This is a genomic window from Polaromonas sp. P4_H1 (assembly GCF_056400945.1).
On record NZ_JBFUKG010000021.1, the window covers coordinates 1 to 54,112 of the forward strand.

General features: G+C 62.9%; 64 protein-coding genes and 1 riboswitch (1 of these 65 cut by a window edge). Of the genes, 21 read left to right on the plus strand and 43 right to left on the minus strand.

Features of this window, described 5'->3' with window-relative positions; translation table 11 throughout:
* From AC1DS5_RS21760 to AC1DS5_RS21780, 5 genes are all read left to right on the plus strand, one after another.
* The coding region (locus AC1DS5_RS21760) for an amino acid ABC transporter ATP-binding protein (RefSeq protein WP_477720338.1) at positions 1 to 444 on the plus strand (444 nt) is incomplete at its 5' end.
* 43 nt (positions 445 to 487) lie between these two features.
* Positions 488 to 703, plus strand: a complete 216-nt coding sequence (locus AC1DS5_RS21765; RefSeq protein WP_477720339.1) for a hypothetical protein — start codon at positions 488 to 490, stop codon at positions 701 to 703.
* Between the two features lie 285 nt (positions 704 to 988).
* Positions 989 to 1,588, plus strand: a complete 600-nt coding sequence (locus tag AC1DS5_RS21770) for a cytochrome b/b6 domain-containing protein (protein WP_477720340.1) — start codon at positions 989 to 991, stop codon at positions 1,586 to 1,588.
* Between the two features lie 13 nt (positions 1,589 to 1,601).
* Complete coding sequence (locus AC1DS5_RS21775) at positions 1,602 to 2,393, plus strand: molybdopterin-binding protein (protein ID WP_477720429.1); 792 nt, start codon at positions 1,602 to 1,604, stop codon at positions 2,391 to 2,393.
* A 101-nt stretch (positions 2,394 to 2,494) separates the two neighbouring features.
* Complete coding sequence (locus AC1DS5_RS21780; RefSeq protein ID WP_477720341.1) at positions 2,495 to 2,806, plus strand: pentapeptide MXKDX repeat protein; 312 nt, start codon at positions 2,495 to 2,497, stop codon at positions 2,804 to 2,806.
* Between the two features lie 70 nt (positions 2,807 to 2,876).
* On the opposite strand, the gene AC1DS5_RS21785 is transcribed toward AC1DS5_RS21780, so the two are convergent.
* From AC1DS5_RS21785 to AC1DS5_RS21800, 4 genes are all read right to left on the minus strand, one after another.
* Positions 2,877 to 3,089: a DUF3820 family protein gene (locus AC1DS5_RS21785; RefSeq protein ID WP_477720342.1), complete on the minus strand. Its 213-nt coding sequence runs from the start codon at positions 3,087 to 3,089 to the stop codon at positions 2,877 to 2,879.
* Entirely contained in the window at positions 3,089 to 3,460 is a 372-nt protein-coding gene (locus AC1DS5_RS21790; RefSeq protein WP_477720343.1) for a translation initiation factor Sui1, read from the minus strand. The genes AC1DS5_RS21785 and AC1DS5_RS21790 overlap by 1 nt, the downstream gene beginning before the upstream one ends.
* Before the next feature lie 165 nt (positions 3,461 to 3,625).
* Complete coding sequence (locus AC1DS5_RS21795) at positions 3,626 to 4,267, minus strand: FHA domain-containing protein (protein WP_477720344.1); 642 nt, start codon at positions 4,265 to 4,267, stop codon at positions 3,626 to 3,628.
* A gap of 178 nt (positions 4,268 to 4,445) precedes the next feature.
* Positions 4,446 to 4,700, minus strand: coding sequence for a hypothetical protein (locus AC1DS5_RS21800; protein ID WP_477720345.1), 255 nt, complete (start codon positions 4,698 to 4,700; stop codon positions 4,446 to 4,448).
* Between the two features lie 41 nt (positions 4,701 to 4,741).
* On the opposite strand from AC1DS5_RS21800, the gene AC1DS5_RS21805 reads away from it, so the two are divergent.
* The 5 genes from AC1DS5_RS21805 (at position 4,742) to AC1DS5_RS21825 (ending at position 8,054) form a co-directional block, all read left to right on the plus strand.
* The gene (locus AC1DS5_RS21805) at positions 4,742 to 5,338 is read left to right on the plus strand and encodes a 3'-5' exonuclease (RefSeq protein ID WP_477720346.1); all 597 of its coding nucleotides are present in this window, start codon (positions 4,742 to 4,744) and stop codon (positions 5,336 to 5,338) included.
* A 213-nt stretch (positions 5,339 to 5,551) separates the two neighbouring features.
* The gene (locus AC1DS5_RS21810) at positions 5,552 to 6,643 is read left to right on the plus strand and encodes a Vgb family protein (protein WP_477720347.1); all 1,092 of its coding nucleotides are present in this window, start codon (positions 5,552 to 5,554) and stop codon (positions 6,641 to 6,643) included.
* A gap of 303 nt (positions 6,644 to 6,946) precedes the next feature.
* Entirely contained in the window at positions 6,947 to 7,309 is a 363-nt protein-coding gene (locus AC1DS5_RS21815; protein WP_477720348.1) for an HVO_A0114 family putative DNA-binding protein, read from the plus strand.
* Positions 7,310 to 7,377: 68 nt separating this feature from the next.
* Complete coding sequence (locus AC1DS5_RS21820) at positions 7,378 to 7,722, plus strand: toxin (RefSeq protein WP_477720349.1); 345 nt, start codon at positions 7,378 to 7,380, stop codon at positions 7,720 to 7,722.
* 11 nt (positions 7,723 to 7,733) lie between these two features.
* Positions 7,734 to 8,054 carry a helix-turn-helix domain-containing protein gene (locus AC1DS5_RS21825; protein WP_477720350.1) on the plus strand — a complete coding sequence of 107 codons (321 nt, stop codon included), beginning with the start codon at positions 7,734 to 7,736 and terminating at the stop codon, positions 8,052 to 8,054.
* Between the two features lie 260 nt (positions 8,055 to 8,314).
* Here the strand turns inward: AC1DS5_RS21825 and AC1DS5_RS21830 are convergent, their stop codons facing one another.
* Complete coding sequence (locus AC1DS5_RS21830) at positions 8,315 to 8,752, minus strand: hypothetical protein (RefSeq protein WP_477720351.1); 438 nt, start codon at positions 8,750 to 8,752, stop codon at positions 8,315 to 8,317.
* 293 nt (positions 8,753 to 9,045) lie between these two features.
* Here AC1DS5_RS21830 and msrB point away from each other — a divergent pair, with 293 nt between their 5' ends.
* A complete protein-coding gene (gene msrB / locus AC1DS5_RS21835; protein WP_477720352.1) occupies positions 9,046 to 9,549 on the plus strand; it encodes a peptide-methionine (R)-S-oxide reductase MsrB in 504 nt (167 codons plus the stop codon).
* Entirely contained in the window at positions 9,546 to 10,274 is a 729-nt protein-coding gene (gene msrA / locus AC1DS5_RS21840; protein WP_477720353.1) for a peptide-methionine (S)-S-oxide reductase MsrA, read from the plus strand. The genes msrB and msrA overlap by 4 nt, the downstream gene beginning before the upstream one ends.
* A 121-nt stretch (positions 10,275 to 10,395) precedes the next feature.
* Here msrA and AC1DS5_RS21845 read toward each other — a convergent pair whose 3' ends face one another.
* Together AC1DS5_RS21845 and AC1DS5_RS21850 are read right to left on the minus strand one after the other, a co-directional pair.
* Positions 10,396 to 11,847, minus strand: a complete 1,452-nt coding sequence (locus tag AC1DS5_RS21845; protein ID WP_477720354.1) for a hypothetical protein — start codon at positions 11,845 to 11,847, stop codon at positions 10,396 to 10,398.
* Between the two features lie 345 nt (positions 11,848 to 12,192).
* A complete protein-coding gene (locus AC1DS5_RS21850) occupies positions 12,193 to 13,380 on the minus strand; it encodes an aminotransferase-like domain-containing protein (protein ID WP_477720430.1) in 1,188 nt (395 codons plus the stop codon).
* A 20-nt stretch (positions 13,381 to 13,400) separates the two neighbouring features.
* Here AC1DS5_RS21850 and nth point away from each other — a divergent pair, with 20 nt between their 5' ends.
* Positions 13,401 to 14,039 carry an endonuclease III gene (gene nth, locus AC1DS5_RS21855; protein WP_477720355.1) on the plus strand — a complete coding sequence of 213 codons (639 nt, stop codon included), beginning with the start codon at positions 13,401 to 13,403 and terminating at the stop codon, positions 14,037 to 14,039.
* A gap of 29 nt (positions 14,040 to 14,068) precedes the next feature.
* On the opposite strand, the gene AC1DS5_RS21860 is transcribed toward nth, so the two are convergent.
* The 7 genes from AC1DS5_RS21860 to AC1DS5_RS21890 form a co-directional block, all read right to left on the minus strand.
* Positions 14,069 to 14,722: a class I SAM-dependent methyltransferase gene (locus AC1DS5_RS21860; RefSeq protein ID WP_477720356.1), complete on the minus strand. Its 654-nt coding sequence runs from the start codon at positions 14,720 to 14,722 to the stop codon at positions 14,069 to 14,071.
* Positions 14,723 to 14,738: 16 nt separating this feature from the next.
* Positions 14,739 to 15,176 (minus strand): universal stress protein, encoded by a 438-nt coding sequence (locus tag AC1DS5_RS21865; protein WP_477720357.1) that lies wholly within the window; start codon positions 15,174 to 15,176, stop codon positions 14,739 to 14,741.
* Between the two features lie 252 nt (positions 15,177 to 15,428).
* Positions 15,429 to 15,638: a hypothetical protein gene (locus AC1DS5_RS21870; protein WP_477720358.1), complete on the minus strand. Its 210-nt coding sequence runs from the start codon at positions 15,636 to 15,638 to the stop codon at positions 15,429 to 15,431.
* 305 nt (positions 15,639 to 15,943) lie between these two features.
* Positions 15,944 to 16,720 carry an enoyl-CoA hydratase/isomerase family protein gene (locus tag AC1DS5_RS21875; RefSeq protein ID WP_477720359.1) on the minus strand — a complete coding sequence of 259 codons (777 nt, stop codon included), beginning with the start codon at positions 16,718 to 16,720 and terminating at the stop codon, positions 15,944 to 15,946.
* Positions 16,717 to 17,955: a CaiB/BaiF CoA transferase family protein gene (locus AC1DS5_RS21880; RefSeq protein ID WP_477720360.1), complete on the minus strand. Its 1,239-nt coding sequence runs from the start codon at positions 17,953 to 17,955 to the stop codon at positions 16,717 to 16,719. The genes AC1DS5_RS21875 and AC1DS5_RS21880 overlap by 4 nt, the downstream gene beginning before the upstream one ends.
* Positions 17,956 to 18,113: 158 nt before the next feature.
* Positions 18,114 to 19,088, minus strand: a complete 975-nt coding sequence (locus AC1DS5_RS21885) for a Bug family tripartite tricarboxylate transporter substrate binding protein (RefSeq protein ID WP_477720361.1) — start codon at positions 19,086 to 19,088, stop codon at positions 18,114 to 18,116.
* Between the two features lie 83 nt (positions 19,089 to 19,171).
* The gene (locus AC1DS5_RS21890) at positions 19,172 to 20,392 is read right to left on the minus strand and encodes a pyridoxal-phosphate-dependent aminotransferase family protein (RefSeq protein WP_477720362.1); all 1,221 of its coding nucleotides are present in this window, start codon (positions 20,390 to 20,392) and stop codon (positions 19,172 to 19,174) included.
* A gap of 127 nt (positions 20,393 to 20,519) precedes the next feature.
* On the opposite strand from AC1DS5_RS21890, the gene AC1DS5_RS21895 reads away from it, so the two are divergent.
* From AC1DS5_RS21895 to AC1DS5_RS21915, 5 genes are all read left to right on the plus strand, one after another.
* Positions 20,520 to 21,212: a GntR family transcriptional regulator gene (locus AC1DS5_RS21895; RefSeq protein ID WP_477720363.1), complete on the plus strand. Its 693-nt coding sequence runs from the start codon at positions 20,520 to 20,522 to the stop codon at positions 21,210 to 21,212.
* On the plus strand, positions 21,209 to 24,298 hold the full coding sequence (locus tag AC1DS5_RS21900; RefSeq protein ID WP_477720364.1) for an FAD-binding and (Fe-S)-binding domain-containing protein: 3,090 nt from the start codon (positions 21,209 to 21,211) through the stop codon (positions 24,296 to 24,298). Before AC1DS5_RS21895 ends, AC1DS5_RS21900 begins: the two co-directional genes overlap by 4 nt.
* A 30-nt stretch (positions 24,299 to 24,328) precedes the next feature.
* A complete protein-coding gene (locus tag AC1DS5_RS21905; protein ID WP_477720365.1) occupies positions 24,329 to 25,267 on the plus strand; it encodes a 1-phosphofructokinase family hexose kinase in 939 nt (312 codons plus the stop codon).
* Between the two features lie 145 nt (positions 25,268 to 25,412).
* The gene (locus tag AC1DS5_RS21910) at positions 25,413 to 25,787 is read left to right on the plus strand and encodes a CBS domain-containing protein (protein WP_011483672.1); all 375 of its coding nucleotides are present in this window, start codon (positions 25,413 to 25,415) and stop codon (positions 25,785 to 25,787) included.
* A gap of 89 nt (positions 25,788 to 25,876) precedes the next feature.
* On the plus strand, positions 25,877 to 26,380 hold the full coding sequence (locus AC1DS5_RS21915; RefSeq protein WP_477720366.1) for a hypothetical protein: 504 nt from the start codon (positions 25,877 to 25,879) through the stop codon (positions 26,378 to 26,380).
* Positions 26,381 to 26,398: 18 nt separating this feature from the next.
* Here the strand turns inward: AC1DS5_RS21915 and AC1DS5_RS21920 are convergent, their stop codons facing one another.
* The 28 genes from AC1DS5_RS21920 to AC1DS5_RS22055 form a co-directional block, all read right to left on the minus strand.
* Positions 26,399 to 26,527 carry a hypothetical protein gene (locus tag AC1DS5_RS21920; RefSeq protein WP_477720367.1) on the minus strand — a complete coding sequence of 43 codons (129 nt, stop codon included), beginning with the start codon at positions 26,525 to 26,527 and terminating at the stop codon, positions 26,399 to 26,401.
* Positions 26,528 to 26,595: 68 nt separating this feature from the next.
* Positions 26,596 to 27,651, minus strand: coding sequence for a lactonase family protein (locus AC1DS5_RS21925; RefSeq protein ID WP_477720431.1), 1,056 nt, complete (start codon positions 27,649 to 27,651; stop codon positions 26,596 to 26,598).
* A gap of 356 nt (positions 27,652 to 28,007) precedes the next feature.
* Positions 28,008 to 29,471, minus strand: coding sequence for a cobyric acid synthase (locus AC1DS5_RS21930; protein ID WP_477720368.1), 1,464 nt, complete (start codon positions 29,469 to 29,471; stop codon positions 28,008 to 28,010).
* A gap of 8 nt (positions 29,472 to 29,479) precedes the next feature.
* Positions 29,480 to 30,502, minus strand: coding sequence for an aminotransferase class I/II-fold pyridoxal phosphate-dependent enzyme (locus tag AC1DS5_RS21935; protein WP_477720432.1), 1,023 nt, complete (start codon positions 30,500 to 30,502; stop codon positions 29,480 to 29,482).
* Positions 30,502 to 31,458 (minus strand): adenosylcobinamide-phosphate synthase CbiB, encoded by a 957-nt coding sequence (cbiB, locus tag AC1DS5_RS21940; protein WP_477720369.1) that lies wholly within the window; start codon positions 31,456 to 31,458, stop codon positions 30,502 to 30,504. The genes AC1DS5_RS21935 and cbiB overlap by 1 nt, the downstream gene beginning before the upstream one ends.
* Positions 31,451 to 32,134 (minus strand): 5,6-dimethylbenzimidazole synthase, encoded by a 684-nt coding sequence (gene bluB, locus AC1DS5_RS21945; RefSeq protein WP_477720370.1) that lies wholly within the window; start codon positions 32,132 to 32,134, stop codon positions 31,451 to 31,453. Before bluB ends, cbiB begins: the two co-directional genes overlap by 8 nt.
* A gap of 139 nt (positions 32,135 to 32,273) precedes the next feature.
* On the minus strand, positions 32,274 to 32,855 hold the full coding sequence (gene cobO / locus AC1DS5_RS21950) for a cob(I)yrinic acid a,c-diamide adenosyltransferase (protein WP_477720371.1): 582 nt from the start codon (positions 32,853 to 32,855) through the stop codon (positions 32,274 to 32,276).
* Positions 32,856 to 32,864: 9 nt separating this feature from the next.
* Entirely contained in the window at positions 32,865 to 33,620 is a 756-nt protein-coding gene (gene cobA, locus AC1DS5_RS21955; protein ID WP_477720372.1) for a uroporphyrinogen-III C-methyltransferase, read from the minus strand.
* Entirely contained in the window at positions 33,610 to 33,963 is a 354-nt protein-coding gene (locus AC1DS5_RS21960; protein WP_477720373.1) for a (2Fe-2S) ferredoxin domain-containing protein, read from the minus strand. Before AC1DS5_RS21960 ends, cobA begins: the two co-directional genes overlap by 11 nt.
* Complete coding sequence (cobJ, locus tag AC1DS5_RS21965) at positions 33,960 to 34,955, minus strand: precorrin-3B C(17)-methyltransferase (protein ID WP_477720374.1); 996 nt, start codon at positions 34,953 to 34,955, stop codon at positions 33,960 to 33,962. Before cobJ ends, AC1DS5_RS21960 begins: the two co-directional genes overlap by 4 nt.
* A complete protein-coding gene (locus AC1DS5_RS21970; protein ID WP_477720375.1) occupies positions 34,952 to 35,779 on the minus strand; it encodes a CbtA family protein in 828 nt (275 codons plus the stop codon). The genes cobJ and AC1DS5_RS21970 overlap by 4 nt, the downstream gene beginning before the upstream one ends.
* A 15-nt stretch (positions 35,780 to 35,794) precedes the next feature.
* Positions 35,795 to 35,986: a CbtB domain-containing protein gene (locus tag AC1DS5_RS21975; protein ID WP_477720376.1), complete on the minus strand. Its 192-nt coding sequence runs from the start codon at positions 35,984 to 35,986 to the stop codon at positions 35,795 to 35,797.
* Positions 35,987 to 36,208: 222 nt separating this feature from the next.
* Entirely contained in the window at positions 36,209 to 36,913 is a 705-nt protein-coding gene (locus AC1DS5_RS21980; protein ID WP_477720377.1) for a hypothetical protein, read from the minus strand.
* Positions 36,914 to 36,940: 27 nt separating this feature from the next.
* Positions 36,941 to 37,384 (minus strand): cobalamin biosynthesis protein, encoded by a 444-nt coding sequence (locus AC1DS5_RS21985; RefSeq protein ID WP_477720378.1) that lies wholly within the window; start codon positions 37,382 to 37,384, stop codon positions 36,941 to 36,943.
* Complete coding sequence (locus tag AC1DS5_RS21990) at positions 37,381 to 38,172, minus strand: cobalamin biosynthesis central domain-containing protein (protein ID WP_477720379.1); 792 nt, start codon at positions 38,170 to 38,172, stop codon at positions 37,381 to 37,383. The genes AC1DS5_RS21985 and AC1DS5_RS21990 overlap by 4 nt, the downstream gene beginning before the upstream one ends.
* Complete coding sequence (gene cobI, locus AC1DS5_RS21995; RefSeq protein WP_477720380.1) at positions 38,169 to 38,960, minus strand: precorrin-2 C(20)-methyltransferase; 792 nt, start codon at positions 38,958 to 38,960, stop codon at positions 38,169 to 38,171. The genes AC1DS5_RS21990 and cobI overlap by 4 nt, the downstream gene beginning before the upstream one ends.
* Complete coding sequence (cbiE, locus tag AC1DS5_RS22000; protein ID WP_477720433.1) at positions 38,953 to 40,266, minus strand: precorrin-6y C5,15-methyltransferase (decarboxylating) subunit CbiE; 1,314 nt, start codon at positions 40,264 to 40,266, stop codon at positions 38,953 to 38,955. Before cbiE ends, cobI begins: the two co-directional genes overlap by 8 nt.
* A gap of 29 nt (positions 40,267 to 40,295) precedes the next feature.
* Positions 40,296 to 41,417 carry a cobalt-precorrin-5B (C(1))-methyltransferase gene (locus AC1DS5_RS22005; RefSeq protein WP_477720381.1) on the minus strand — a complete coding sequence of 374 codons (1,122 nt, stop codon included), beginning with the start codon at positions 41,415 to 41,417 and terminating at the stop codon, positions 40,296 to 40,298.
* The gene (locus tag AC1DS5_RS22010) at positions 41,414 to 42,088 is read right to left on the minus strand and encodes a precorrin-8X methylmutase (protein ID WP_477720382.1); all 675 of its coding nucleotides are present in this window, start codon (positions 42,086 to 42,088) and stop codon (positions 41,414 to 41,416) included. Before AC1DS5_RS22010 ends, AC1DS5_RS22005 begins: the two co-directional genes overlap by 4 nt.
* The gene (locus AC1DS5_RS22015) at positions 42,085 to 42,987 is read right to left on the minus strand and encodes a sirohydrochlorin chelatase (protein WP_477720383.1); all 903 of its coding nucleotides are present in this window, start codon (positions 42,985 to 42,987) and stop codon (positions 42,085 to 42,087) included. The genes AC1DS5_RS22010 and AC1DS5_RS22015 overlap by 4 nt, the downstream gene beginning before the upstream one ends.
* Positions 42,984 to 43,838, minus strand: a complete 855-nt coding sequence (gene cobM, locus AC1DS5_RS22020) for a precorrin-4 C(11)-methyltransferase (RefSeq protein WP_477720384.1) — start codon at positions 43,836 to 43,838, stop codon at positions 42,984 to 42,986. The genes AC1DS5_RS22015 and cobM overlap by 4 nt, the downstream gene beginning before the upstream one ends.
* A 34-nt stretch (positions 43,839 to 43,872) precedes the next feature.
* Positions 43,873 to 44,640, minus strand: a complete 768-nt coding sequence (locus AC1DS5_RS22025; protein WP_477720385.1) for an ABC transporter ATP-binding protein — start codon at positions 44,638 to 44,640, stop codon at positions 43,873 to 43,875.
* Positions 44,641 to 44,663: 23 nt separating this feature from the next.
* On the minus strand, positions 44,664 to 45,698 hold the full coding sequence (locus AC1DS5_RS22030; protein ID WP_477720386.1) for a FecCD family ABC transporter permease: 1,035 nt from the start codon (positions 45,696 to 45,698) through the stop codon (positions 44,664 to 44,666).
* On the minus strand, positions 45,695 to 46,570 hold the full coding sequence (locus AC1DS5_RS22035; RefSeq protein WP_477720387.1) for an ABC transporter substrate-binding protein: 876 nt from the start codon (positions 46,568 to 46,570) through the stop codon (positions 45,695 to 45,697). The genes AC1DS5_RS22030 and AC1DS5_RS22035 overlap by 4 nt, the downstream gene beginning before the upstream one ends.
* The gene (cobU, locus tag AC1DS5_RS22040) at positions 46,567 to 47,178 is read right to left on the minus strand and encodes a bifunctional adenosylcobinamide kinase/adenosylcobinamide-phosphate guanylyltransferase (RefSeq protein ID WP_477720388.1); all 612 of its coding nucleotides are present in this window, start codon (positions 47,176 to 47,178) and stop codon (positions 46,567 to 46,569) included. The genes AC1DS5_RS22035 and cobU overlap by 4 nt, the downstream gene beginning before the upstream one ends.
* Positions 47,175 to 48,071, minus strand: coding sequence for a cobalamin-binding protein (locus AC1DS5_RS22045; RefSeq protein ID WP_477720434.1), 897 nt, complete (start codon positions 48,069 to 48,071; stop codon positions 47,175 to 47,177). Before AC1DS5_RS22045 ends, cobU begins: the two co-directional genes overlap by 4 nt.
* A gap of 23 nt (positions 48,072 to 48,094) precedes the next feature.
* Entirely contained in the window at positions 48,095 to 49,453 is a 1,359-nt protein-coding gene (locus tag AC1DS5_RS22050; RefSeq protein ID WP_477720389.1) for a cobyrinate a,c-diamide synthase, read from the minus strand.
* A gap of 58 nt (positions 49,454 to 49,511) precedes the next feature.
* Positions 49,512 to 51,461, minus strand: a complete 1,950-nt coding sequence (locus tag AC1DS5_RS22055; RefSeq protein WP_477720390.1) for a TonB-dependent receptor — start codon at positions 51,459 to 51,461, stop codon at positions 49,512 to 49,514.
* 81 nt (positions 51,462 to 51,542) lie between these two features.
* A riboswitch (cobalamin riboswitch) is annotated at positions 51,543 to 51,831 on the minus strand.
* A 36-nt stretch (positions 51,832 to 51,867) separates the two neighbouring features.
* Here AC1DS5_RS22055 and AC1DS5_RS22060 point away from each other — a divergent pair.
* The 3 genes from AC1DS5_RS22060 to AC1DS5_RS22070 all read left to right on the plus strand — a co-directional run bounded on the left by AC1DS5_RS22060 (position 51,868) and on the right by AC1DS5_RS22070 (position 53,617).
* Positions 51,868 to 52,104, plus strand: a complete 237-nt coding sequence (locus tag AC1DS5_RS22060; RefSeq protein ID WP_477720391.1) for a DUF904 domain-containing protein — start codon at positions 51,868 to 51,870, stop codon at positions 52,102 to 52,104.
* The gene (locus AC1DS5_RS22065) at positions 52,104 to 52,448 is read left to right on the plus strand and encodes a cell division protein ZapA (RefSeq protein WP_477720435.1); all 345 of its coding nucleotides are present in this window, start codon (positions 52,104 to 52,106) and stop codon (positions 52,446 to 52,448) included. Before AC1DS5_RS22060 ends, AC1DS5_RS22065 begins: the two co-directional genes overlap by 1 nt.
* A 368-nt stretch (positions 52,449 to 52,816) precedes the next feature.
* Complete coding sequence (locus tag AC1DS5_RS22070) at positions 52,817 to 53,617, plus strand: sulfite exporter TauE/SafE family protein (RefSeq protein WP_477720392.1); 801 nt, start codon at positions 52,817 to 52,819, stop codon at positions 53,615 to 53,617.
* 19 nt (positions 53,618 to 53,636) lie between these two features.
* Here AC1DS5_RS22070 and AC1DS5_RS22075 read toward each other — a convergent pair whose 3' ends face one another.
* Positions 53,637 to 54,112 carry the 3' portion of a LysR family transcriptional regulator gene (locus AC1DS5_RS22075; RefSeq protein WP_477720393.1) on the minus strand. The gene runs 454 nt beyond the window's last position, so only the last 476 of its 930 coding nucleotides appear in the window; the start codon falls outside the window, past its right edge; it ends in the stop codon at positions 53,637 to 53,639.

A 54,112-nucleotide genomic window follows, 5' to 3' on the forward strand; every position in this document is an offset into this window, starting at 1 on the left:
GTGCTGGAGAACATCACGCTGGCGCCGACCAAGGTGCGCGGGCTGACCGCGCTGGAAGCGCGCAACCGCGCCAGCGAGCTGCTGGTGAAGGTGGGCCTGCTGGACAAGATCAATGCCTACCCGAACCAGCTCTCGGGCGGGCAGCAGCAGCGCGTGGCGATTGCCCGGGCGCTGGCGATGCAGCCGCGCATCATGCTGTTTGACGAGCCGACCTCGGCGCTGGACCCGGAGATGGTCGGGGAGGTGCTCAACGTCATGCAGGCCCTGGCCGAGGAGGGCATGACCATGGTCGTCGTCACCCACGAGATGGGCTTTGCCCGCCAGGTGGCGGACCGGGTCATCTTCATTGATGAGGGACTGGTGGTGGAGGAAGGCACACCCGCCGCCATCTTCGACCAGCCGCAGGAAGAGCGCACGCGCAGGTTCCTCAGCAAGGTCCTGTAACCCCGTAACCCCTTAACCCAGCGCTTCACCAAGGAAACGATCCATGAAAAAACTTCTGCTGCTGGTTTGCGTCCTGATGACGGGCTGCGCCGCCGAACTGATCAGCGCGAACGAAAAGACCATCATCGTGCAGGCGCGGCGCCAGGACGTTGCGAACGCTCAGGACATTGCTGAAGCCGAATGCCAGAAGCGCGGTCTGCATGCCAGGCTGACCAGCAAGCCCGCCAGCAACCAGTTTGGATTTGATTGCGTGCGGTGATTTAAAACATTCGCCTTTCTTCTTTTAGGAAGGCAGCCGCCATCTTCGACCGGCCGCAGTAAGAGCCCACGCGCCGCTTCCTCGGCAAAGTCCAGTAGTCCTCCTGCAGTCCTTTCCCCAACAGGGCCTGGCCCCTCGCGGGGCACCTCAAACCCATCTACGGGTTTTCCATGAATCCCAACCGGTTGTAAGAAACCGGCGCACCGCCCGACCAATCGTCAACACGCAGCAAAACTGCCGCGGAAACCCTGGGAGTCCCAGGCTTTGTTGGCGAATGAGGAGCACATGATGGATACCGGCAAGCAGGTGATTCACCCCGGGTGGTTGCGGGCCATGCACTGGCTCAACGCCCTCGCGGTCGTGGTCCTGATGATGAGCGGCTGGAGAATCTACAACGCCACCGCCTTCCTGGGCTTCACAATTCCGAAAGACATCACGCTGGGCGGCTGGCTGGGGGGCGCCCTCCAGTGGCACTTTGCCGCCATGTGGGTGCTGGGCGTCAATGGCCTGCTTTACCTGGCCTTCAACCTCGCCACCGGCCGCCTGCTGCGCAAGTTCTTTCCGCTCTCTCCCCGCGCCCTGCTGGCCGATTTGCAGGCCGCGCTCAAGGGCCGGCTCGCCCATGCCGACCCGCGGCATTACAACATGGTGCAGCGCCTGGCCTACCTGTTTGTGATGGTCGACACCGTCCTGCTGGTGATCTCTGGCCTGGTGCTCTGGAAATCGGTGCAATTCCCCCTGCTGCGCGAACTGATGGGCGGCTACGAAGGCGCCCGGCTGGTGCACTTTTTTGCCATGGCCGCACTGGCCGCGTTTGTGGCGGTTCACCTGGTGATGGTGGCGCTGGTGCCGCGCACGCTGCTGTACATGGTTCGCGGCCGCTAAGGAGCCTGACATGATGATCAAACCCCCTCCCCGCCTGGCCATTGACGGCGATGCCGTGCTCAAGGAAGCCGTGAGCCGCATCAGCCATGCCGCCCGCATCAGCGAGCCCGCCCGCCGCGACTTCCTGCGCCGCTCGCTCACGCTTGGCGGCCTGTCCATGCTCACGGGTTGCACGCTGGTGGATGAAGCCAGCATTGACACGGCATTGATGCGGATTTCCCGCATGAATGACAAGGTGCAGGGCTGGCTGTTTGACCCCAACCGCCTGGCCCCCACCTACCCCGACTCGATGATCACGCGCCCCTTCCCCTTCAATGCCTACTACAGCGAGAGCGAAGTGCGCCAGATCGAGGAAGGCAGCTACCGCCTGGAGGTCACCGGCCTCGTCGCCGACAAGCGCAAATGGGCGCTTCCGGAGCTGCGCGCCATGCCGCAGGTTGACCAGGTCACCCGCCACATCTGCGTCGAAGGCTGGAGCGCGATCGGCAAATGGGGCGGTGTGCCGTTTGCCAGCTTTCTGCGCCGGGTCGGTGCGGACCTGACTGCCAAATACGTTGGTTTCAAGTGCGCCGACGACTACTTCACCAGCATCGACATGCCAACCGCCTTGCACCCGCAAACCGTGCTGGCGCTCACCTACGACGGGCAGCCGTTACCCCCCAAATACGGCTTTCCGATGAAGCTGCGCATGCCCACCAAGCTGGGCTACAAGAATCCCAAACATATCCAGGCGATTTTCGTCACCAACACCTACCCTGGCGGCTACTGGGAAGACCAGGGCTACAACTGGTTCGGAGGTAGCTGAGCCTGCTCAGAGACCCTGCAACGCCGGCAATAGCTGAATCATCGACTTCAGCATTGCCGTTTTATTCAACAACTGATTCATCACCACCAAGGAAAACAACCATGAAAACACTGACCGCCGCCCTCCTGTCTGCCTGCATGCTTTTCGCCGGCGCTAGCGTCATGGCACAGGACGCCATGAAAAAGGATGCGATGGGCAAAGATGCGATGTCGAAGGACGCCATGGCAAAAGACACGATGGCTAAAGACACCATGTCAAAGGACGCGATGAAAAAAGATGGCATGAAGAAAGATGCCATGAAAAAGGATCACATGGCCAAAGCCGGCATGGCCAAGGACGGCATGAAAAAAGACGCTATGGGTAAAGATGCTATGGGTAAAGACGCCATGGCCAAGGACGAGATGAAAAAGTAAGGCGATTGCGAAGGACGTTCCGGGAGGGCTGTGCCTTGCAGGCCGCCTCCGGAATTCATTTCAATAAACCCTATCGCTTGCGAAGCGGATCCAGCAGGGACGACAGGCCGTTGTGGTCGATTTCGTGCATCAGCGCCAGCAGGCGACCAATCTCGCCCTTCGGAAAACCTTCACGGGCAAACCAGTTGAGGTAGTTGCCAGGCAAGTCGGCAATCAGCCGCCCCTTGTACTTGCCGTAGGGCATTTCGCGGGTCAGCAGGAGCTGTAGGTCTTCGGAGTTCACTAACCACCGCTCCGCTTGACGACATATCCCTGCTTCTTCAGCGCCTGCATGACCAGGTCGCAATGCTCGCCCTGCACCTCAATCACACCGTCCTTCACCGTGCCGCCTGAGCCGCACGCGGTCTTGAGCTGCTTGCCCAGCTGGGCCAGGGCCATCGCATCCAGCGCCAGCCCCTTCACCACGGTCACGCTTTTCCCGCCACGGCCTTTGGTCTCCCTGGAAACATAGGCCACACCGCCGGACTTTCCGCCAGTCGTTGCCAGGGCCTTGAGTTGACGGCACACACAGCCCGCCACGGGCTTGCGGCAGTCGGGGCACATACGTCCCCCGTCAGTGGAATAAACGAGTCCGCCGGATGGATTGCTTTTCATGGATGGGTTGGGCTTGGCAGCCAGGGGAAAGAGCAGGCCGGACGAATCTGCCACGGCGCAATAAAGATTTGAAACCTGCCGGCCGGTGCAAAGCCTTCGCAACAGCGCGGCTTGCGTCCCGACAGGGCCATTCGATAAGTACTTCAATGAGTACTTCGATAAGTGTTATCGGGGTTGCAGCAAAAACTCCATCTCGGTTCCCGCCAGGTTCAACACATCGTGGTGGCTCAAGGGAATCGCCTTGTACCCGATTGATTTGCCATTGAGCGTGGGCTGTGTCTCACCGTCCATATGGGCGACGTAATAACCATCGCGCCGATGAGAAATGGCCACGACCGCCACGCCCGGCCGGCCAAAAGTCGTCACCGCCTTGACCACCGGAACCTCCAGCCCCGCCGAAGAACCCGACAAGACCTTGAGGCTGGCCTGCAACGCGCCGCTGGTGCCCGGAAAACCAAGCGCCTCCAGCGGCATGGTGCCCGTTTTTTCGGATACGAGAGGCTGCTCATGCTCGGAGGCCGAGAGATACTGAATCCTGAAATTACCAATGGCGATGATGTCCTTGTCCAGCAGCAGCTGCCTGGACTTGATCATCTGGCCATTGATATAGGTCCCGTTGGTACTGCCCAGGTCCTCGATATACACATCCGCGAGGCCCTTGAGTTCAAACACGCAGTGCTCGCCGCTCACCACCAGGTTGTCAAGCACGATGTCGTTATAAGGTCTGCGGCCAAGCGTCGTTCTGTTGTTCTTCAGATAAACATGCTGGATTTCGACGCCTTCGACAGATGCGATGAGTTGTGGCATAGAACCTCCCCTCCTGCGTTATACGCCGCCAGACACGCCTGGCGCGGTGGCGACAATTGATGGTAGCCGTGCTGCCACAAAGGCACAAGGCCAAGACTATGACAAAGCCGTCCCCAGTATAAAAGCATGTGCCGGGACTTTGCTTGAAGGCGCTGCCGGGTCAGTCCAGTCAGTCGGGTCAGTCCGGCACAAAGCGTGCCTTGAACTTCAGTTCGTCTTCGGGCTGCTCGAACGTCGCCACCTGCCCCATCTTCATGTCTGCCAGGCGGCAGGCCGAAAACAGGCTGTATTTGCCCTTGAGGTCGTAGCTCTCCATGTCAATCAGCATGTAGGGGTACGGCACAAAAACCTGGTGCGGGAAAACCGTCCGGTGCCGGTTGCGGGGCGATGGGAAAAGTTTGTAGGTGTCTGTTGTAATGCTTTGTGCTGCCATGATGTGGGTCGCTCTCTCCCTATTTTGATGCATGGAACCCTATGACCGAGCTTCTCGTAACACCTGGTAAAGAACAAATCGCGCTGCTTGAACCTTTCGAGCGGCTGAGGTTGGCTCAGATACAGGTGGTTTCAACGCCGCAGCAGGCCGGCAGGGCGCTGGAGGAACTCGCAGGCATCACGGCCCTGGGGTTTGATACTGAATCCAAACCGACCTTTGCCAAAAACGAGGCGTCCGACGGGCCCCACATCGTTCAGCTGTCTACACTGGAGAAGGCCTATATCTTTCAATTGCAGGACACCGAATGCCGCCGCGCCGTAGCCGTGCTGCTGGAGTCGCCGGCCATCATCAAGGCCGGCTTCGGCCTGGGAGACGACCGCCGGCGTCTCATCAGCAAATTCGGCGTTGACCCGCAAGGTGTGCTTGACCTGAACACCGTGTTCAGAAAAAAAGGCTACCGCAAGGACATGGGTGTGCGGGGGGCGGTGGCCGTGGTTTTCAACAAGCGGTTCATCAAGTCCAGAAAAGCCACCACCTCCAACTGGGCCAACAGCAAGCTGTCCGACGCGCAGATCATCTACGCCGCCAATGACGCCTATGCGGCGCTCAGGGTCTTCATGGCGCTTGAGTTGAACTGACCGCTCAGGGAACGCCGTGATTTACGGCGGGATCCAGAGAAGGGCCATCGACGGCACGGCCAAGCCACCAGCTGGCGCGCCCTCCCACAGCGCTCACAGCGCCCGCAGCCCCTGCAGCCCTTGTATGCGGCAGCACATTGCCGCCACAATGACCTGGCACGACCTTGTCCAACCGGTCCCGAACGCGCAGGAGAAACTGCCATGGCGCTGCGAATGCATTCCCAACCAATCCACATGACTCGCCACACGACTCGTCACCTGAACCGCCGCGCCGCGCTGGCGGCGTTAACGGGACTAACGGGGCTCTCGGGCATCGCCCTGGGCGGGGTGTATGCCACCGTCCTGCTCTCGCCCGGCACCGGGCGCGCACAGGCAACGGGCACCTCTCGCCTGCAATCCTGGCCGCTCAACACCCCGCGCAGCACAGGCATTCATGACGTAGCGCCTGCGCCCGGTGGCGGGGTCTGGTTCTCGGCGCAGCGCAGCGGGCACCTGGGCTGGTTTGACCCGCGCACCGGCAAGTCCGAGCTGATCGCCCTGGGAAGCAATGGCGGCAGCTCGTCGCCGCATGGCGTGATTGCCGGGCCCGACGGCGCGGCCTGGCTGACCGACGGCGGACAAAATGCCATTGCACGCGTGAGCTGGCCGGCGCGTGAAGTGAAGCTCTTCCCCCTGCCTGCCGGAACACCCTACGCCAACCTCAACACCTGCGCCTTTGATGGCAACGGCGACCTGTGGTTTACCGGGCAAGGCGGCTACGTGGGCAAGGTGGCCGTGCGCACCGGCGTGGTCAGCGTGAAAGAGTCACCACGCGGACGCGGGCCCTACGGCATTTGCGCCACACCGAAGGGCGACGTCTGGTGGTGTTCGCTGGCCGGGTCCTTCATTGCGCAGATAGACCGCAACACCGGCGAGTCACGCGTGATTGAACCACCCACCCAGCGCCAGGGCGCGCGCCGCGTCTGGTCCGACAGCCGCGGCCGCATCTGGGTGGCCGAGTGGAACAGCGGCAACCTCTCCGTGCACGACCCGGCATTGGGCATGGGCGCCAACAGCTGGCACACCTGGAAAGCACCCGGCGCCGACCCGCACGTGTACGCCGTGTATATCGACGACAAAGACATCGTCTGGGCCTCCGAGTGGAGCAACAACGCCATGCTGCGCTTCGACCCGCGCGCCGAGAAGTTCGAGGTGATCGCGATGCCCCGTCCCGCGGCCAACATCCGCCAGATACTCGGCCGGCCGGGGGAAGTCTGGCTGCCCGAAAGCGGCACGGAGTTTATTTCGGTGATCAGGACGGGGTGAGCGCCGGTAACTTCAGGGCTGAGGGGCATGCCCACGCACTGGTCATTGAAGGCCTGACCCGCTATCCATGGATCCCGGATCGGGGCTGTCCCGGACCTGATTCAGTGTCCCGGATGACCAACCAGTGAGTTGCTTCACCGTACGGGAGCCGAGCTTGATTTCTATATTGTAATTTTGCAATATATTGCTAAAATGCAATATACATGCAAGCAAAAGCCGAATGCCAGAGCCAGGGAGATACGTGATGACAGTTCTGAGGTTGAGATTGTTGTCTGGCACGACATAGGAACCTGGAACTAAGCCATGAAAGCAGTCATTGAAATCGCCCCACGCGGCTCCGTGTTCAGCGTAGCCCGCAAGCAGCTCAAAGCGGCTGAGGCCAGCCCAAAATACGGGGCCGACTACCACCTGAGCTTTGAATCAGCTCGCGCCCTGTTTTCAGAGCTGACACCTGCGCGCATCGACCTGCTGGAAGCGCTGCGACAGTGCGGCCCCTGCTCGGTCTATGCGCTGGCCAAAACCGTGGAGCGCAACTACTCGAACGTACACACGGACATCGGAAAGCTGGAGGAGCATGGACTGGTCAAGCGCACGCCGGACGACACGGTGTTTGTGCCTTTTGAATCGGTGGAGATCCATTTGGCCTTGTTCAAAAAGGCCATTTGAAGCCACAGGCTGTCAGCCATCCATTCGCTATCAACCATAAACCATACGCAACTAGCGTACAATAAATCTTGCAAGCAGTATTCATCGAACTACCTCCCTTTGAACGCATGAGGCAGGGCTATCTCGACGACCAGGCCTACCGTCAGCTACAACTCGACTTGATGGCAAACCCGGAGGCGGGTGATGTGATTGAGGGCACGGGCGGTTTGCGCAAATTACGCCAACCAGATCCCCGCCGAGGTAAAGGCAAACGCGGCGGCTTGCGAGTGATTTATTACTGGTGGTTGGGCGGCGGGCAGTTTTGGCTTTTTACCGTGTACGACAAAGATCAGGCTGATGATTTGACGCCCGTTCAACGCAAGACATTGAAGCAACTGCTTAAAAGCGAGCTGGAGCAGCGGCAACCCAAGTAAAGGCAAACATCATGAAGAAGAAAAGGCGCGACATTTTTTCAGAATTGACTGAAGGTTTCGACGCGTTGAAATCGCAGCGCGAAGGCAAACTCACGCTGCGCACCTTCAAAGTAGTAAGCAACCCTGCGCCAACACTCTCCCCGCAAGACGTCGTGAACGTGCGCGAGCAATTGCACTTGTCGCGCCCCGTGTTCGCGCGCTATCTGCGCACCAACCCACGCACGCTTGAAAACTGGGAGCAGGGGCGCGCAAAGCCCAATGCCCAGGCAGCGCTGCTGATCAAAATGGTGGCGCAGTTTCCGGATATGGTGGAGCGGCTGGAGGCCGTTTGACCTTTTGGAAAATTAAAGTTTGCCCCAGATTACCCCGGTGCCGGCTCCGTGACCAGGATGGAGAAGCACTCATGCCATCAGCGCCCCCAGATAAGGGCACATCACATTGGCCACGCAGTTAACAGCCACATAGGAAAAATCAGCAGCACCAGACCTCGACTGACCGAACCGTCATCGCGGGCCTGATCCGCAATCCATGCGTCCCGGATCGAGTCCGGGAAAACAAACCAGGGCAAGGGCTTGACCGAGCCGCATTGCTCCTAAGGTAGCGTGCCCTCCGCCACGCGCCGATAACGCACCTGGCGCTTGCGAACATTGTCTGTACCGATGAATTCATTGCGCGACTCGAACCGGACCTCGAACGCGGCATACGGAAACTTGGGTGCGGAAGGTTTCTGCCCGTCGATGTTGGTGTAGCGGCGCTTCAGGTTGGTGCCGTCAAAGTGCCATTCGCCGGTGTGATGGTGCTGGAGCAGCACCCCGTCGCGCAGGGTGACCGTTGACATTTCGCCAAACTGGCCGTCCTGCGCCAGCACCAGCACGCGGCGCACCCGGGTCCCGTTTTCTTCATAGTCCCGCAGCCATGTTCCCGTCAGCTGCAGCTGGACATCTTCGGCGTGCGAATCGTCGGGCGGGCCGTTGCAGGCCGCCAGCGCGCCCAGCATCAGAACAGCGCAAAGCCTGAAGATCTTGTGCATGCCTGTGATTGTGGCGCGGGTTTGGAGTCCATGACGCCCACGCGATTACCCCGCGAATCCTGGCCGGGAACCGAACGCGGACATCTTCATCCAATTTCAGTATCCGCAGGGTGTTCCCCCTGGTTCCCCCTCTGCTGCTCTTCTTCTGCTCCTCTTCTAAAAAAGAAAAGCGGCGCAAAAAGCAAAACCTGGCCCGATCTGGCCTGATGGGGCTCCTGGACTCAGCCTGTAAGAAACAGGCCCCCTCGCCGACCAACAGCCATGGCCCACTTTGGGCAACGCGAAAGACACTCATGATGACCCGCAGAAACTCTTTGTTGAAATTTGGCGCACTCTCCGCCGGCGTAGCCGCCGCCCTGGCCGGCATGCGCGGCCTGCTGGTGGCCACGCCAGCGCACGCGGCACGGGTTTATGAAGTCGCCCACAGCGATGCCGAATGGCAGAAGCTCCTCAGGCCCGACCAATACCGCGTCTTGCGCCAGGCCGGCACCGAGCCCCCCTACACCAGCCCGCTGAACAAGGAAAAGCGCGCAGGCGTTTTTACCTGCGCAGGTTGCGCCCTGCCCCTTTTTTCGTCGGCCACCAAGTTTGAAAGCGGCACCGGCTGGCCCAGCTTCTGGCAACCCATGGACAAGGCCGTGGTGGAAGAAAGCGACACCACCTTGTTCATGAAACGAGTAGAAGTGCTGTGCCGCCGCTGCGGCGGGCACCTGGGCCATGTGTTTAACGACGGCCCCAAACCCACCGGCCTGCGCTACTGCATCAACGGCCTGGCCCTTAACTTCAAGGCAGCATGATGATGAACAAATACCTTTTCACCCTTGGCGCAGTCGCACTGGCTGCATGGGTTTTTGTGGGCGGCGGCATGGGCGTGAGCTCAGCAGAAGAAAAAGCCGTCAAACTGCCCACCCCGGCCATCGACATGCCGGCCACCGCGCTGGCAGGCCCGCAGTCGGGCAACGCCACAGCCGTGTTCGCCGGCGGCTGCTTCTGGGGCGTGCAAGCCGTGTTCCAGCACACCCAGGGCGTCCTCAACGCCGTATCGGGCTATGCAGGCGGCGACAAAGCGACCGCCAGCTACGAGATGATCGGCTCAGGCCGCACCGGCCACGCCGAATCCGTGCAGATCACCTACGACCCGAAAAAGATTTCATACGGCAAGCTGCTGCAGATTTACTTTTCGGTGGCGCACGACCCAACAACATTGAACCGCCAGGGCCCGGACAGCGGCACGCAATACCGGTCCGCCGTTTTTTACCAGGACGCCAACCAGAAAAAAGTGACCGAGAGCTACATCGCGCAGCTGGACGCAGCCAAGGTGTTTCCCAGCAAAATCGTGACGCAGCTCACGCCGCTAACCGCCTTCTACCCGGCGGAGGCTTACCACCAGGACTACGCAACCCTGCACCCGAACCAGCCTTACATTGCGCGGTTTGATTTACCGAAGATCGCAAATTTGAAGGCGGTGATGCCTGAGGTGTATCGGGACAAGCCGGTGCTGGTGTCGCAAGCTGGCAAGTAGGGCTGGAATGGTGCGGGCTTGTTGAGAGAAATTGGATTCTGACTTCGATTGCCGTGCCATGGTTCGAGCCAGTTGTGGCACCGCAATAAGGCAGATGATGGTAACTGGGAAATTTCCATTCCTACATGATCAAGTCAGTAAATTTTTTCCGTAAAAGTGGATACTCCGAGCCTCCGTTGGAGGATCTGTAATCAGCCACAAGTTGCGCTAGGTCAGCATCGCTTAATGTGATGACGTAGCCTCTATTGTCCTGAGCCGTGTCCTTACAACTGGCTGCGAGCTTTGACGGATTCTGAACCGACCGACATACCAGTAGTCCGACTTGACCACGACTGGGCGAAAAACGACCCGCTAGCTGGTCAAATTCTGGATTGGCGATTTCCTTGCCGTAGTTCTTGCATTCCACAAATATGTGTGAACTGGGATAGTGCGACAGCACCCACTGAAAGAATCCGCTCGTGGGATTGTTGACGTAGGTAATGTCGATCCGCTTTCTTCCATCATGAATTTTAAGCTGTTTGGTCGGCGATGAAAGCGATGGAAAGAATAGTGCACTAAGTAGCTTCTCGATGGCATCCTCGTAATTAGTTGAATCTTCCCGGCCAGTTGGAATCGCTGCTAACGCGGCGAGTAGAGCTGTAAAGTTAGGCGGTGCAATATTTTCGATTTCTGCCAGCTGTTCATGAGTAATCGGCCTAGAGGACCGCTGCGCTGCTTCTCGGTACTCGTTCAGCGCTTCCGGGTGTCGCAAAGTCTCACGAGCTATCGTCAATTTATCGGCACCATATTTTTCTTTTAAGCTCTTTTTGGTCACACGCTTGCGACCGTCTTTTAAGGTCTGCACTAACCCAGTGTTCAGGTGCTTCTCTGACTCTTGCATGGCTGGGAGAAGGTGGTGAGTGAAATAGGTCGAATAGTCATAAACGAACCGATGGCGGACCGCCAATTTAGGAATAAGAAGGAGCTTTCCAAATGGAGTCACAGGTAAGGGGATGAGCGAGTCCTCCCATACCTCCGTATGCACGTTCCAAATGGGTCCTGACGCGATCCCATCCGAGAGCGGAATGTCGTAATAATTGCAGATGTCTTGTGTGTAGCGAATTAGCGGCCCGCGGAGAATATTACAAACGGCGTCTGAAATCCGGTCTGGCCCGACTCCCTCGATGAATAGGCATGCGTCTTCAATGTCTTTTAGCAAACCAGTGTTCCCTGCTTGGCTTTTCGACAATGCTTTCCAGACCTCCTTGGCGTAGCCTTTGCCAAAGGCTCGTCCATCCGATAAACCGCTTGAAAATCCCAAGTGAAATTCGTTCTTTTCCGTGAGCGCCTCAAGCATATGAGTGCCAGCAGCTCGGTCGTCTGCCTTCAAGTGCCGCAGTAATGTCTCAAAGAAATGTTGCAGAAGCGAATTGCACTCTGAGGCCCACGGACTCTGCATAGTTCTAAGTCTGCTCGGATCTAGGAACACAGGAGTGTCGTTTCCAATCGGAACATCAACAAAATCAAGGGTGGTTTGATCGCGACCGAGCTTGAAGTACCGCGAAACTCGCATCTTCGGGTTGGGTTTCGCCATTATTTTTGCCTTAAATTGATCCGTGGTGTCATCGAAATGCGTCGCGATGCTGAACCCGCGTTTGCCCGGTTTAGGTAACACGGGGGGCTATAAATACAAAAGACACATAGTACGGGGTTTGTTACAAACCTCTCTCCTCCAATTGGAGGATAAGCCCTGAAAGAGTCGGCTTCGGCGATCCCGTTACGCCCGTGATACGCGGCAAAAAACGGCTTTATTGGTTGCTGCGGCAAAAAAAAACGGGGCACTACAAGAGTGCCCCCAAATTCCGAACTGTGTGGCTCCCCATACGGGGCTCGAACCACGCCCCCTCAAGACCGATTCAAAAATCGGCAGCGCACACGGCTAAAGCGCCTTCCCCAAGCGCCCCACGCCTTCCTCAATCTTCGCCACATCCGCCGTCGCAAAGCTGAGCCGCAGCGTAGCCACATCCGGATTGCTCGCATAAAACGGCGAGCCCGGCACAAAGGCCACGCCCTGCTCGATTGCCTTCTTCGCAAACTCGCTCGCGTCTTTTGTCTTGCCGCCGGCGCCGGTCAGCCGGGCCCAGAAGAACAGTCCACCCTGCGGCTGTACAAAATCGATCGCGTCGCCCAGTTCGCGCTTCAGCGCAGCGCCCATGGCAGCGGCGCGCTCGGCATACACCTGGCGCACACGGGTCAAGGTGGACGGCATGCGCCCGCATTTGAGGTACTGGGATGCCGTGGCCTGGGCAAAGGTGCTGGTGTGGGCATCGCTGAACTGCTTGCACATGGTGGCTTTGGCCAGCAGCTCGGGTTGGGCAATCAGCCAGCCTATGCGCAGGCCCGGTGACAACACCTTGCTGAGCGAGCCGCAATGGGCCAGCAGGTCGCGGCTGCCGGGCACGGTTTCGCTCAGGGCCAGCAGTGACGGTGGCGGCGGCTCGGAAAAATACAGGTCTCCGTAGGGGTCGTCTTCGACGATCAAGGTGTTGTATTTGACGGCCAGCTCCAGCACCTTCTTGCGGCGCTCCAGGCTCAACAGGGCGCCGCTGGGGTTGCCGAAGGTGGGAATCAGGTACACAAACTTTGGCTTGTGCGTGGCAATCAGTTTTTCCAGCTCATCGGTTTTCACGCCGTTGGCATCGATGGGTGCGCTGATGAGTTCTGCGCCGTAGAGCCTGAAGCACTGGATGGTGGCCAAAAAGGTGGGGCCTTCCACGATCACCTTGTCGCCGGGCGAAATCATGGTTTTGCCGATCAGGTCCAGCGCCTGCTGGCTGCCGGTGGTCACGATCAGCTCGTCGGCAGCCACCACGGCGCGCTTGGTGGCCATGAAGGTGCTGAGCTGGTCGCGCAGCGGCTGGTAGCCTTCGGTGGCGCCGTACTGCAGGGCCGGGCCGGCCTCTTCATTCAGCACATTGCCGCTGGCTTCCTTCAGGCCCTCCACATCAAACATGGCGGGGTCGGGAAAGCCGCCGGCAAAACTGATGATGCCGGGCTTGCCCAGCAGTTTGAACAGTTCGCGGATGGCGGAGGTTTCGACATTGTTGAGGCGGTCGGCAAATTGCAGGGGCATGGGAGAATCGATCCATGAAGAAGGAATACATCGAGCCGTTTTTTGCCACCTTGCGAGCGGCCAATCCACTGCCCGTTACTGAATTGAAGTATACGAGCGTGTTCGAACTGCTGGCTGCGGTGCTACTTTCGGCGCAGGCCACGGATGTGGGGGTCAACAAGGCCACCCGCAAGCTATTTGCGGCAGCCCCCACGCCGCAGGCCATTCTGGACCTGGGACTGGAAGGCCTGGAGAATTACATCAAGACGATTGGCCTGTACCGCACCAAGGCCAAAAACCTGCTGGCCACCTGCCGGATTCTGGTCGAGCAGCATGGCGGCCAGGTGCCGCGCACCCGCGAAGCACTGGAAGCACTGCCCGGCGTCGGCCGCAAAACGGCCAATGTGGTGCTCAACTCGGCTTTCGGCGAAGCGGTGATGGCGGTGGACACGCACATCTTTCGCGTGAGCAACCGCACCGGGCTGGCACCGGGTAAAAATCCGCTGGAAGTCGAGATCGGGTTGCTCAAGCGCGTGCCCACCGAATATCTGGTGGATGCGCACCACTGGCTCATATTGCACGGGCGCTATGTGTGCACCGCGCGCAAGCCCCTGTGCTGGCAATGCGCGGTCGAGCCATTCTGCGATTTTCAGCCCAAGACGCCACGGCCCTGAACGCTGTAACGGTGTGGCCGGGCGGCGTTCTACGGCTTTGATGGCTTGGGCTTGCCACGCACACCGCTGGCGATGTAGATCGCGCCCATGCAGCGGGTCTGCACATCAAGGGGGCCGAGCAGCGCGCCAAGCTTGTCCCAGGGACTGCCCAGCCCTTCGAGTGAGGTGGTGGAGTGCAGCGCAATCGGCAGCACGAACCAGTTGACCGGCCAGGCCCAGGGTCCGGCCCATTGGATTCCCGCGGCCACCACGTGCGCCGCAGGCTTGAGATGCTCGACGACATGGGCAACGGCCTCGGGCGAGCGCAGGATGTCGTGGGTGAAATGAAAGAGCGCCGCATCGGCCATCCGCTCTATGACTGCCGTCTCGACTGGCGCGCACAGCAGCGTCACATTGCGCCACCCCTGCTGCTCCACGCGGCCCCGCGCCAGCTGCAGCATTTCGGGACACTGCTCGATGCCGATGACATGCCCCTTCGGGCCGACCTCCTGTTGCAGCCGCCCCAGGCTCAGGCCAGTGCCGCAGCCCACATCGAGCACGGTGTCGCCGCGCCGCAGTGCCAGTTGCGAGATGGCTTCCTGGCGGATAGGCTCGAACAGGGCCAGTTCAAGATCGTAAAAGCTGGCACGGCTGCGGTATTGCGCCAATGCGGCCGCTCGGTCGGGTGTTGTATCGGTCCACATCGCAGGGCCGCATCCGTCAAGGGGTGATCACGACGAGCACGCTACACGGCGCGTGCTCAATCAGCGCGCCCGAGATGGAGCCGCGCCACCAGCGTGCCGCCCAGCTGTCCAGGTGCCTGTGGCCAACGACGATGAGGTCGGCGTCGATCCTGGTCGCGTAATTGGTGATTTCGTCGACGGCGTCGCCGACCAGCACTTCGCCGCGGGCGGTGTGCCCCGACTGCGAGAGCCGCGCAAGCCCGTCGTCTAGCACGGCCTGGTACTTTTTCTTCTCGCTTTCCTCGAACTCCTTGCTGTAAATACCCCCTTCCAGGCCAACCAGGCCCATCGACAAAGGCATGACAGCAATCAGGAACAACTCGGCCTGACTCCACTGGGCGAGGTCGTTGCAGTCCAGCAGAGCCTTCTGTCCGGCATCGGAACCGTTGTAAGCCAACAAGATACGCTTGTACATAAGTCACCTCCTGACTGGAAAGTCACGCGGTTCGAGCCGCGCCTCCAGCATAGCCCTAATGTGGCCACATGGGAAATAACCGGGAACCAAGATCGGCCGCACCCGGGCGGGCTGCCGGGGACGCGAGCCTGGGCGCAGGCCGGGACGCGAGCTGCGTGGTGGCGCCACGGTGGCACCATGATGGGGAGACGCCCCAAAAATGCCCGCCGCTCCCGTCCGCCCGGAAGGCTGTGCCGGCGGGCAGCCAGCCGCTCAGCGAGCGAACGATCCGTCGGCGCGGATCATCGTCAGGGCGACGAAGCGTGAGCCCAGGTTGCTCTGCTTGCCGTAGGTGAGCGCAAAGCCGCCGAGGTCTTCGTTGGTGAATGACTCCAGCGTGCTGATGACCCTGGCGCGCGTGAGCGGTGCGGCCGCTTTCTGCAAGGCGCGGACCACGAGCTTGGCGTTCAGGAAACCTTCCATGCTGTTGTAGCTGAACTTCTTGTCGGCCGTGGCAGAGATGATCGTCTGGTATTTCGTTCATGCCGCGAACATAGTCGGTGGTCAGGGCCGCGGAGGTTCCCGACAAATCCCCGGACGACGAGCCCGTTTGACGAATCGTTGGGGATCAGTCTTCACCCCGGCCTTGACCAGATGCGCTGCTTGCAGCAGCCGTCGAGCTACTGGAACTACCCGAACTACCCGAACTACCCAAACTACTCGAACTACTCGAACTACTCGAACTACTCGAACTACTCGAACTACTCGAACTACTCGAACTACTCGAACTACTCACCCTTCCACACCGGGCTTCTTTTGGCGACAAACGCCTCCACGCCTTCATGAAAGTCGCGACTGCCATAGCACTTGCGTATCAGGTCTTCCGCATCGGGCAAGCCCTGCACCAGCAAACGCCTCAAGCCCTCCTTGGTCACGCTTTGGGTGACCGGAGCCAATGAGGCCAGGCGCTCGCACAAATGGGCCGCCTCGGCGCCCAGCTCTGCGGGCTCGCAAATCTGATGGAGAAAACCGCATGCCAGGGCTTCATCGGCATTCAGCAGTTCGGCAAGCAGCAACATGCGCTTGACACGCTGCATACCCCACACGGCGCTGAGCCGCGCCAGGTTGGCCATCGACAGGCAATTGCCAAGGGTCCTGGCAATCGGCACGCCAAAGCGGGAGGCCGGGGTTGCCAGGCGGAAATCGCAGGCGGTGGCAATGGCCAGGCCACCGCCTATGGTCCAGCCGCTGATCACCGCCACGGTCGGCATCGGCAATGATTCGATCAGGCCAATGCCGCGGTCGATGGTGCGCTCATAGGCCACGCCATCTTCACCACTCTCGAATGCCTGGAACTGCTCGATGTCGGTGCCGGCCACAAAGGCCTCACCGCCCGCGCCCTCGAAGGTCACGACGCGAACCGTATGATCCGTTTGCAGCGCTTCGCAAATGCGGCCCAGCTGCCCGTACATGGCCCAGGTCATGGCATTGCGCGCCTGCGCACGGTCGAACACCACCGAGGCCACGCCGGCATTGACCGTCAGGTGTACTGCCCCGTCACTCATGCTGCAAACGCGCCTTGCGCCCGAAGTTCGGCAAGCTCGCCGGCGCCAATGCCCATCTCGCCGAGCACCTCGTCGGTGTGCTCCCCCAGCAAGGGCGGATGCCGGCGCACCTGCTGCGGCGTGCCGGACAGCTTGACCGCAAAGCCGATGTTGGGCACCGAACCTTCCACCGGGTGGTCAATCTCCATGCGCATGCCGCGCGCGCGCGCATGCTCGCTGCCGAAAGCCTCCGGGTAGGAGAGGATGGGGCCGGCCGGAATACCGGCGTCGAGCAAGGTTTGTACCCAATAGTCTTTGGGGTGCTGGCGGAAAGTGCGCTCTAGCTCGGTCTCCAGCGCGGGGCGATTGGCCAACCTCAGCGAGATGGTGGTGAAGCGCGGGTCCCGCAGCAACTCCTGCCGCTCCAGCAGCACGCACAGTTGCTGCCACAGCTTCTGGTTGTTAGCGCCCATCACGAAATAGCCGTCCGAGCAGGCCATGGCTTGGTAAGGCGCTGTCATCTTGTTGGACGTGCCCAGTGGTTCGGGCGGTTTGCCCGTGCCCCAGTAGTCGCAGATGTCCCAGACCGAGAAAGCCAGCGCCGAGTCGAACAGGGATGCATCCACATGCTGGCCTTCGCCGCTTGCTTTGGCCCCGATGTAGGCCGACAGGGTGGCATAAACGGCAAACAGGGCACAGCCAATGTCGGCCACCGGCACGCCGGCCTTCACCGGCGGGCTGTTGGGGTAGCCGGTCACGCTCATCACACCCGACATGGCTTGCGCCATGAGATCGAAGCCCGGTCGGTCGGCCCAGGGGCCGGTCTGGCCGAAGCCCGAGATGCTGGTGTACACCAGGCGCGGATTGATTTCTTTCAAGACCTCGTAGCCCAGGCCCAGCCGCTTCATCGCACCGGGGCGATAGTTCTCGAGAAGGATATCGGCGTCCTTGACCATGCGCAACAGCACCTCGCGCCCGGCCTTGGACTTCAGGTTGAGCGTGACGCTGCGTTTGTTGCGGTTCATGTTCAGGAAACCCAGGCTGTCGGCACCCTTCATCTTGAAACCCATCGCGCCGCGCGTCTGGTCGCCCGCGCCGGGCGGCTCGACCTTGATCACGTCGGCGCCCAGGTCGGCCAGCAACATGCAGGCATAAGGGCCGGCCATCACCTGGCTGACATCGAGCACCCGCACACCGGCCAGGGGCAGCGGACGCGCCGCTTTCTTCGCCTGTTCATTCGTTGACGCTTCTTTCACTCGGTGGTCCTTGTGGAGGGATGTTGATCGTTTGCGGAAGTGGAAAATCCTCCCAGGCAAACCCGGGAGGTGACGGTTGGGATGCCGCGATGGCAGCACCCTCGAAAAAAGCAAAACAGGCTTCAGGACCAGCTCAGCGCGCCCCCGATGCCCATGGCTCAGGCTTCGCCCTTGACGCCACCGTCCTTGATGATCCTGGCCCACTTGATCTGCTCGGCGCGCATGAAGTCCCCGAACTTTTCGGTCGAGCCACCGCCATCCTGGGCGCCCGAGGCCGCCAGCTTTTCCATCACGTCGGGCATCAGCATGACCTTGTTGACATCCTCGTTCATGCGCTTGGCCATGGCCAGAGGCATCTTCGCGGGACCGGCCAGCCCGTACCACGTCGTCGCCTCGAAGCCGGGGAAGCCCGACTCGGCCATGGTCGGAACGTTGGCGTAGGCGCCCACGCGCTGCTGGCGCGTCTGCGCAAGGGCGATGGCCTTGCCGCTCTTCACGTGGGGCGTGGCCGCCGTCATGGTGTCGAAGCTGTACTGAATGGTCCCGCCGATCAGGTCGGTGAGCATCGGGCCCGAGCCCTTGTACGGCACGTGGATGGCCTTGACCTTGGCGGCCAGCATGAACATCTCCAGCGCCAGGTGCTGCGCGCTGCCCGTGCCGGCCGAGCCGAAGCTCACACCGCCCGGGTTGGCGCGGCACAACTCGACCAGATCCTTCACGGTCTTGGCCGGCTGGTTTTCATTGCAGATCAGCAGGTTCGGCGTGATGCCGACCAACACGACCGGCTGGAAGTCCCTGGCCGCGTCGTAGTTCACTTTCTGCAGGGCGGGCGTGATCGCCTGGCTGTTGATGTGCGCCATCAGCAAGGTGTTGCCATCACCGGGCTGCTTGGCCACGTAATCGGCAGCGATGGTACCCGAGGCGCCCGCCTTGTTCTCGACGATGACCTGCGTCTTCCACATGTCGCCGAGCTTCTGGCCGATCACCCGCGCCAGGATATCGGTGCCGCCGCCGGGGGCAAAGCCCACGACGATGCGAATCGGCCCGTTGGGCAGGGTCTGCGCCATCAGCGAGGGAAAGGCGAGTGTGGCGGCGCTGGCCGCGCTGACGGTTACGAAGGTTCTGCGTTGCATGGTTTTGTCTCCAGGAATAGTTGTGATCAGTTGGAATTCAGCGAAGCTCGGCAAACAGGAAAGTGGAACAAGAAAAGAGATCGTCAGGCTGCCTTGCGCTGCGGAACCACGGCGGCGTGGCTTGAAAAATGGTCCATCGCGGCCTGCACGCCCGAGCCCGCCAGCTTGACGCCTGCGAGCTTGAGGCCCATTTCGCAGCCCGACAGCGCAGCCATCAGGGTCAGGTCGTTGCAGTCGCCCAGGTGGCCGATGCGGAACATCTTGCCCTTGACTTTGCCCAGGCCCGTGCCCAGTGAGCAGTCAAAGCGCTCGTAAATAATTTTGCGCACGGCGTCGGCGTCTATGCCTTCGGGCGTCATCACGCCGGTCAGGACGGGCGAATACACGGCCGGGTCGGCGCACTGGATCAGCAGGCCCCAGGCCCTGACCGCGGCGCGCACGCCTTCAGCCCAGCGCAGGTGCCGCGCAAACACCACGTCCAGCCCGTGCTCAAGCAGCATGTCGCAGGCTTCGTTGAGCCCATACAGCAGGTTGGTGTTGGGTGTCGACGGCCAGTAGCCGGTCTTGTTCATTTCAATGATCTCGTCCCAGGCCCAGAACGATTTGGGCAACCGGGCCGTTTTGCTGGCTTCGAGGGCCCTGGCCGACACGGCGTTGAAGCTGATGCCGGGCGGCAGCATCAGGCCCTTTTGCGAGCCGCTGATGCTGACGTCCACGCCCCACTCGTCGTGCCGGTAGTCGGCCGACGCCAGGCCGGAGATGGTGTCCACCAGCAGCAGCGCCGGGTGTTTGGCGGCATCGATGGCCTTGCGCACGGCCGCGATGTTGCTGGTCACGCCGGTGGAGGTTTCGTTGTGCACCACGCAGATCGCCTTGATGCTGTGCTGCGTGTCCGCCTTCAGCCGCTCCTCGATCATGTCGGCCCGCACACCATGGCGCCAGGCCTCGGCGCCGGACAAGCTCATCACTTCGGTTTTCAGGCCCAGACGCGCCGCCAGCTTGTGCCACAACGCGGCAAAGTGGCCGGTTTCATACATCAGCACATGGTCGCCGGGGCTCAGCGTATTGGCCAGCGCCGCCTCCCAGGCACCGGTCCCCGAGGCCGGGTAGATGATGACGGGCTGTTTGGTCTGAAAAATTTCCCGGATATCGGCCAGCACCTTGAGGCCCAGCGCCGCAAACTCCGGACCACGGTGATCAATCGTGGGCAGGCTCATGGCCCGCAAGATACGGTCAGGTACCGGTGACGGGCCGGGAATCTGCAGGAAATGGCGGCCGGTGGGATGAAAATCGAGCGTCAACATGCGGGGTGTTCCTCAAAGGCGATAATAGAGTGAAGCCGTATTTTTTGCATACAAAATTCATTTGTCAACCTAACCAAGGGTAAACGATGGATTTGACAACCACTTTTTTTGCATACAAAATTTAACCATGTCCGCTAATGTCATTCCCATTCCGCGTGCCGCCCTGCATGAGCAGGTGGCCCACCGCCTGCGCGAGATGCTGGTGGAAAACCGCATTCCACCCGGCGCCAAGCTCAACGAGCGGGAGTTGAGCGAAGTACTCAACGTCTCGCGCACACCGCTTCGGGAGGCGATCAAAATGCTGGCCGCCGAAGGGCTGGTCGAGCTGCTTCCCAACCGGGGCGCGATCGCGGTCGAGCTGACCGAAGCCGATGTGATGAATACCTTCGAGGTCATGTCGGGCCTGGAGGCCCAGTCCGGCGAGTTGGCGGCCCAGCGCATCACCGAGTCCGAACTGGCCGAGATCAAGGCCATGCATTACGAGATGCTGGCGGCCTACACGCGCCGCGACCTGCCGGGCTATTACCGGCTCAATGCGGCCATTCACAACGCCATCAACGCCGCGGCCAAAAACCCGGTGCTCACGGCGACCTACAACCAGGTCAACGCCCGCCTGCAGGCGTTGCGCTTCCGCTCCAACCAGGACGGGGAGAAGTGGAAAGATGCCGTGAAAGAGCACGAACTGATGATTGAAGCGCTCAGTGCACGCGACCCGGTTGCCATGCGTGCCGTGCTGGCCAGCCACCTGATCCACAAACAGGATGTGGTGATCGAGCAGCTGCGCGCTGCCAAGACCCATCCTTCCACCGCCAAAGCATGAACGCGCCCCTCCCCCTCAAGATCACGCAGGAAGCCGCTGCCCGGGCCTACGACGACGTGGCGCGCGTCAGCAATGAAGTCGCCGGCCGGCTGGCAGCCCGCCTGGCCGGTGAAACGCGCGGCGAAGTGCTGTTCTCGCCGGCAGACCGGGGCCGCTACGCCACCGACGCCTCCATCTACCAGGTGATGCCGGTCGGTGTGTTTGTGCCGCGTACGGCCGATGATGTGAAAACCGCGCTGGATATTTGCCGCGACCTGCAGGTACCCATCGTGCCCCGCGGCGGCGGCACCAGCCAGTGCGGCCAGACGGTGGGCGCCGGCCTGGTGATCGACTACGCCAAACATATTCGCAGCATCCTGCATGTGGACCCGCAGGCGCGCACCGCCGAGGTTGAGCCCGGCATTGTGCTGGATCACCTCAATGCCGCGCTGAAACAACACGGCCTGTGGTACCCGGTGGATGTGTCCACCAGCGCACAGGCCACGCTGGGCGGCATGGCCGGTAACAACTCCTGCGGCAGCCGCAGCATCGCCTACGGCAACATGGTGCATAACGTGCTGGGCGCAACAGCCTGGCGCTCTGACGGCCGTCTGCTGCAGCTGGGTCGTTACGACAGCGCCAGCGGCGAGGCGCGCGCCCTCGGCGACCATGTCAAGATGCTGTCGGACCAGCTCCGGCCCGAACTGCAGGCGCACTGGCCCAAGGTGCTGCGCCGCGTGGCGGGCTACAACCTGGACATCTTCAACAACCAGAACGAAAAGCCCTACACCCAGGACGGTTCGGTCAACCTGGCCCACCTGCTGGTGGGCAGCGAAGGCACGCTGGCACTCACCCGGTCACTGAAGCTGCGCCTCAGTGAACTGCCGCGCACCAAGGTACTGGGCGTGGTGAACTTTCCCACGTTTTACCAGGCCATGGACTCGGCCCAGCACATCGTCAAATTAGGGGATGGCACGCTGACGGCCGTCGAACTGGTTGACCGCACGATGATCGAGCTGTCGCTGCAAAACCCGGCCTTTGCGCCCACGGTGCGCACCGCGCTGATTGGCCAGCCCGATGCCATCCTGCTGGTCGAGTTTTCTGGCGCCTCCAAAGCCGAACTCACCCCCAAGATCAAGGAACTGGTCGAGCTGATGGGCGACTTGGGCCTGCCCGGTTCGGTGGTGGAAATGATTGACGATGCGCCGCAGAAAAACCTGTGGGAAGTGCGCAAGGCCGGCCTCAACATCATGATGAGCCTCAAGGGCGACGGCAAGCCGGTCAGTTTTATTGAAGACTGCGCCGTGCCGCTAGAGCACCTGGCTGAGTACACCGATGCGCTCACGCAGGTGTTTCGCAAATACGGCAGCAAGGGCACCTGGTACGCGCATGCGTCCGTCGGCACGCTGCATGTGCGGCCCATTCTCGACATGCGCCGGGATGGTGGCGCCAAGATGCGCGCCATTGCCGAAGAAGCCTCTGCCCTGGTGCGCCACTACAAGGGCGCCTACAGCGGCGAGCATGGCGACGGGCTGTGCCGCGGCGAATGGGTGCAGTGGCAGTTCGGCCCCAAGATCAACGAAGCGTTTGCGCAGATCAAGAACTACCTCGACCCGGTGAATCTGCTCAGCCCGGGGCGCATCGTTGCGTCAGCCGGGCATCCACTGCCCAAAATGGACGATACCCGGCTGATGCGCTTTCCGCCGGGGTACAAGGTGATCCCCATCCGGCCCGCGCTGGACTGGAGCGCCTGGGACGTGCAAAACGACCCGGTGACCGAGCAGACCAGCGCCCCCGGCACCGGCGGCGACCCTGCACACGGCTTTGCCAAGGCGGTGGAGATGTGCAACAACAATGGCCACTGCCGCAAGTTTGATGCCGGCACCATGTGCCCGAGCTACCGCGTCACGCGCGACGAAAAACACCTGACGCGTGGGCGGGCCAACACCTTGCGCCTGGCGCTTTCGGGTCAGCTGGAGGGCCTGAAGGCAGAAGACGCTTTCACCAGCGACGCCGTGCACGAAGCCATGGACCTGTGCGTCGGCTGCAAGGGCTGCAAGCGCGACTGCCCAACCGGCGTGGACATGGCCAAAATGAAGGTGGAGTTTTTGCACCACTACAAGGCCAGGCACGGCTACACGCTCAAGGACAAGCTGGTCGCGTATTTGCCCGACTACGCCCACTGGGCCAGCCGCCTTGCGCCGCTGCTCAACCTGCGCGACAGCATTCCGGGTCTGGCGGCCCTGAGTGAAAGGCTGTTGGGCTTGTCTGCCCGGCGCACGCTGCCGCAGTGGAAGACAAAAACCTTCTTCAACTCGGCCCCCGCCAGCGCCACACGCGAAGAGGTGCTGGCCGCCAGCAAACCCGTGGTGCTGTTCGTCGACACCTTCAACGGCTACTTCGAATCCAGAAATGCGGTTTCGGCATTGAAAGTGCTGCAGGCCGCGGGTTATACGGTGCATGTAGCGACAAAAACCAAAGCGGACGGCAAGAGCCTGTGCTGCGGCCGAACCTACCTTGCCAGCGGCATGATCGCGGAAGCCAAGGCCAAGGCGCGCGAACTGACAGACGCGCTGCTGCCTTTCGCCGAAAAGGGAATTGCCATCGTCGGGCTGGAACCCTCCTGCCTGCTGACCCTGCGCGACGAAGCGCTGGTGATGGGACTGCGCAACGCTGCGCAAACCATCAGCCAGCACGCGCTGTTGCTGGAAGAGTTCCTGGCCCGCGAGGCAGCTGCCGGCAAGCTGGAAACCCTGAAGGCCGCGCTCCAGCCGGTCACCCGGCCTATCCTGCTGCACGGCCACTGCCACCAGAAGGCTTTTGGTGCGGTGACTCCCATCATGGATGTGCTCAAGCTGATACCGGGCGCCCAGCCTGAACTGATCGAATCAAGCTGCTGCGGCATGGCCGGCAGCTTCGGCTACGAGGCCAGCCATTACGAGGTGTCCATGCAGATGGCCGAACTCAGCCTGCTGCCGGCCGTGCGCAAGCAGCCGGATGCCATCGTGGTGGCCGACGGCACCAGTTGCCGGCACCAGATCAAGGACGGTGCGCAGCGCGAGGCGATTCATGTCGCCGTGCTGCTGGCGCGGCAGCTGCGGGCCTGAGGCGGGGAAGCACGGGAGCAAGTGACGGCCATGACTGACATCCTGACCATCACCATGAACCCGGCCCTGGACGTCTCCACCTCGACCGACAAGGTCATGGACACGCACAAGCTGCGGTGCGCCGCCGCGCAATTGCATCCTGGCGGCGGCGGGATCAACGTGGCCCGCGTCGTGCAGCGGCTTGGCGGCGACTGCCTCGCGCTCTTTCTGGCGGGGGGCATGAACGGGCAACGGCTGCGGCAACTGCTTGAGCGGGAGCAGGTGCGCAGCCACTGGATACCCATTGCCGGGGAAACCCGCGAGAGCTTTTCCGTCCACGAAACATCCAGCGGGCGGGACTTCCGCTTTGTACTGCCCGGGCCGGCCCTGACGGCGCCGGAGTGGCAAGCCTGCCTGGACTTTGTCAGCAAGCTCGACGTGCCGCCCGCTTATGTGGTGGCGAGCGGCGGCCTGCCCCCAGGGGTGCCTAACGACTTTTATGCCCAACTCACGCGGCTGGCCCGCTCGCGCGGCAGCCGCGTGGTGGTGGACACGTGGGGGCCGGCACTGGCAGCAGTGCTGGCAGAAGGGGTGTACCTGATCAAGCCCAGCCTTCAGGAGCTGCGCGAACTGACCGGCTTGCCGCTGGCAGGCGAGCCGCAGTGGCGCGAGGCGGCCAAGCGGATCATCCTGGCCGGACAGGCGCAGGTCGTAGCGCTGTCGCTGGGCGAGGACGGGGCCTTGCTTGTCACCGCTGACGCGGCGCTGCGGGCACGGGGCGTAGCGGTCAAGGTGGCCAGCACCATCGGCGCCGGCGACAGCTTTGTCGGCGGCCTCGTCTGGACACTGAACCGCGGTGGCGACCTGGCTCAGGCGTTTCGATACGGCATGGCGGCCGGCGCGGCCGCCCTGCTCACGGCGGGAACGGCACTGTGCCAGGCGACGGACGTCGAGCGCCTTAGCAAGGACGTGATCATCGAACCGGTCTAGTCATAACGGAATCAAAAGTAGCAGAATCAGGAAAAGCGCCCGATTCGTAGCCAGGTTCGCGGTACATGGGGACGGCATGGGGACGGGCGCCACGCAGCGCCGCGCCGGCGCGACATGAGCCGCCACCGGCGGCCTGGAGCATGCCATGAGCAAAAAGATATCGTCATTGATGCACCGTGAAGTGTGCCTGGTCGGGCTCGACGACACGGCGCAATCCGTCGAGGCCCAGATGGTGGCCAAGGGCCTGTCATGGGTGCCGGTGGCCAATGCCGACGGCGTGGTCCTGGGCGTCATCAGCAGCGCGGACCTGCTGCGCCTGCATGCCGAAGGCAAGCCCTTCCAGAAAGTCAGCGCCTGGCAGCTCTGCACCTACAAACCGATCACCGTGCGCCCGGACGCCACCCTCAGCGAGGTGGCCAGCTTGATGGTCGCCATGAATATTCACCATGTGGTTGTGGCGGAGGGCACCCATATCAAGGGGGTCGTCTCCTCACTCGACTTCGTGCGCACCTTCGTGTAGTGACAGCAGGGCAACTCCAGGTGGCAGCCTGTGGCACCTGGTGGCGCCGGCTTGCTCGAGGTGACTCCAGGCTTCTTCATAATCACCCCATGAAGTCTTTACCACGCCACCCCGGAAGCAGGCCCCCTGCATTCCGCCAAATCCATGCACTGCTTGTCGCCGCCCTGCTCTGCGGCTGTGCCGCCAAGGCACCCAAGCCACCCAAGCCTGCCCCCGCCTTGCCGGCAGCACCCGCGCCCCACCCGCTCGTAGGAACGTGGACCTGGACATTGCCCGGCAAGCCCTGTACCGAAACCTGGCAGTACGGCGCCAACGGCACCCGGCTGAGTACCAGCGGTGAAGAGGTCACACAGGGCAATTACGAAATACCGCGTGCGCCTGGCCTGCTCGGCTTCTACCGGCTCGCCGAAACAGTCACCGCCAGCAACGGCAAGCGCGACTGCTCGGGCGACCTGCACGAAAGCCCGGAAGGGAGCGTCACGGAGAGCGTTACCCGCTTCATCCAGTTCAACCCCCAGAAGGACCAGTTCATCGTCTGCAAGGCCGAGTCGCTCCAGGCCTGTTTTGGGCCCCTGAAGCGCGTCCCCGACTAAGAGGCTAAGCGGTCGTTATCAGCGACTGCCGTTTTGAATAGCTGAAACCCAGGCTTCTGTCGCCATCCCTAGTTTGTCTGGCCAGGCCTGAGCGTTGACAGCCAAAGCGGCCAGGCACAGCGAGATGGAGGTCAGGATTTTCTTCATGTGATGTCTCTTTATGCAGTGGACGTGAAGGCCGTGAGCGATCGGGAGGCTCAGGCCTTTTGTGCGGATCAGGGCAGATCGACGATCTCGATCCAGTTCGGGTTCTTGCCCACAGCCAAACGATTCGGTGTGCCAAGCGCGCCACTGGCGGCGTCGATGGCGTATACCGACACGCTATGCGACTCTTGCCCAGCAGCCACTAAAAAGCGCCCGGTCGAATCGATGGCGAATCCGCGCGGGGTCTTTTCTGTGGCGGTCTGCCCCAACGGCTGCAGCAGCCCGCTGCTCGGGTCGACACGGAAAGCCGAAATCGTGCTGGAGGTGCGCTCTGAGGCATAGAGGAACTTGCCGTCCGGCGTCAGGTGCATATCTGCAGCCCAGGGCTTGCCGGTGAAGCCACTTGGCAGCGTCGTGGTGCGCTGTAACTCGCGCAGCGTTCCGCGCGCAGCGTCCCACGCGTAAACATACAACGAAGCATCGAGCTCGTTGAGCAGGTAGAGAAAGCGCTGAGCCTTGTCCCAGACAAAGTGGCGCGCACCCGACTTGGGCGCGGCCGAAACCAGTGCCGGGTCATTGGGGGAGAGTTGCCCCTTCGCCGCATCGAAGCGCCAGATCGACAGGTTGTCGCCGCCCAGGCTGCTGGCCAGCACAAACCGGTTGTTCGCATCGGCATGGATGGCGTGGGCATTGGGTGCGGTGGAAAGCAACTGCTGCACAGCGCCCACCACACCATCCTTGCCAATGCTGTTGACCGTGATCTTGTGCCCAGGATAAGACGCTGCAAACAGCCAGCGCCCCGTGGCATCCAGGTCGATGTTGGCCATGCTGTCGGCCAATGGCGCTTCGCCCAGTTTGCGCAGGTGACCATTGGAGGCGTCGATAGCGAAGCTCGCCACCCGGTACGGCTGGGAGCGCAGTGCGGCGTACAAAAACCGCTTGTCCGGGCTCACAACCAATGGCATTACCGTGCCAGCCACCGGCACCGTCTCCACGGGCTTGACCAGCCCTTGGCTTCTGTCCAGCTCCAGTACCGAGATGTCCTGGCTGTCGGCGTTGGACACATAGACAAACGTCGCGGCGTGGGCGCTGCCCATCGCCAACAGCAATGCCGACGTTGCCACCATAAAACGGGCCACTCGGGCGGACCCCATAGGCACATGCATAAACCGTCTCCTTTTTTAGATTGACTTGAAGCAGTCGAAGATTTCCATCGTTATACGTTGTCATACAACGCGTGCATTATCCGCACAAGAAAATCGACATGTCAATCATTCAAACCCTTTATGGGAATGAAGATTAATCGGAGAACTTGCCTTGCATCTGAGGGAGACTAGGGGAGACTGCGGCGCACTGCTGTTGAATGCGTGCATCATCTGATCCAAAAATCATGTCATACGATGACTGATAAACAAACAGAGGGTTTGCACCAGTAACAGGCCTTCGCCAGCGCCCCCCGGGCCCCATCTCCTCGTGGGGCGAGTCAAGCGGTCGTTATCAGCGCCTGCAAAACGCCCGGCTCAAAGTGCTGCTCAATGTAATCGGCGAGGCCGTCAAATACGACATCCAGCGTGGGTACCGTGGCGCCAAAAAGCGCCTGCAGCACGGCTGGATCTTCAAACATGCCATGCAAATACAGGCCCAGCACATTGCCTCTAGTGTTTTGCCAGGCCAGGCCTTCGGCCATCACGCCATGGGCAATGTCCCCCGCCGCCGCCATGGCCGTGTGGGGCGCCGTTTGGCCGTGATGAATTTCGTAGCCCTGCAGGCCCACGCCCGACAAGGCGGCCCAGGCTCCGGCCAGCTCGCCAAACCGGGCATGCCTGCGCTGCACGGTTTTGCCTTCTTCAAACACGGTGACCACCGGCAACAGCCCCAGCCCTGGCGCGTTGCCGTCGATGCCATGCGGGTCAATCAGTGCCTCGCCGAGCATTTGCAGGCCGCCGCAAATGCCCAGCACCGCGCCGCCCTGCCCTGCATGGGCGGCCACCGCGCGGTCCAGCCCCTGCGCGCGCAGCCAGGCCAGGTCGCCGCTGGTGTGCTTGGAGCCGGGCAGGACGATCCAGTCGACGCCGGCCAGCTCGCCCGGGCTGCGCACCCACTTCAGGTGCACGCCCGGTACATTTTTGAGCGGCTGAAATTCGTCGAGGTTGCTGATGCGCGGGTAGGCGATGACGGCGATGGTGGTGGTCACGGCCCCTGCCGCCCGGCTACGGTCGTCAAACACACCGTCTTCTTCGGGCAGGCCATGCTGCCACCACATCGGCAGTGTTGCCACGGTGGGCACGCCGGTCATCTCCTGCAGCATTTGCGGTCCGGGCGCCAGCAGGCTGGCGTCGCCGCGAAACTTGTTGAGCACAAAGCCTTTGATCAGCCGGCGTTCCGCCTCATCGAGCATGGCCCAGGTGCCATACAGGTGGGCAAAGGCGCCGCCGCGGTCGATGTCGGTGACCAGCAGGCAGGCCGCATTGGCATGCTGCGCCGGGCGCATATTGACGATGTCGCTGGATTTGAGGTTGATCTCCGCCGGCGAGCCCGCGCCTTCGATCACCACCACGTCGTTCTCGGCCAGCAGTTCGTCCAGCGCCCGAGCGATGACCGGCCACACCGAAGCGCTGCGGCCGCGCCAGGGCATGCGCGAGAGCCCGGCATCGACCTGCCCCATCAGGATGACCTGGCTTTGCGTGTCTTTTTCGGGCTTGAGCAGCAGCGGGTTCATGCGCACCTCGGGCTCGGCGCGCGCCGCCAGCGCCTGGAAATACTGGGCGCTGCCAATCTCGCCGCCCGCGACAACGCGCGCATTGTTGCTCATGTTCTGCGCCTTGAAAGGCACAACCTTCAACCCCTGCCGCGCGTAGTAACGGCACAGTGCGGTGGTCAGCCAGCTTTTGCCGGCACCGCTGGTGGTACCCAGAACCATGACGCTTCTGGCCAATGTGCCGCTCATGCTGACTTTCATGTGATGTGTTGCCATGCATTGTGCAATGCGTCCTGCGCGGCGGGCGGCTGGACGCTGATGCGCACATGGCCGGGCAAGCCGAAGGAGGTCGTGTCGCGCAGCTTGATGCCCTGGAGGCGCAATGCAGCCAGCACCTGCTGCAACGCGACGCCCGCCGGTAATGCGGGCCGGGCGCAGAAAAAATTGGCATGGCTGGGCAGGCAGGTCCAGCCCAGGGATTCGCACATGGCAATTTGCCGTGCTTTCCACTCGCGCAGGGTCTTCAGGCTGTCCACCAGCCAGTCTTGCACGTCAGGACGCAGCCAGGCGTGCAGCATGGCCACGCCGTGCGCCCCCAGCGGCCACGAAGGACACAGCTGCTCCAGCGCAAGCACCTCCTCCCCCGCATCGACGGGTGCAATGGCGTACGCGGCACGCACGCCCGTCAAGCCCAGCGCTTTGTTCGGTGTCCAGAGTTGCCAAAGTTTTTGCAGTTGCGCATCGGTGAGCGCCAGCGCCCCACTCAGTCGCAAGGGTTCGTAGGCCCGGTCGAGCACACTGATAGCGGGCGAGCCGGCTTCATTGACCAGATCATCCAGACCCGCATGCGCCGCGCCCAGCGGGCTGGATGGGTCGCAACTCCAGCGCAGCTGTGCGTCGGCGACCTGGTCCGCCACTGTCAAGCGATGTGCATGGGCCGCTTGCGCATAGTCGCCATAGCTGTGCGGCGGCAGCCAGACCGAACGCCCGCCCGCCTTCGCCGCCAACGCCACCAAGGCGGTGATGCGGAAAATAAATTCGCTGGCGCTGCCAGCCAGCAATACACGCCGCACTTCCACCCCGTGAAACCCGGCCAGTTGCTGGCGCAGGGCGGTGTAGCTCCCATCAGGGTACTGGCTGGCATCGGCCTGGCTGACAGCGGCTTGCGCCAGAGGGCACGGCCCGCGGGCATTGCTGTTGGTGGAGAAGTCATGAAGCGGCACGCCATACGGGTCGGGGCCACCGTGAATTCGCAGGCTTTGCGGTTGCTGCGTGCTCATCATGAAAAATGCGTGAACGCTATGAATATGATGGCTGTCAGCGCACATAAAACAATAGCCAAAACCACTTTGGATGCGTGTTTTTGCGCAGAAACGGTGTCAGGAGCCTGTGGCGGTTTGCCCTCAGGGTTGAGCGTGTAAACACCGGGTTTGCGCAGGCTGACGCCCAGCGCCAGGGCCATGGCCGCCATCGGCCAGCCGCTATTCGGGGATGGCGTTTTGCGGGCTTCCCGTCGCAAAGTCTGCAAGTTTTTAAAGGACAAGCCACCCGCCACCAGGGCCAGCAGCAAAGCCGTCAGGCGCGCCGGAATCCATGACAACACATCGTCAGCCCGCGCCGCCCATTTGCCGGCCCACTCCCAGTTTTTCCCCTTGTAAATCCCGCGGTAGCCCCACATCGCGTCGGCGGTGTTGGCAAAGCGGTAAATGGCGGCGCCGGGCAAGCCGAACAGCACAAACCAGAAGATGGGAGCCACCACCGAGTCGTTGAGGTTTTCAGCCAGCGATTCGATGGCGCTCTCACGCACTTCGCTTTCATTGAGCAGCACGGTGTTGCGGCTGACCAGCCACGACAACCGTTCGCGTCCTGCTTCCAGCGATTGCTGCAGCGCCGCTTCAACCGCATCGACTTCGGTGCGCAGCATGCGCCAGGCCAGCATGGGCTTGAGCAGCACGGCCATGAACACCGCAGCAATGACCGGATGCAGGCTAAAAACCATCTGCTGCTGGGCAAACCAGGCCAGGCCCCCCACCAAAGCCGCACCCGCCAGCCACGCCAGAGCCCCCGAGCCGAACGCCAGCGAGGGCTGCAAACCAGGCAACAGCTTGCCACACCGCGACAGGTACTTGCCCATGCCCACCACCGGATGCATCCAGGCGGGTGGTTCGCCGAATGCCCTATCCATGAGCAAGGCGAGCAACAACGCTGCCGCCACGAGCAGCGCGCCATCACTCATGGGGTAAAGCCGGCCTGGCCCAGTAGTCTTCAAAAACCATGTCAGCCAGCGGCGCACGGTGCGCCCAGTGTTCAGCCTGCAGCATGGGCTGCTCGTAAAACGCCTGGACAGGGCCCAGGCACAGCACAGCAATGGGTTTGCTGCCCTCGGGCATCTGCAGCAGTTGCGCCAGTTGCTGCGGGGGGAACATCGACACCCACCCCATGCCCAGCCCTTCCGACCGCGCGGCCAGCCAGAGGTTTTGAATGGCGCAGGCGGCGGAGGCCAGGTCCATTTCAGGCAGGGTACGGCGGCCAAAGACATGCTGCTCGCGCCCTGGCGGCAGCGCCACCACCAGCACTTCGGCGGCATCGAGCACGCCCTGCACCTTGAGCTTCATGAACTCGTCTTCACGCTCGCCCAGCGCCCGGGCCGTCAGGATGCGCTCCTCCTCGATCAGCGCATGCACAGCGGCGCGCAGCGGCTGGCTGCGCACGCGGATAAAGCGCCAGGGTTGCATGAAGCCGACGCTGGGCGCATGGTGGGCGGCAGCCAGCAGGCGCTGCAACACCTCATCGGCCACCACCCCGCCGCTGAAATGGCGCATGTCGCGCCGCTCGTAAATGGCGCGGTACACCGCCTGCTGCTCGGGCAGGCTGAAGGCGTGCGCTGCCACAGAAGAAAGTGCTTCAGTCACGAACGCGGCCCCCAGGTAGCGAAGATGCCGGGAAATCGTAGCGAGCAGCCCAAGGTCGTGCCGAGGACCGGAGCCGTACATTCGTACGGCGAGGACCGCAGGTGCGAGATTGGGTTGCGCAGTAGATTTACTGGCATCTTCAGTCTTCGATGCCGCGCTGGGCGGGAATGCCGGCATTGAACGCGTGCTTGACCTTGGTCATCTCGGTCACGGTATCGGCCAGCTCGATGATTTCGGGCGGGCAGCGCCGGCCGGTGATGACCACGTGCACGTCCTTCGGGCGATCGCGCAGCGTCTGCAGCACGTCGTCGAGCGGCATCCAGCCGTAAATCAGCGGGTAGGTGATTTCGTCCAGCACCACCATGAAGTACTCACCGCCCAGGATAGCTGCCTTGGCTTTTTCCCAGCCATCGCGTGCCAGTTGCGCGGAATGTTCCAGGTCCTGGCTTTTCCAGCTAAAGCCGTCGCCCAGCCCTTCGATCGGAATGCCCAGCTGTTCGAACATGCGGTGCTCGCCAAAGCGGGCGCTGGGCACTTTCATGAACTGGAAAATCTTGACGGCCTTGCCATGCACATGGTGGCGCCCGTGCGCGCGCAGGGCCAGGCCAAAGGCAGCGGTGCTTTTGCCCTTGCCGTCGCCGGTATTGACGATGATGAGGCCGCGGCGTTCACCCTCGGGTTTGTCATAGGGCTTGTCGGACGGTGGGGTTTCAATTTGCATGGCAATCACCTAAAGGTTGAAATAGGGGCTGAGTTGCACGGTCTCACCGATGATGAGCAAGCCAGGCTGGGGACCATACGCCGGCGCGCGTGCCACCAGGTCGCGCAGCCCGGTGGCGATGACGGTCTGCGTGGCGCGGGCACCATCGCGCACGATGGCGGCCGGGGTATCGGGTGCCAAGCCATGCACGATGAGCTGGTGGGCGATCTGCGCCAGGCGCTGTACGCCCATGTAAAAAACACGGGTCTGGCCCGGCCGCGCCAAGGCCTGCCAGTCATGCGTGGCCTCGTCGTCAGCCAGGTGGCCGGGCAAAAATACGCAGCTGCCCGCCAGGTCGCGGTGCGTCAGCGGAATACCCGCCGCTGCCGAGCAGCCACTGGCAGCAGTCACCCCCGGCACCACTTCAAAGGCAATCGCCACCGCCTGCAGGGCCTGCACCTCTTCGCCCCCGCGCCCAAACACATAGGGATCACCGCCCTTGAGGCGCACCACCCGTTTGCCCAGGCGCGCATGCGCCACCAGCAAGTCATGGATGCCCTCTTGCGGCACGGCGTGATTGCCCAAGGCCTTGCCCACATACACGCGCTGGGCCGCCTGGGGGATCAAAGCCAGTACCTCCGGCGCGATCAGGCGGTCGTGCACCACCACCTCGGCCCGCTGAAGCCGGTCGAATGCCCGCAACGTCATCAAATCGACCGGGCCCGGCCCTGCACCCACGATGGACACGAATCCGCGGCTGGTTTGCTCCTGTGCCTCAAACGTCATGGCAGTCCCCCGGTCCCTGGTGAAACACCAGATCAGCCACAGGCAGCCCGCCCACCAGATGCTGGTCAATGATGCGGTCCATGTTGGCGGGCGTGACGTTGTAGTACCAGGTGCCATCAGGCTGCACGCACATGACCGGCCCGCCCTTGCAGGCAGCAAAACAGCTCACCCGGCTGCGCTTGACACGCATCTCGCCGTCGTGCAGCCCGGCCGCCTTGAACTTGTCGCCCAGGCTGTCGAACAGCTCCTGCGACGCACCATCCTGCGTGCAGCGCGGGCCGGTGCAGATCAGCAAATGGCGTTTGTAAGCGCCAATTTTGGGTTTGACCACCGCTTCGCTCATGCTTCCGATTCCTCCGTGCTGGCCGTTTCTTCCTTGACGGCTTCTTCTTCAATCGGCGCTGTCAGCACGGCCTCGATGTAGTCAGCCGGCAGTTTGTGACGCAGCGCCAATGCGGCAACACTCTCGCCTTCAGCATGGTCAATGCGCAGGTTTTCCATCCAGCCCAGCAGGCCGGTGGACAGCGAGCGGCCAGGCCTTTCGCCCTCGCGCGTGCTGCCATCGCCGTGCAGCTCGTACTTGTTGGCGTAGCCGCGCGGCGTGACCATCAGGCCATGCTGCACAAAGGTGTGGCTGTTGCCAATCAGCACCGTGGTGAGCATGCCGATGTCGCAGTCGCTCATCTTGTCCAGTGTGGTGAACTCGATCCGCTCGCGCCTGCGGTAAGCCGACTTGACCACGGCCACCGGCGTGTCGGGCCGGCGGTGCCGCAAGAACAGCTGCTGTGCCTGCACGATTTGCTGCGTACGGCGGCCGCTCTTGGGGTTATAGAGCGCCACCACAAAGTCGGCGGCCGCCACCGCATCCAGGCGGCGTGCAATCACCGGCCAGGGCGTGAGCAGATCGGACAGGGAGATCGAGCAGAAGTCGTGCGTCAGGGGTGCGCCCACCAGTGCCGCACAGGCGTTGATAGCCGACGCGCCCGGCACGACTTCGACTTCCACGTCAGACTCCGGCGTCCAGCCAGCCTGAAACAGCACCTCATAGGTGGGCCCGGCCATGCCATACACCCCAGCGTCGCCACTGGAGATGAGCGCAACCTTCTTGCCTTCGCGGGCGCTGGCCAGCGCGTGCACCGCGCGGTCCAGCTCTTCAGTCATGCCTTTGCGCACGACCTCTTTGCCTTCCAGCAAATCGGCCACCAGCTTGATGTAGGTGACGTAGCCCACCACCACATCGGCCTCGGCAATAGCGGAACGGGCGCGCTGCGTCATATGGTCATGGCTGCCGGGACCAATGCCCACCAGCATGATTTTTCCTTTGGGGCCGGTCATGGGCTCACCGCCGTGCCAGCCGATGCAACCGGCTTCGAGCGTTCAAAAGTTGCTTCCAGCACCGGACGCAGCCAGCGCTGAAACGCCGCGCCACACACCAGCCCCATGCAGGCCCAGAACGACAGTGATACCCAAGTGGTGGCCCAGATGAACTGCGTGCCGAGTTCGCGCAAGGCAAGCTGCGCTGCGCCGCTGAAGCCTGCCAACGGGTCGGCGCTAATGTGCGGAGCACCCACCACAAAAGGCAAAGCCAGCCACGCCGCTGCGGCAGCCCAGCGCAAGGAATGACGCAGGCCCGCCAGCGAGGCACAGGCCAATGCAGCACTGCCCGCGGCCAACACCCACCAGCCCTGGCGCGAGCCCAGACGGGCCGCATCCATGCCGGGAATCTCGGCGTGCAGGCCCAGTGATGGCCAGAAGTGAAAGCTGAGCCAGCCCGCCGCAGCCACCAGCAAAGCCAGCGGCAGCGAACGCACGGCCGTGCCGCGCCACAGGCAGGCGCCCATCACGGCAAACACCAAAAGCGCCATGCTGAAGGCGTGCAGGACATTGGCCACCCAGGTCCAGAAAATGCGCTCGGCACCCTCAGCCGGCGCCCATTCCTCAGCGCTGCCATGGTCGTGCGCGTGTTCAGCTGCCACGCCTTCGGCATGGACGTGCGCAGCGGGTGCGGGCGGCTCTGCAGGTGCCTCTGCCTTTTGCCCCTCATACACCTCGGCCGCCAGAATAATCGGCACGGCCTGCCACTGCTGCACGCCGGACTGCACACTGCCCACCAGCAAGGCTGCAGCCAGTGCGGCCCAAATCAATCGTTGAAACAACATGAAAAGCTCCAGGGCTCAGTGGCAGGGTTTGACCGTGACGTGGCGCACGTCGTGGGCGGCGTTGTGGGCCAGCGGGCTTTCAGCGAAAGCCACGCCGTACAGCACCACCAGGCCCAAAGCGGCGCCGGCGGCCAATTGCAGCAACAGGCTGCGGGTTGCGCTACCACTGGTGACCAGGGAGGTAGGAGATGCAGAAGATGCGTTCATGGGTTGCTCCATTTCAGGGTTAAGAAACAAAAAAAAAGATGACCAAAGGAAACTGTCACATGGGGCTAACGACACCGTGGCACGTTGCTCTGCCGCGGCTGCGAATCGGCTCAAGACCTGCTACGTCGCACCGACCTCTGACGCAGCAGTCGACGCGGGAACGATGAGAGGGAAGTTCATTGAAGGCTCCTTTCAGGGCTGGAACAAAAAAATTCCTTCATCTCACCACCCGATGCCGTACCAGCCCAGCCCGACGGTGACGTTGCGCGCCGACTCGGCACCGGTGCTGCGGCCGACGGTGAAATCCAGCGCGAGGCGTTCCGGTTGCAGCCACCAGCGAGCGCCCAGGTTGCGCTGGGTCGGGCTGTGCCGCACGGTCATTGCCTCGGCCACCAGAGTCAACGAGGGCGTGGCGTCCCAGCTGAGGGCGAGATTAAGCAAAGGCTCGGTGCTGCGACTGGCGTGGTCCTTCTCGAACCCGAAATTGCCGTGTACTGCAACGGCCTCACTCGCCTGCCAGGTCAGCAGCCCCATCGCGCCGGAAGTGGTCGCCGCCCAGCGCGGTGCCTCGCGGCCATGCGCCGTGCCACGCCACGCCTTGAGCCCCCAGTTCAGCGCACCTGCTTTCCAGGCTGGATCTACCCATTTGACCGCCAGGCCGCTCTCGAACCGGATGCCGTCGTCGGGCACAGTGCGCGCCATTTCGACATTGAGCTCCACGGCCTCGCCGAGGCCGCAGGCTGGCGACAAAACCCATGTCCTGGCCTTCGGGTTGGAGCTGCGTTTAAGCCAGCTCTCAACCTGGCAGGTGTCGGCACCAACAGTTCCGGCATCGTCGGTTCCCAGCGGACGCCCTGCATGGGCCACGAGGGGGCAGTAAGCAAGCAGCGCGACGGTGCTGCCCATGGCAAGAAGAGAAGGTTTCATTGTTTTTTTTGTTTGTCGGAGTTGAAATCATTGGGGTTCGTGTGCGCCGGAGCAGCGCGCCACGGACACCGTGGCATTGCGTCCATCGGCGCCCCGGTACTTGTGTTTTTCGACCAGCAGTGCAATGGCGGTAAGCGCTTGCCCGGCTTGCGATGCCGCCATCAGCAAGGCGGCGGCTTCACTGACGGACGGGCTGCCGGTGTACTTGCGCACCGTCTCGGACGGGTTGGGCACGGACACGGCTGCCAGCTGTTCAGGGGTGTAGAAGGTCAACGGCCAGCCGTGCTGCGCGGCCAGGGCCAGCAGACCCGGCTCGTCAGCCTTCAGGTCAATGCTGGCGGCCGCTGCCACGTCATCCAGGCGGACACCAGCCAGGGCCAGCGCCTCGTCCAGTGCCTGCTGTAGCGTGGCCAGCGGAGTGCCGCGGTCGCAGCCCAGGCCCACGGCGACTTGCATCGAGATGCGCTTCATGCTGCCGGCACTTGCGGCGGGCGGTACACCACCAGGCGCTCGTTCAATTGCTGCCAGCGTTCAGCCGCGACCTCGGCGTGGGTGATCCACAACACGGCCTTGAAGTGGTTCAGATCAACGTCTTCAAAGCGTTGAAATCTATGGATGGTGGCAGGCAGCGGCGTAGGCCGGGTCCACCAGTTCGGGCTGCCCGCCTCCTGCACCACCGCAATCGGCTCGCCATTCACTACGTGGGCCGACACGCGGGTGATGTTGATCTTGGGCGCCTCGACCTTCCAGCCCAGCTCGCGGCCCAGAATGTCCACCGGAATGGTCTTGCCCACGTCGGAAGCAGTCGTCAGCACCGGTGTTGCCCCCAGCAGCGCGGCAACCTGCTCGGCCATGGCGTTGGCGCCACCCACATGGCCCGAGAGCACGGGAATGACGAACTGCGCCGCGTCATCGACCACCAGCACACCGGGGTCTTCATCCTTGCTCTTCAGGTGCGGCGCGATCAGTCGCACCACCGCGCCCAGCGAGACGAAGAACACCACCTGGTCAAAGTCGGTGAACAGCGTGGCGATCTCGTCGCGAAAAGCCCCGCTGTAGGCGCGCACCGGGTTGGGCAGGCCGGCCATCAGCGGCGCGAACTTGTCGGCCACGCAGACGCTGGCCTGGGGCAGTTGGCGCGCCAGTTCGGCGGTTTGCTGCGCGCCATGCTTGGTGATGGCAACCAATACCACGCGCACGGCCTGGTCGGTCGCCGCAACGGGTGTGGAATTGGCGTTTGACAGTGTGTCGGGGGTCATGCTTCGTTTTCCTCTTCAATTTCAGTGCTTGTTTTCTTGCGGCAGCCGCGCAGCATTTCGCCGCGTTCGCGGTTGGGGTTTTTGACCAGCAGCAGCGACAGGTAGTTGACCTTGGTGCCCTTGAGTTCGGCCACGTCGTGCACGATGCGCTCCACCGGGGAGCCAGCCTTCTCGATAAAACGGCTGTGCGCCAGCAGACCCCGGCGCGCCAGCAAATCAATCAGGTCATCGAGCAGCGGCTTGACCTTCATCAGCACCAGCGTGTCGAAATCGTCCAGCATGCGCTCCACCGCTGCAATGCCGTAGGCGGCCGGCACGATGGCGATCGTGTCGTCCTGCTCCGACAACGGCATGTGCAGTTGAGCGCACGCCGCGTTGAACGAGGTCACACCGGGCACGATGTCGATTCGCGCGTCCGCATCGAGCTCGCGCAGGACGCGCGCCAGGTAACAAAAGCTGGCGTAGGTGGAGGCATCACCTTCGACCAGAAACAGCACGTCTTGCCCGGTCGCCAACAAGTCGCGCACGGTCTCGGCCGCCTTGAGCCAATGGCGCGCCAGTTTTTCCACGTCATGCGTCATCGGAAACAGCAGTGACTGGTGTTTTTCGGGCAAAGGCAGGCCAGCGCGCAAAGCGATGTCCAGCGCATAGCTTTCCTTGCGCAGGCTGCGCACCGGGTAGGTCCAGACGGCATCGGCGCGCTCAAGCAAGGCCCAGGCGCGGCGGGTGATGAGGCCCGGGTCACCGGGGCCCAGCGATACGCCGTAGAGTTGACCGGGCTTAACCATGCTGAACTCCCGCCTGCGCACACACCAGCCACACCGGGTTCTCGGCCGCCATGCGGTTCATGTGCAAAATAGGTTTGCTGCGCGAGGCCTGGAGCTGCAGGACATCCCAGCTGGCGCCCAGGGTTTTGAGCGTTTCGACCGCCGTGCCCAGGTTTTCAATGGTCACAAAATTCATCACCAGCCAGCCACCCGGTTTCAGGCGTCTCAGAGTCAGCGCAATCAGCTCGGCCAATTCACCGCCCGAGCCACCGATAAACACCGCGTCCGGGTCAGCCCAGGCCGCCAGGCCCTCGGGGGCTTTGCCGTGCACCAGGGTATGGTTGCTGATGCCCATGGCCTGCCGGTTACGGCCCACGATGGTGCTGTCGTCGACGTTTTTCTCGATGGCATAGACATGGCCCTGGCGGCACAGCCGCGCCGCCTCCAGGCCGACCGAACCGGAGCCTGCACCGATGTCCCACACCACGCTGTCGGCACGCAGCTGCATACGCGCCAGCGAGACGGCGCGCACCTCGTTTTTGGTGATCAAGCCCTTATCCGGGTGACGCTGCTCAAAGCTGGCATCGGGCAGGCCAAACAACACCTGCGGTGCACGCAATTTGCTGCGCCACAGCAGCACCACGTTGGGGTCGGCAAACGGCATTTGGGCGGCGGCATGAATGCTGATTCCGCTGACGATGCGTTCATCGTTCTGGCAAAGGCGCTCGGCCACCGCCATTTCAAAGTCATCGGCCAGGCCTTCCGTCACCAGCATGCGGGCGATGCGATCGGGCGTGTTGTCGGGGCTGGTCAGCACGGCCAGGCGGTCGTGCTGGCGGATGTCGCGCAGCAGCGCGTACAGGCCGTGGCTGGGCTCGGCGCCTGCCACCCAGTCGCCCGCGTCGCGGCTGTGCACGGAAGAAAATTTCATTTCCTGCCACGGCAGCCCCAGGCGGGCGCAAGCCAGCTGCAGTGTAGAGACATTGGGCAGCACCTCGATCGCCTCGATGCACAGCCGCGAAGCCAGGTAAGCCGCAATGCCGTGGCACAGCGGATCGCCCGTGGCCAGCACCACCACGCGCTGCCCGATGGCCTGCGCGGCACGAATCCACTCGGGGACCTGCGACAAGGCTCCGGTCAGGTCGCGCTGCACCGCATCGGGGGAGATCTGCACGGCCAGCAACTGCAGCGTGCGTGCGCCGCCAATCACCAGCTGGGCAGATTGCAGATGCGCCAGCGCACTCTGGCTCAGGCTGTTGATGCCGTCGTCCAGCACGCCCAGGATGCGGCATTTTTCAATGGCTTCCACGGCTTCCGTGGTTTCCATGGCTTCGATAGTTTCGATCGGTTCAGAATTCAAGAGGCCTCCGCAATCTTGCGACCGTCAAAGTCGCAGACCAGCACTTTCAGTTCAAATTGATCGGGGTAGCGCGTGCGCAGGGTCTGTATGACCCGCTGCGCCAGCGCGGTGTGAAAGGCCTGCCCCAGGCCCAGCGCGTCCATGCGCTCGCCGGCGTAGCGGGCGGTTTCGTTGCCACGGATGGCATCGCACACATCGGGCGCTGCGCCCACGCTGGCAGCGAGTTCGGCCAGCAAACCTGTGTCCACCTCGGCCCGGCCCGCGTGGGTGATGGTTTCGCCTTGGGCAATCTTGGTGAGCTTGCCGACCATGCCGCCGATGACGACTTTCTTCAGGCCCGCCTTGACCGCCGCACCCATGGCGTAGCGCAGGAAGTCGCCCATCTGCACAAACGCGGGCTCGGGCAGTTCGGGCATTTCTTCCATGACAAACTTTTCGGTGCGCCCGCCGGTGGTGAGCACCACCACGCCGTGGCCCAGCGTGCCCGCTACCTGCACGCCCTGCACCACGCTGGCGCGGTAGGCAGCAGTGGAATACGGCTTCACGATGCCGGTGGTGCCCAGGATGGAGATACCGCCCAGAATGCCCAGCCGCGCGTTCAAGGTCTTCTTGGTCATCTCCTCGCCCTGCGGCACGGAAATGGTCACTTCCAGCCCCACTTCATCCAGCAGGCCCTGCCCCACGGCACGCACATTGGCCTCGATGTTGCGGCGCGGCACCGGGTTGATGGCCGGGCCACCCACCGCCAGACCCAGGCCCGGCATGGTGACCGTGCCCACGCCAAAACCACCGGCCAGCAACACCTGGCCCGGCAGATCATGACGCAGCCGCACATCGGCGGTGAGATGCGCTTTGTCGGTGCAATCCGGGTCATCGCCCGCGTCCTTGATGACCATGGCGTGGGCTGATGCGCCCCCACCCACGCCTCCACCCACGCCCTCAACGCGGCCATCCTGCACGGCGAAGGTCACCAGGTCGCCATTGGGCAGCAGGCACTCCACCGCATCGGGCACCTGACCGGTGACCAGGCCAATCACCGCCGCACGCGCCGCTGCAGCAGAACACGCACCGGTGGTGAAACCGGTGCGGGTGCCGCGGGGCGCGTCTTTTTTCATCATGCGGCGAGTTCCCTGGCCTCGGCCAGACCCAGGAGCGCATGGATGGCTGCCACCACCAGGGTAGAGCCGCCCTTGCGCCCACGGATCACGACCCAGGGCACCTCGGTTTCCAGGGCCATCAAGTCCTTGGATTCGGCGGCTGAAACAAAACCCACCGGCATGCCCACCACCAGCGCCGGGCGGGCGCCCTCTTCGTGAATCAGCCGCACGATCTCGATCAGCGCGGTGGGCGCATTGCCGATGCCGACGATGGCGCCGTCGATCAGGCCCAGCCGGTGTGCCTTGCGCATGGCCTGTACCGCACGGGTGGTGCCCTCGTCTTTGGCGGTCTCGATCACATCGGCATCGCTGATGAATTGGTGCGTGCGCATGCCGAAGTGCCCCAGGCGTGGCGCCGACAGACCGACGCAAATCATCTCGACATCGGCCACCACGCGGGTGGCGCGCGACACGATGGCGGCCAAACCCGCGTTAACCGCCGCGGGATGGAAATCGGTCAGGCCGTTGAAATCAAAATCCGCATTGGCGTGAATCATGCGACGCACAATGGGCCACTGGTCGAGGCTGTAGGCGTGCGGCCCCACTTCGCGGTCGATCACGGCAAACGAGTCGTGCTCGATGGCCCGGCCGGCCGCAGTGAGCTGCTCGGTGACAGTGTTGACGCTGCTCATGCCCGGACTGCGCTGGGAGCGTGCTGGTGATGTTCGTGATGCTCGTGATCGTGGGGATGATCGTGACCATGGTCATGGTGAGCGTCGTCATGGCGATGCCCTTGCCACTGCGCCGCTTCCGCGCTGACGGGCACCGCCGCCAGGCTCCCATTAAGCAGGCCCTGCACCCGCTCGGCCAGCAGCTCGGCCACCTCGGGCTCGAAACCAAAGTACGAACCCAGCGCGAAGCGCACACCAGGGTACTGCAGCCGCAAATGCGCCACCTGGCGCCCGATGCGCTGGATCAGCGTACCCGTGAACAGGTAGTACGGCAACACCACAATCTGGCGCAGACCGATGAGCGCCTGGCGCTGCACCACGCGTTCCAGCCGCGGGGTCGTGATACCCGTGAAAGCGAGGTCGACCAGTTCATGGCGACTCTCCTCCTGCAGCCAGCGCGCCATCTTGGCCATCTCGCCATTGGCCAGGCGGTCCGACGAGCCGCGCCCCAGCAACACGACACCGGTGCCACCGGGGTCGGGCATGTCCAGCGCCTGCATGCAATCGCGCAGCTGGCGCTGCAACACCGTCAGCAGCGGATCGCACACACCCAGGTGCGGTGCGTAGTCAAAGCGCACACCGGGAAAGCGCTGGCGGGCCTGCGCGATATGCGCCGGGATCTCCATCTTCACGTGGCCGGCCGCATTGAGGATCAGCGGCACCACGATCACCCGTTGCGCCTGTTGTGCAGCGCGCGCCAGTCCCTGGTCCACGCCGGTGTCGGCGAATTCGATGAAACACAGCTCGGTATGCCATTGCGGATGGGCCAGGCGCCAGCGCGCGGTAAAGGCCTCGATCTCGTCGTTACCGGCGGGCTCGCGCGAGCCGTGGCCCACCAGCAAAATGGTTGTCATGGTCATGGGGTCTCCTGGATGAGGTTTGAGACTGGGACGCTGGCGCGCCGGAAGCGATGCGTGAAACTGGCGTCATACAGCTTTGACTTGGCCAGGGTCGTCCACTGGCGCGCGCCCAGCGTCGGGCTGGCAATGATCATGGCCTGGCTGACAATTTTGGCCTCGCGGCACAGGCTCTGGATGGTGCTCACGGTGCCGCGAACGATCTTCTCCTCGCCGGGCCAGCTGGCCTTGTGCACCACCACGATGGGGGCATCCGGCGACCAGCCCGCCGCGGTCAACGCCGCGGTAACGCGGCCCATCAAGGTAATACTCAAGAAAATGCACAGCGTGCTGTGGTGCGCGGCCAGCACCTCCAGCGACTCGCCCTCGGGCATGGGCGTGCGGCCTTCCACTCGGGTAAAGATCACCGTTTGTGTCACCTCAGGCAGCGTCAGGCTTTCCACCGCAGCCGCAGCGGAGGCCATGGCGGACGACACACCGGGAACGACCTCGATGGCGATTCCAGCAGCGTCCAGCGGTTGCACCAACTCAATCAGCGCCCCATACAAACCGGGATCGCCGGTTTGCAGGCGCACCACGGTTTCGCAGCGCCCAGCCTGCTCAATCAGCCAGGCCGACATCTGCTCCAGCGTCATGTCCTTGCTGTCAACAATCACGCAACCCACTGGGGCCCAGCGCGTGGCAGCCTCGCTGACCAGCGAACCGGCAAACAGGATGGCGCCCGCACGCTCAATCAGCGCGCGGCCCTTGACGGTGATGAGTTCCGGGTCGCCCGGCCCTGCACCGACAAACCAGACCTTGCCCGACGCAGCAGTGTCGCGATCAGCCTCCGGATGCGAAGTGAGAGTTTTCATGATGTGTTGGGGTTTGAAGTTTGCTGGTGACGCGCTAGATTTTTGGCAAAGTCACCCACTGGCCCGAGAGCTGGTGCACGGTGATGCGATGATCAAACACCTCCTCCAGCGCGCGGTGCGTGGCGGCATCGGTGCAGGCCCCCTGGTGCGTCACCCGGCCTTTGTCCATGACGACCAATTCATCGGCCTGCAACGCGATTGAAATTTCGTGCAGCACGCTGACCACCGTTTTGCCGCCCGCCACCAGCTCGCGCACCATAAGCAGCCAGTCGGTCTGGTGCGGCGGGTCCAGGTTGGCAAGGGGCTCGTCCATCAGCAGCACCTGCGCCTCTACCGCCAGCGCACGCGCCAGCAGCACGCGCTGGCGCTCGCCGCCCGAGAGCTGGCCTAAGGGGCGGCCGCGCCAGTCCCAGGCCTGCGTGGTGCGCAGGGCCCGCTCCACCGCCGCGCGATCGGCCGCGCTGGGCGGCGCCAGCCAGGCCTGGTGCGGCAGACGGCCCAGCATGGCGACGTCGTAGGCGGTCAGATCTTCCGCCGAGCTTTCGTTCTGGCCCAGCCAGGACAGCTGCCGGGCACGCTCGCGCGCGCGCAGCGCGGCCAGCGGACGGCCCAGCAGGGCCACGTCGCCGGCGTGAGGCAGCAGGCCTGCCAGCACCTTGAGCAAGGTGGACTTGCCCGCACCGTTGGGCCCCACGATGCTGCTCCAGCGTGCCAGCGGCAGCGCCAGCGTTATGCCGTGCAACACTTCGACATTTCCGAGGCGAGCCCTGACGGCATGGGCGCCAACCGCTATGGGATTCATGGCGACCGGATCCATGGAAGCCATCACAATCCTGCCCCTCTTCCGGTATGCCGGTGCATCAGCCACAGCAGGTAGCCGCCGCCCAACACCGCCGTGAGCACGCCCACGGGCAACTCCTGCGGCGCAATCAGCCAGCGCGCCAGAATGTCGGCGGCCATCAGCAGCACCGCGCCCATCAGGCTGGACAGCACAATGAGCCGGCCGTGCGTCGTCTTGACGACCGAGCGCACCAGGTGCGGCGCGGCCAGGCCGACAAAGGCGATCAGCCCGGTTTGCGCCACTGCCGCACCGGTGGCCAGCGCCAGCACCGCCACCAGCGCGGCCCGCATCTGCGGCAGCTGCAAGCCCAGGCTTTGCGCGGTGGCCTCACCCAGCGCCAGGCCATCCAGCACATGGCTCATCATCCAGGCAGCAATCACGCTGACGGCCAGCACCAGGGCCATCACGGCACAGGCGGTCCAGTCCACAAACGCCGTGCTACCCAACATGAAAGACTGCATGGCCTGCATGATGTTTGGGCTCAGCAGCAAAATGAGCGAGCTGACGGCGCCCAGCACCACCCCCACGACCACACCGGCCAGCAGCAGCCGCAGCGTGTGTTGCACGCCCTTGGCCAGCACCAGGGTCAGCAACACGGCAAGCACGGCGCCGACAAAGGCAGCGCCCGTCAAGCCAATCCGCACGAGCCAATGCGCGGCCAGAGGCGATACGCCCAGCAGCACCATCGCACACGCCTCACCCAGCAAAGCACCCGAGGCGCTGCCCAGCAAATACGGGTCGGCCAGCGGATTGCGAAACAGGCCCTGCGCCACGGCGCCTGCCAGGCCGAACAGCGCCCCCGCCAGCCACGCACCAGCCGTGCGCGGCAGGCGAATCTCCCAGACGATTTGCATGGCCTGCGGGTCGCGTTGCATGCTCATCACGCTCTCAAAGCCGATGCTGCCCACGCTGGCGCCCAGCAGCAACAGCGCCGCGGTGGCCACCAGCAGTGCGCCGGCCAGCCAGAAGGCCTTGCGGTGCTGGTCATGCACGGCGAACGAACGGTCCGGTGCCCTCACCGCTGCTTGCCTTCAAGGCACTTGGCCATGATGCGCGCCGCCTCGGCCATGCGCGGGCCGGGACGCACCACCACGTCGGACTCGTCCACGTCGAACACGCAAATACGCCGCTCCCTGACCGCCTTGATGCTGCCCCAGCCGGGGTAAGGCTCCATGGCCTGCATGCTGCGGTTGCCGATCATGATCACGTCCGGATTGGCGCGCACCACAAATTCGGGGTTCAGCTTGGGGAAGGGGCCGAGCGACGCCGGCACCACATTCTTCACGCCCAGCCGGGTGAGCGTTTCGCCAATGAAGGAGGACTCGCCGGCGGCATAGGGCCCCCGGCTGACCTCAAAGTAAACCCGACTCTCCCTGGCTTTGGGCGAGAGCGATTGCGCGGCGGCCGAGACACTGCTGTCGATGACGCGCCACAGGCGGTCGGCGCCAACGTCGTCGGGAACCTCCAGCAGCGCGCCGAGCTTGCGAAGCACGCGCCGCACATCGGCATGGGTTTTTGGCTCCAGCGCCACGACTTTTATGCCCAGCGCCTCCAGCCGGCCGGTGGCCCGGGAAGACGTGGCCACCAGGACCACATCGGGCTTGAGCGCCACGATGCCCTCGATGTTGGGATCGATTCCGCCGCCCAGCACGGGCAGGCGCTTCACGCTGGCCGGGTAATTGGAATAACGATCCACCCCTATAAGGCGATGGCACTGCTCGAGCGCGCAGACGCTTTCGGTCAGCGAAGGCAGCATGCTGACGATGTGCTGCGGCGACTGCGCAAACGTGAGGGTCACGCCGCGGTCATCGGTCAATTGCAAGGGCAAGGCGCGGGCCGGCGCTGCCAGCACCAGGCACAGCAAAACCAGCCAACCGGCGATGCGCTTCACGGCGAGCCTTTCAGCGTGAGCGGCAACCCGGCCGCCATCAGGGTCACGCGTTCGCAGGCGCCGGCCACGTCCTGGTTGAGCCAACCCAGCGCATCGACAAAGGCGCGCGTCTCACGGCCCATCGGAATCACGCCCAGCCCGATTTCATTGCTGACCAGCACCACCGGACCGGCAGCCCCATGGATTGCGCTCGAAATCATGGCGATATCCGCGGATAAATCACGGGCTGGAGCTTCTGTTGGCCGTGAACTTTCACCTGGCCTTTCACCTGGCCTTTCCGCAGGCATCAAGCGATTGGTCAGCCACAGGGTCAGGCAGTCGACCACGACCAGGGTGTTGCTGCGGCTGCGCTGCGCGATGGCCTGCGCCAGGTGCAGCGGCTCCTCCACAGTGGCCATGCCGGGCAGCCGCTCGGCCCGGTCCTGCCGGTGGCGTGCAACGCGTTCGCGCATTTCATCATCCCAAGCCTGGGCCGTGGCGATGAACACGGCGCCATGGTCCGGTGAATCAGCCAGCCAGGCTTGCGCGAGCCTTTCTGCGCGACGCGACTTGCCGCTTCTCTGGCCACCCAGAATCAGTTCACTGCGGACCACCGGCATGTTCGTCATGGCGTGCTTTCGGGGGGCAAGGACGACCCGCCGGTGCCGGCCGTAGCGCCCACGGTTTGGCTCCAGGCCATGATGATCCGGTGCAATTGCTCCACGCCATCTGTCAGGGCGGCCGGACCTGGCTGCAGAATTTCGGCCGACTTGATCTCGAACAGCTGCCTGTTTCTGACGGCATTGACGTTTTCCCAGCCGGGGCGCGCCACCACATGCTCGGGGCGAAACTTGCGGCCGCACCAGGAGCCGAAAATAATGTCGGGGTTGCGCCGCACGATCTCGCTGCCGTCGGCAATGATGCGGTCCTTGCCCATGGCCTTGGCGGCGAGCTCGGGAAAGCAGTCGTCACCCCCGGCAATGCCGATCACTTCCGACACCCAGGCAATCCCGCTGATATGCGGGTCGTACCACTCTTCAAAATACACGCGCGGGCGGCGCTTGAGCGTGGCCGCGACCTGCTCAATCTCCAGCAGGCGGCGCTGCATGCCCTGCATTAACTCCAGGCCCCGCGCTTCCTGGCCCACCATGGCCGCCAGCTGGTACAGCATGGAAAAAATCTCGGCCACGCTGCGCTGGTTGAAGATCGTGACCTGAATGCCCTTTTTGACCAGTTGCGAGGCAATGTCGGCCTGCAGATCGGAAAACCCGATCACGCAGTCGGGCTGCAATTCCACAATCTTGTCTATCTTCGCGCTCAGGAAAGCGCTGACCTTGGGTTTTTCTTCGCGCGCACGCGGCGGCCGCACGGTGTAGCCGGAAATGCCGACAATGCGGCGCTCTTCACCGAGCAGGTACAACCACTCGGTGGGCTCTTCCGTCAGGCAGACGATGCGCTGCGGGCCATACAGTTGACGGACGGCCGAGGTGTCCTGCTGGCCAGCCAGCGCACGCCAGTCCATTTGCCAGCCCATTTTCTTGTCAGTCATGGCGATCTTTCAGGAACAGGCGCGCCAAACAACTGCGCGGTCGCAACCGGGCAGGAGGCGAACCAGGCGTGAAAATAACTGGCCCTCACCGAGGAGGTCGGCCCGGCCACAAACAGCGCCTCGCCCTCACCACGCAGCGTGCGCCCGGGGGCCGCCCGGGTTCGCGCGACGGCTTGCAGCGGCGTGACGCAGGTGGAGTAATGAAAAGCATGGCCGCGCAAGGTACCGCCCACCACATCGAGCTGCTGGGGGCCCAGGGCGGCGAGACGTTTTTGCATGCTGACGCTGCCGGGCAGCACGCCCCACATGGGGTAGCTGGCGCCATCGACTGTCACGAGCTGCTCAAACAGCGCCATCATGCCGCCGCATTCGGCCCAGACCGGCCTGTCGGCCTGCACATGGGCGGTAATACTGCTTTTCATGGCACGGTTGGCCGCAAGGGTTTCGCCGTGCAGTTCAGGGTAGCCGCCGGGCAGCCAGAGGGCGTCGCATTCAGGTAAAGCCGTGTCTACCAGGGGCGAGAAAAACACCAACTGAGCCCCCAGCGCACGCAAACAGTCGAGGTTGGCAGCGTAGAGAAAACAGAAGGCCGCATCACGCGCCACCGCGATGGTCCGCCCCTGCAGTGCACCGGCGGGGAAAGCTTCGCCCGGCGCTTCAGGCGCTTCGAAGGTCACGGACCAAGCCAGCAACTCTGTCGTTCCCATCTGCCCCAGCGGCGTACCCGCCAGCGCGTCGGCGGCCGCGTCCAGCCGCGGCAGGGCGTCACCTAACTCATCCGACATGACCAGGCCCAGATGCCGCTCGGGCAGCGTAAAAGCCTCGCTGCGCATTAGCGCGCCTTGCCACTGCGCCGCATCGCGCAGGCCGCCTTCCAGCATCGCGGCATGACCCGGCGAGGCCACGCGGTTGGCCAGCACGCCGGCGAACCGCAGGCCTTCGCGGTAATGCTGCAGGCCCCACGCCAGCGCGCCAAAGGTGCCGGCCATGGCACTGGCGTCAATCACCGCCAGCACCGGCAGGCCGAAGCGCTGCGCCAGGTCCGCGGCGCTGGGCTCACCGTCAAACAAGCCCATGACCCCTTCCACAATGATGAGGTCAGCCTCCTGCGCGGCGGCATGCAGGCGTTGGGCGCAGTCGGCCTCGCCGGTCATCCACAAATCGAGTTGGTGCACCGGCGCGCCGCTGGCCAGGGTCAGCCAATAGGGATCCAGAAAGTCGGGCCCGCACTTGAAGACACGCACCCGCCGGCCCTGGCGCGCGTGCAACCGCGCCAGGGCGCAGGCCACCGTTGTCTTGCCCTGGCCGGAGGCCGGGGCGGCGACGAGGATGGCGGGGCAACAAGCGTTGGACAATGGGATCCCTTTCCTTTTTAGGCGTTCACATCGTTCAGGCGGGCCTGAGTCGTCATCCCTAGAAGTTCACGCGCACCGCAGCCGTGAAGACCCTACCGGCTTCCGGATAAATTGACGAGGTGACCCCGGCGGTACAGGAAAAAGCCTGCGAGTAATACTTGCGATCGGTCAGATTGCTGACCCCCAGCGAGAACTCTGCATTTTTAAACTTGTAGGCATAGCGGGCATCCGCCGTGGCGTATGCCGGTATGGTGCAGGCGTTCGAAAAATCAGGGTGCTGTTTCGCCACCCAGTTGACACCGCCGCTGAGTCGGTGCGCTGCGGCCACTTGCCAGTCTGCCTGAATTGCCAGCGTTTGGCGCGGCGTCAGGGGAACGTCTTTTCCGGCGTAGGAACCGCTCCTGAAGCTGGCCTTGCGCAGCGCCGCATTAACCCGCATGTCAATGGTTTTTGTCAATGCGTGCGAGACCTCCAGCTCCAGTCCCTGGCGCCGCGTGGGGTCAAAATTGACGTTGGCCCCGAAGCCCGAAAAGGCGATTGGATTGGGAAAGAGCGGATCGAAACCAATCTCGTTGGTCAAATCACTGCGGTATGCACGAACTTCCGCCTTGCCTTCACCGTAATTCCAGCGCGTCCCCAGCTCCAGGTCTTTTGAGGTTTGCGGCTTGATGGGAATCAGGGGTGTCGTAAAGGAGAATTCGTCCGCATTCGCCAGCCTGAAGCTGCGCCCAACGCGCCCATACATCGTCACGTCCTGGCTCAAAGGCTGGCTGAGTCCAAGATCCCAAGCATGCAGGCGATCTTCCAGCCTGGTCGTCGGGGGGGTCAGGTCTTTCTTGATCTGTTCCGTGCGCAAGCCGACGCTCAGGCGTGTGCCCGTCGAAAGCAGGGTGACGTCATCCTTGACGTAGTAGGCGCGCGACTTCGCATTGCTCTCGGTGCCGAAAGCCCCTGCGATCACGCGTTTCCAATCGCTGTTATCCGTGCCGAAGATCAACACGTTGGACAGACTGGACCCTTTAGCCTCATGCCGTGCGCGCAAGCCCATGGTCGACGCATCCACGTCGTACTCGAAAACACTGGTGGGCCTGCGGCTGATGAATTTCTTGGTACGCCAGCCGAGATCAGCCCCGAGCTGCCAGTCGCCTACCAGGGCCTCGGCGAAAACACCCTGGCGCTCATTGTCAACGGATCCGTTGTCAAAGGGTCTGCTCGCCTGCTTCGGATTCGACGCGTATTGCGCGGCAGTCAGTCCGCCGGGAAGCCCGCTTTCCAGGGAGTCACGGCCATACCGGGCACCCAATCGAAGCCAGTCATTGCTCCACTGGCCCGTGAGTGAAGCACCATCAATGACAGAGTGAAAATTATCCCGATGATTGTCCGTTTCGCGGCGATTGGCCGCTACGTCAAGAGAAAAATCTCCGGCTGCTACCGTAGCGCTGGCACCTGCGTCACGCAGGCCATAACTACCCACCGCGCCATAAAGCTGCGCGGTATTGCCCCGTTTAACCCCTTTGCCAGCCTTGGTCGTGATCACGATGACACCGCCTGTAGCGCCCTCACCATACAGCACAGCCCCGTTGCCCCGCAAGACCTCGATGCGTTCCACGGAATCCACCGGGATGCCGGCCAGGCTGGGGCTGGAAAGATCGGCCTCATTGAGGCGCAAGCCGTCCACCACCACGACCTGATTGCTGCTAGCCGTCGCTCCAAAGCCTCGCAAATCCAGCGTAGAGTTGCCGCCCCCAAAAAAGTCGAGCCGTGCAGGCACGCCCAGCAGTTTGCTGATGGCCTCATTCACCGTGGTGGCCCCCGACTTTTGAATCTCATCTGCCGTGATCACGCTGACGCCAAAGGTCAGTCCGCTGCCAGACTCAGCAAAGCGCGTCGCCGTCACCACGGTCTCTTTCAATTGCGGCGTATCCGGGTTTTGCGAAAAGGAAGGAAATGCGGCGGCCATAGCCAGCGGAAGTACAGCAAGGCGTGCACCGGAAACACAGGTTTTCATGGGTCAAACAATCAACAAAATGCCCTCACCGGCTTCCCCGCCAGTGCATGAGCGTTACGAACGCTCGTCAAGTTACGGACGCGCGCGTTCACCTTGTTGGCCGGTATCCGGGCTGGCGGAACTGCTTTCATCGCCTTCCCAAGCGCGTGTTCAAGACGCTCAGTGGCTAGTGATGAAAGCTGAATGCGTCCTCCACTGTGAAGTGGGAGTGGCATTCGTCCGTTTACCGTTGCGGGGGCAGCGCAGGTTAAAAGTCGCAGCGCCTGCAGCCTAGGGTTGACCCTGACCGGATGGCTTTGACTTCCTCCTGCTTCCCGTTGAACTGCGGCATGTGAACCACACCGCGAGCACCAACAAACAGGATTCTACGCCGCCTCATGCGGCAAACCATACAATCAACATTGCCATGTCGAATCAAACCCAAATCGACCAGATCACCGAACGCGTCGAACGGCTGCTGGTGCGCTACGAGGAATTGCAGCGGACCAATGCACTGCTCAGCGAACAGGTCAGCGTCCTGACGCATGAGCGGGATTCACTCCGATCGCGGCTCGCCGCGGCGCGTGCACGCGTCGACGCCCTGCTGGAACGCCTGCCCGAAAACGGCGATCATGCGGCCCAAACGCCCGTGGGAACCGAATGATGAAACAGCTTGAAGTGCAAATCATGGGCCAGAGCTATCTGCTGAGCTGCCCCGAAAATGGCGATGCCCGCATGCTCGACGCGGTCAACCGGGTCGACCTTGCCATGTGCAAAATCCGCGACGCCGGCAAGCTCAAGGCGCGTGACCGGATTGCGGTTTTGGCGGCCCTGAATCTGGCGTTCGAATTGTCTGACCGCCCGGCCCAGGCGCCGGCTCCAGCCGTGAAATCCACAACGACCGGCAGCAGCACCCCCAGCAGCGCGGAGCACGCAAGCCAGCCGCAACTGACCGCCCTGCTGCAGCGCCTTGACAATGCCCTCGGCATTGACGGCCGCCTGCTCTGAAGCGGTTTCCCGCACGCCGCCCATGGCAGGCGGCATCCACCATCTTCCGGGCACGATCTGCGGCGAGGGCCTACAATCGAGCCTGTCTGCGATGCGCACCGGGCTTTATATTTCCTTGAACCAATGCTCATAGAGCTCGGGCTTGGTAAATTGTTTGGCAGGCGTGATCGTCTCGCGTCAGGCGAACCCGAAACCAAACTGCCCTCGCCCACCTGAACCCTGCGTTCAGGATGACGGTCCGGTGGCACTCGCAGACACCTTTATCCCTTTACCGGACGGTGTACCGCCGGCCCGCGCCGCATCCTTCGCCCGCTTTTTTCGGGCGCTCTGTTTCACCTGTCAACGGGGTCTTCAGGCTCTGGCAAAACATGACCCTCGAACCCCTGCTCATCCTTGAAATGGCCCTGCTGGGTGTCTGCACCGGTTTTCTGGCGGGCCTGCTGGGAATCGGTGGCGGCATGCTGATGGTGCCTTTCATCACCCTGATCCTGACTTCCCAAGGCTATCCGCCGGAGTACACGGTGAAGATGGCCGTGGCCACGTCGCTGGCCACGATCTGCTTCACCTCGCTGTCGTCGGTACGCGCGCACCACCAGCGCGGTGCGGTGCTGTGGCCCATCGTTCGCCTGCTGGCGCCCGGCATCCTGCTGGGTTCAGTGGTCGGCGCCCAGGTGGCGGTGGCGCTGCCAGGCAAGATCCTCGGGGTGCTGTTCGCGATCTTCGTGGCCTTCTCTGCCACCCAGATGTTCCTGAACCGCAAGCCCAAGCCCACCCGCACCTTGCCCGGCCACCTGGGAACCTTCAGCATGGGCGGGCTGATCGGCATGCTGTCTTCACTGGTGGGCGCCGGCGGCGCCTTCGTCTCCGTGCCTTTCATGACCTGGTGCAACGTGAAGATCCACGACGCCGTGGGTACGTCGGCGGCGCTGGGGTTCCCGATCGCGCTGGCGGGCACGCTGGGCTACATGTGGGCGGGCCAGGACCTGCCGCAGATGCCAGCCGGCTCGGTGGGCTACATCTATTTGCCGGGCCTGCTGGTGATTTCGCTGGCCAGCATCAGCACGGCGCCGCTGGGCGCGCGCACAGCCCACCGCATGGACATACAACCGCTGAAAAAGGTCTTCGCAGCAGTGTTGTACGTTCTGGCAGGCTACTTCCTGCTGCGCTGACGCAGGAGCCCAGGCAGCGTCAGCGCTTCACGCTGAAGCCGACCGTCTGCTCGATCCAGGCCGCGCCGTCGGTCAGCAAAAATCCCTTGAAAGCCTGCGCCACGGGCGGCAGGCGCTTGTGCTTGCGGTGCACCACGTACCAATTGAGCATCAGCGGGAAGCCCTGCACGTCAAGCACCGCGAGACTGCCCGCCTGCAACTCCCGGCTGACCGTGTGAGCTGACAGAAAGCTCACGCCCATGCCCGCGATCAGCGCCTGCTTGATGGTCTCCGTGCTCTTGATCTCCATGGCGATGTTGAGATCGGCGAGGTGCCCCCTGAAACCCTCCTCCATGGAGTTCCAGGTGTCGGAGCCTTTTTCGCGCACCACGAATGGCTCGCGGGCCAGGCGCGACACCGGGATGCGCTTCTTCCGAGCCAGCGGATGGTCAGGCGGCGCCACGATGACGTAGGGGTGCGGCGCAAAAGGCTCGCTCACGGTGTCCATGTCCAGCG

Coding starts and splice junctions, on each gene's coding strand:
- AC1DS5_RS21765 (WP_477720339.1), top strand. CDS start 488: ATGAAAAAACTTCTGCTGCTGGTTTGCGTCCTGATGACGGGCTGCGCC.
- AC1DS5_RS21770 (WP_477720340.1), top strand. CDS start 989: ATGATGGATACCGGCAAGCAGGTGATTCACCCCGGGTGGTTGCGGGCC.
- AC1DS5_RS21775 (WP_477720429.1), top strand. CDS start 1,602: ATGATCAAACCCCCTCCCCGCCTGGCCATTGACGGCGATGCCGTGCTC.
- AC1DS5_RS21780 (WP_477720341.1), top strand. CDS start 2,495: ATGAAAACACTGACCGCCGCCCTCCTGTCTGCCTGCATGCTTTTCGCC.
- AC1DS5_RS21790 (WP_477720343.1), bottom strand. CDS start 3,460: ATGAAAAGCAATCCATCCGGCGGACTCGTTTATTCCACTGACGGGGGA.
- AC1DS5_RS21795 (WP_477720344.1), bottom strand. CDS start 4,267: ATGCCACAACTCATCGCATCTGTCGAAGGCGTCGAAATCCAGCATGTT.
- AC1DS5_RS21800 (WP_477720345.1), bottom strand. CDS start 4,700: ATGGCAGCACAAAGCATTACAACAGACACCTACAAACTTTTCCCATCG.
- AC1DS5_RS21805 (WP_477720346.1), top strand. CDS start 4,742: ATGACCGAGCTTCTCGTAACACCTGGTAAAGAACAAATCGCGCTGCTT.
- AC1DS5_RS21810 (WP_477720347.1), top strand. CDS start 5,552: ATGCATTCCCAACCAATCCACATGACTCGCCACACGACTCGTCACCTG.
- AC1DS5_RS21815 (WP_477720348.1), top strand. CDS start 6,947: ATGAAAGCAGTCATTGAAATCGCCCCACGCGGCTCCGTGTTCAGCGTA.
- AC1DS5_RS21825 (WP_477720350.1), top strand. CDS start 7,734: ATGAAGAAGAAAAGGCGCGACATTTTTTCAGAATTGACTGAAGGTTTC.
- AC1DS5_RS21830 (WP_477720351.1), bottom strand. CDS start 8,752: ATGCACAAGATCTTCAGGCTTTGCGCTGTTCTGATGCTGGGCGCGCTG.
- msrB (WP_477720352.1), top strand. CDS start 9,046: ATGATGACCCGCAGAAACTCTTTGTTGAAATTTGGCGCACTCTCCGCC.
- msrA (WP_477720353.1), top strand. CDS start 9,546: ATGATGATGAACAAATACCTTTTCACCCTTGGCGCAGTCGCACTGGCT.
- AC1DS5_RS21845 (WP_477720354.1), bottom strand. CDS start 11,847: ATGGCGAAACCCAACCCGAAGATGCGAGTTTCGCGGTACTTCAAGCTC.
- nth (WP_477720355.1), top strand. CDS start 13,401: ATGAAGAAGGAATACATCGAGCCGTTTTTTGCCACCTTGCGAGCGGCC.
- AC1DS5_RS21860 (WP_477720356.1), bottom strand. CDS start 14,722: ATGTGGACCGATACAACACCCGACCGAGCGGCCGCATTGGCGCAATAC.
- AC1DS5_RS21865 (WP_477720357.1), bottom strand. CDS start 15,176: ATGTACAAGCGTATCTTGTTGGCTTACAACGGTTCCGATGCCGGACAG.
- AC1DS5_RS21870 (WP_477720358.1), bottom strand. CDS start 15,638: ATGGAAGGTTTCCTGAACGCCAAGCTCGTGGTCCGCGCCTTGCAGAAA.
- AC1DS5_RS21875 (WP_477720359.1), bottom strand. CDS start 16,720: ATGAGTGACGGGGCAGTACACCTGACGGTCAATGCCGGCGTGGCCTCG.
- AC1DS5_RS21885 (WP_477720361.1), bottom strand. CDS start 19,088: ATGCAACGCAGAACCTTCGTAACCGTCAGCGCGGCCAGCGCCGCCACA.
- AC1DS5_RS21890 (WP_477720362.1), bottom strand. CDS start 20,392: ATGTTGACGCTCGATTTTCATCCCACCGGCCGCCATTTCCTGCAGATT.
- AC1DS5_RS21895 (WP_477720363.1), top strand. CDS start 20,520: ATGTCCGCTAATGTCATTCCCATTCCGCGTGCCGCCCTGCATGAGCAG.
- AC1DS5_RS21900 (WP_477720364.1), top strand. CDS start 21,209: ATGAACGCGCCCCTCCCCCTCAAGATCACGCAGGAAGCCGCTGCCCGG.
- AC1DS5_RS21905 (WP_477720365.1), top strand. CDS start 24,329: ATGACTGACATCCTGACCATCACCATGAACCCGGCCCTGGACGTCTCC.
- AC1DS5_RS21910 (WP_011483672.1), top strand. CDS start 25,413: ATGAGCAAAAAGATATCGTCATTGATGCACCGTGAAGTGTGCCTGGTC.
- AC1DS5_RS21915 (WP_477720366.1), top strand. CDS start 25,877: ATGAAGTCTTTACCACGCCACCCCGGAAGCAGGCCCCCTGCATTCCGC.
- AC1DS5_RS21920 (WP_477720367.1), bottom strand. CDS start 26,527: ATGAAGAAAATCCTGACCTCCATCTCGCTGTGCCTGGCCGCTTTGGCT.
- AC1DS5_RS21925 (WP_477720431.1), bottom strand. CDS start 27,651: ATGGTGGCAACGTCGGCATTGCTGTTGGCGATGGGCAGCGCCCACGCC.
- AC1DS5_RS21930 (WP_477720368.1), bottom strand. CDS start 29,471: ATGAGCGGCACATTGGCCAGAAGCGTCATGGTTCTGGGTACCACCAGC.
- AC1DS5_RS21935 (WP_477720432.1), bottom strand. CDS start 30,502: ATGAGCACGCAGCAACCGCAAAGCCTGCGAATTCACGGTGGCCCCGAC.
- cbiB (WP_477720369.1), bottom strand. CDS start 31,458: ATGAGTGATGGCGCGCTGCTCGTGGCGGCAGCGTTGTTGCTCGCCTTG.
- cobO (WP_477720371.1), bottom strand. CDS start 32,855: ATGCAAATTGAAACCCCACCGTCCGACAAGCCCTATGACAAACCCGAG.
- cobA (WP_477720372.1), bottom strand. CDS start 33,620: ATGACGTTTGAGGCACAGGAGCAAACCAGCCGCGGATTCGTGTCCATC.
- AC1DS5_RS21960 (WP_477720373.1), bottom strand. CDS start 33,963: ATGAGCGAAGCGGTGGTCAAACCCAAAATTGGCGCTTACAAACGCCAT.
- cobJ (WP_477720374.1), bottom strand. CDS start 34,955: ATGACCGGCCCCAAAGGAAAAATCATGCTGGTGGGCATTGGTCCCGGC.
- AC1DS5_RS21970 (WP_477720375.1), bottom strand. CDS start 35,779: ATGTTGTTTCAACGATTGATTTGGGCCGCACTGGCTGCAGCCTTGCTG.
- AC1DS5_RS21975 (WP_477720376.1), bottom strand. CDS start 35,986: ATGAACGCATCTTCTGCATCTCCTACCTCCCTGGTCACCAGTGGTAGC.
- AC1DS5_RS21980 (WP_477720377.1), bottom strand. CDS start 36,913: ATGAAACCTTCTCTTCTTGCCATGGGCAGCACCGTCGCGCTGCTTGCT.
- AC1DS5_RS21985 (WP_477720378.1), bottom strand. CDS start 37,384: ATGAAGCGCATCTCGATGCAAGTCGCCGTGGGCCTGGGCTGCGACCGC.
- AC1DS5_RS21990 (WP_477720379.1), bottom strand. CDS start 38,172: ATGACCCCCGACACACTGTCAAACGCCAATTCCACACCCGTTGCGGCG.
- cobI (WP_477720380.1), bottom strand. CDS start 38,960: ATGGTTAAGCCCGGTCAACTCTACGGCGTATCGCTGGGCCCCGGTGAC.
- cbiE (WP_477720433.1), bottom strand. CDS start 40,266: ATGGAAACCACGGAAGCCGTGGAAGCCATTGAAAAATGCCGCATCCTG.
- AC1DS5_RS22005 (WP_477720381.1), bottom strand. CDS start 41,417: ATGATGAAAAAAGACGCGCCCCGCGGCACCCGCACCGGTTTCACCACC.
- AC1DS5_RS22010 (WP_477720382.1), bottom strand. CDS start 42,088: ATGAGCAGCGTCAACACTGTCACCGAGCAGCTCACTGCGGCCGGCCGG.
- AC1DS5_RS22015 (WP_477720383.1), bottom strand. CDS start 42,987: ATGACCATGACAACCATTTTGCTGGTGGGCCACGGCTCGCGCGAGCCC.
- cobM (WP_477720384.1), bottom strand. CDS start 43,838: ATGAAAACTCTCACTTCGCATCCGGAGGCTGATCGCGACACTGCTGCG.
- AC1DS5_RS22025 (WP_477720385.1), bottom strand. CDS start 44,640: ATGAATCCCATAGCGGTTGGCGCCCATGCCGTCAGGGCTCGCCTCGGA.
- cobU (WP_477720388.1), bottom strand. CDS start 47,178: ATGACGAACATGCCGGTGGTCCGCAGTGAACTGATTCTGGGTGGCCAG.
- AC1DS5_RS22045 (WP_477720434.1), bottom strand. CDS start 48,071: ATGGACTGGCGTGCGCTGGCTGGCCAGCAGGACACCTCGGCCGTCCGT.
- AC1DS5_RS22055 (WP_477720390.1), bottom strand. CDS start 51,461: ATGAAAACCTGTGTTTCCGGTGCACGCCTTGCTGTACTTCCGCTGGCT.
- AC1DS5_RS22060 (WP_477720391.1), top strand. CDS start 51,868: ATGTCGAATCAAACCCAAATCGACCAGATCACCGAACGCGTCGAACGG.
- AC1DS5_RS22065 (WP_477720435.1), top strand. CDS start 52,104: ATGAAACAGCTTGAAGTGCAAATCATGGGCCAGAGCTATCTGCTGAGC.
- AC1DS5_RS22070 (WP_477720392.1), top strand. CDS start 52,817: ATGACCCTCGAACCCCTGCTCATCCTTGAAATGGCCCTGCTGGGTGTC.